Origin of the sequence: Vibrio lentus, assembly GCF_002875945.1 — a bacterium.
Lineage (GTDB): Bacteria > Pseudomonadota > Gammaproteobacteria > Enterobacterales > Vibrionaceae > Vibrio > Vibrio apostichopi.
The window spans coordinates 1-57,671 of sequence record NZ_MCZK01000118.1; the positions used below are offsets into that span (position 1 = coordinate 1).

Annotated in this window: 53 protein-coding genes and 1 pseudogene; 30 read left to right on the plus strand and 24 right to left on the minus strand. The window is 43.8% G+C overall.

The genetic code is table 11. The features are described 5' to 3' along the window. Positions 1–547 precede the first annotated feature (547 nt). From BCT49_RS12835 to BCT49_RS12870, 8 genes are all read left to right on the plus strand, one after another. Positions 548–1,711, plus strand: a complete 1,164-nt coding sequence (locus BCT49_RS12835; protein WP_076654024.1) for a threonine/serine exporter family protein — start codon at positions 548–550, stop codon at positions 1,709–1,711. Between the two features lie 198 nt (positions 1,712–1,909). After that, entirely contained in the window at positions 1,910–2,248 is a 339-nt protein-coding gene (locus BCT49_RS12840; RefSeq protein ID WP_004731484.1) for a zinc ribbon domain-containing protein YjdM, read from the plus strand. Between the two features lie 101 nt (positions 2,249–2,349). Further along, positions 2,350–2,772: an N-acetyltransferase gene (locus tag BCT49_RS12845; RefSeq protein ID WP_102435643.1), complete on the plus strand. Its 423-nt coding sequence runs from the start codon at positions 2,350–2,352 to the stop codon at positions 2,770–2,772. 51 nt (positions 2,773–2,823) lie between these two features. After that, positions 2,824–3,318 (plus strand): GNAT family N-acetyltransferase, encoded by a 495-nt coding sequence (locus BCT49_RS12850; RefSeq protein ID WP_102435645.1) that lies wholly within the window; start codon positions 2,824–2,826, stop codon positions 3,316–3,318. Between the two features lie 122 nt (positions 3,319–3,440). Continuing rightward, complete coding sequence (locus tag BCT49_RS12855) at positions 3,441–3,872, plus strand: GNAT family N-acetyltransferase (RefSeq protein ID WP_102435647.1); 432 nt, start codon at positions 3,441–3,443, stop codon at positions 3,870–3,872. Positions 3,873–4,012: 140 nt separating this feature from the next. Further along, positions 4,013–5,374 (plus strand): DUF1800 domain-containing protein, encoded by a 1,362-nt coding sequence (locus BCT49_RS12860; RefSeq protein ID WP_102435649.1) that lies wholly within the window; start codon positions 4,013–4,015, stop codon positions 5,372–5,374. A gap of 8 nt (positions 5,375–5,382) precedes the next feature. Beyond that, a complete protein-coding gene (locus tag BCT49_RS12865; RefSeq protein ID WP_198595856.1) occupies positions 5,383–6,621 on the plus strand; it encodes a DUF1501 domain-containing protein in 1,239 nt (412 codons plus the stop codon). A 163-nt stretch (positions 6,622–6,784) separates the two neighbouring features. Further along, a complete protein-coding gene (locus BCT49_RS12870) occupies positions 6,785–7,342 on the plus strand; it encodes a hypothetical protein (protein ID WP_102435651.1) in 558 nt (185 codons plus the stop codon). Between the two features lie 63 nt (positions 7,343–7,405). Here BCT49_RS12870 and BCT49_RS12875 read toward each other — a convergent pair whose 3' ends face one another. Next, positions 7,406–8,014, minus strand: a complete 609-nt coding sequence (locus BCT49_RS12875) for a LysE family translocator (protein WP_102435653.1) — start codon at positions 8,012–8,014, stop codon at positions 7,406–7,408. 101 nt (positions 8,015–8,115) lie between these two features. Here BCT49_RS12875 and BCT49_RS12880 point away from each other — a divergent pair, with 101 nt between their 5' ends. Further along, positions 8,116–9,006, plus strand: coding sequence for a LysR family transcriptional regulator (locus tag BCT49_RS12880; protein ID WP_102435655.1), 891 nt, complete (start codon positions 8,116–8,118; stop codon positions 9,004–9,006). Between the two features lie 17 nt (positions 9,007–9,023). Here BCT49_RS12880 and BCT49_RS12885 read toward each other — a convergent pair whose 3' ends face one another. Further along, complete coding sequence (locus BCT49_RS12885) at positions 9,024–10,286, minus strand: helix-turn-helix transcriptional regulator (protein WP_102435657.1); 1,263 nt, start codon at positions 10,284–10,286, stop codon at positions 9,024–9,026. A gap of 20 nt (positions 10,287–10,306) precedes the next feature. Between BCT49_RS12885 and BCT49_RS12890 the strand changes: the two genes are divergently transcribed. Then, entirely contained in the window at positions 10,307–12,313 is a 2,007-nt protein-coding gene (locus tag BCT49_RS12890) for a TonB-dependent siderophore receptor (protein ID WP_102435659.1), read from the plus strand. A 275-nt stretch (positions 12,314–12,588) separates the two neighbouring features. Here the strand turns inward: BCT49_RS12890 and BCT49_RS12895 are convergent, their stop codons facing one another. The 6 genes from BCT49_RS12895 to BCT49_RS12920 all read right to left on the minus strand — a co-directional run bounded on the left by BCT49_RS12895 (position 12,589) and on the right by BCT49_RS12920 (position 18,623). Then, on the minus strand, positions 12,589–13,533 hold the full coding sequence (locus BCT49_RS12895; RefSeq protein WP_102435661.1) for an ADP-ribosylglycohydrolase family protein: 945 nt from the start codon (positions 13,531–13,533) through the stop codon (positions 12,589–12,591). A gap of 219 nt (positions 13,534–13,752) precedes the next feature. Continuing rightward, complete coding sequence (locus BCT49_RS12900; protein WP_102435663.1) at positions 13,753–14,676, minus strand: amino acid ABC transporter permease; 924 nt, start codon at positions 14,674–14,676, stop codon at positions 13,753–13,755. Between the two features lie 177 nt (positions 14,677–14,853). Next, positions 14,854–15,663, minus strand: a complete 810-nt coding sequence (locus tag BCT49_RS12905) for a transporter substrate-binding domain-containing protein (RefSeq protein WP_102435665.1) — start codon at positions 15,661–15,663, stop codon at positions 14,854–14,856. A gap of 12 nt (positions 15,664–15,675) precedes the next feature. After that, positions 15,676–16,473, minus strand: a complete 798-nt coding sequence (locus BCT49_RS12910) for an amino acid ABC transporter permease (protein ID WP_102435667.1) — start codon at positions 16,471–16,473, stop codon at positions 15,676–15,678. Beyond that, positions 16,473–17,219: an amino acid ABC transporter ATP-binding protein gene (locus BCT49_RS12915; protein WP_102435669.1), complete on the minus strand. Its 747-nt coding sequence runs from the start codon at positions 17,217–17,219 to the stop codon at positions 16,473–16,475. Before BCT49_RS12915 ends, BCT49_RS12910 begins: the two co-directional genes overlap by 1 nt. 255 nt (positions 17,220–17,474) lie before the next feature. Then, positions 17,475–18,623, minus strand: coding sequence for an iron-containing alcohol dehydrogenase (locus BCT49_RS12920; RefSeq protein ID WP_102435671.1), 1,149 nt, complete (start codon positions 18,621–18,623; stop codon positions 17,475–17,477). A gap of 193 nt (positions 18,624–18,816) precedes the next feature. Between BCT49_RS12920 and BCT49_RS12925 the strand changes: the two genes are divergently transcribed. The 8 genes from BCT49_RS12925 (at position 18,817) to BCT49_RS12950 (ending at position 24,577) form a co-directional block, all read left to right on the plus strand. Beyond that, a complete protein-coding gene (locus BCT49_RS12925) occupies positions 18,817–19,701 on the plus strand; it encodes an AraC family transcriptional regulator (RefSeq protein ID WP_102435673.1) in 885 nt (294 codons plus the stop codon). Between the two features lie 80 nt (positions 19,702–19,781). Continuing rightward, positions 19,782–19,949 (plus strand): hypothetical protein, encoded by a 168-nt coding sequence (locus BCT49_RS25690; RefSeq protein WP_157938612.1) that lies wholly within the window; start codon positions 19,782–19,784, stop codon positions 19,947–19,949. 1,076 nt (positions 19,950–21,025) lie between these two features. After that, positions 21,026–22,273, plus strand: coding sequence for a RidA family protein (locus BCT49_RS12930; protein ID WP_102435675.1), 1,248 nt, complete (start codon positions 21,026–21,028; stop codon positions 22,271–22,273). A gap of 224 nt (positions 22,274–22,497) precedes the next feature. Continuing rightward, on the plus strand, positions 22,498–22,854 hold the full coding sequence (locus BCT49_RS12935) for a hypothetical protein (RefSeq protein ID WP_102435677.1): 357 nt from the start codon (positions 22,498–22,500) through the stop codon (positions 22,852–22,854). A gap of 94 nt (positions 22,855–22,948) precedes the next feature. Further along, positions 22,949–23,098, plus strand: a complete 150-nt coding sequence (locus BCT49_RS25880) for a hypothetical protein (RefSeq protein WP_198595857.1) — start codon at positions 22,949–22,951, stop codon at positions 23,096–23,098. Positions 23,099–23,211: 113 nt separating this feature from the next. Further along, positions 23,212–23,676: an acyltransferase gene (locus tag BCT49_RS12940; RefSeq protein WP_102435679.1), complete on the plus strand. Its 465-nt coding sequence runs from the start codon at positions 23,212–23,214 to the stop codon at positions 23,674–23,676. A gap of 70 nt (positions 23,677–23,746) precedes the next feature. Next, positions 23,747–24,265: a GNAT family N-acetyltransferase gene (locus BCT49_RS12945; protein ID WP_102435681.1), complete on the plus strand. Its 519-nt coding sequence runs from the start codon at positions 23,747–23,749 to the stop codon at positions 24,263–24,265. 45 nt (positions 24,266–24,310) lie between these two features. Next, positions 24,311–24,577: a YciI family protein gene (locus tag BCT49_RS12950; protein ID WP_102435683.1), complete on the plus strand. Its 267-nt coding sequence runs from the start codon at positions 24,311–24,313 to the stop codon at positions 24,575–24,577. 193 nt (positions 24,578–24,770) lie between these two features. On the opposite strand, the gene BCT49_RS12955 is transcribed toward BCT49_RS12950, so the two are convergent. Continuing rightward, on the minus strand, positions 24,771–25,217 hold the full coding sequence (locus tag BCT49_RS12955; protein WP_076646849.1) for a DUF417 family protein: 447 nt from the start codon (positions 25,215–25,217) through the stop codon (positions 24,771–24,773). A 250-nt stretch (positions 25,218–25,467) separates the two neighbouring features. On the opposite strand from BCT49_RS12955, the gene BCT49_RS12960 reads away from it, so the two are divergent. Continuing rightward, the gene (locus tag BCT49_RS12960) at positions 25,468–25,830 is read left to right on the plus strand and encodes a RidA family protein (RefSeq protein ID WP_017632780.1); all 363 of its coding nucleotides are present in this window, start codon (positions 25,468–25,470) and stop codon (positions 25,828–25,830) included. A gap of 152 nt (positions 25,831–25,982) precedes the next feature. Here BCT49_RS12960 and BCT49_RS12965 read toward each other — a convergent pair whose 3' ends face one another. After that, positions 25,983–27,569, minus strand: a complete 1,587-nt coding sequence (locus BCT49_RS12965; RefSeq protein WP_102435685.1) for a BCCT family transporter — start codon at positions 27,567–27,569, stop codon at positions 25,983–25,985. A gap of 450 nt (positions 27,570–28,019) precedes the next feature. Here BCT49_RS12965 and BCT49_RS12975 point away from each other — a divergent pair, with 450 nt between their 5' ends. Together BCT49_RS12975 and BCT49_RS12980 are read left to right on the plus strand one after the other, a co-directional pair. Then, a complete protein-coding gene (locus BCT49_RS12975; protein WP_102435687.1) occupies positions 28,020–31,187 on the plus strand; it encodes a chitinase C-terminal domain-containing protein in 3,168 nt (1,055 codons plus the stop codon). A gap of 273 nt (positions 31,188–31,460) precedes the next feature. Next, positions 31,461–32,924: a sensor domain-containing diguanylate cyclase gene (locus BCT49_RS12980; RefSeq protein ID WP_102435689.1), complete on the plus strand. Its 1,464-nt coding sequence runs from the start codon at positions 31,461–31,463 to the stop codon at positions 32,922–32,924. Between the two features lie 182 nt (positions 32,925–33,106). Here the strand turns inward: BCT49_RS12980 and BCT49_RS12985 are convergent, their stop codons facing one another. Then, positions 33,107–33,361 (minus strand): YgjV family protein, encoded by a 255-nt coding sequence (locus BCT49_RS12985; protein WP_017068159.1) that lies wholly within the window; start codon positions 33,359–33,361, stop codon positions 33,107–33,109. A 268-nt stretch (positions 33,362–33,629) separates the two neighbouring features. Here BCT49_RS12985 and BCT49_RS12990 point away from each other — a divergent pair, with 268 nt between their 5' ends. The 3 genes from BCT49_RS12990 to BCT49_RS13000 all read left to right on the plus strand — a co-directional run bounded on the left by BCT49_RS12990 (position 33,630) and on the right by BCT49_RS13000 (position 36,044). Beyond that, entirely contained in the window at positions 33,630–34,226 is a 597-nt protein-coding gene (locus BCT49_RS12990) for a DUF4136 domain-containing protein (RefSeq protein ID WP_102435691.1), read from the plus strand. Positions 34,227–34,398: 172 nt separating this feature from the next. Beyond that, on the plus strand, positions 34,399–35,583 hold the full coding sequence (locus BCT49_RS12995; RefSeq protein WP_102435693.1) for a D-alanyl-D-alanine carboxypeptidase family protein: 1,185 nt from the start codon (positions 34,399–34,401) through the stop codon (positions 35,581–35,583). Between the two features lie 167 nt (positions 35,584–35,750). Then, positions 35,751–36,044 (plus strand): YkgJ family cysteine cluster protein, encoded by a 294-nt coding sequence (locus tag BCT49_RS13000; protein ID WP_017085602.1) that lies wholly within the window; start codon positions 35,751–35,753, stop codon positions 36,042–36,044. An 86-nt stretch (positions 36,045–36,130) separates the two neighbouring features. On the opposite strand, the pseudogene BCT49_RS13005 reads toward BCT49_RS13000, so the two are convergent. Beyond that, positions 36,131–37,026 (minus strand): annotated as a pseudogene (locus BCT49_RS13005) (LysR family transcriptional regulator). Positions 37,027–37,128: 102 nt separating this feature from the next. Between BCT49_RS13005 and BCT49_RS13010 the strand changes: the two are divergent. Continuing rightward, a complete protein-coding gene (locus BCT49_RS13010) occupies positions 37,129–37,512 on the plus strand; it encodes a DoxX family protein (RefSeq protein ID WP_102435695.1) in 384 nt (127 codons plus the stop codon). A 95-nt stretch (positions 37,513–37,607) separates the two neighbouring features. On the opposite strand, the gene BCT49_RS13015 is transcribed toward BCT49_RS13010, so the two are convergent. The 6 genes from BCT49_RS13015 to BCT49_RS13040 form a co-directional block, all read right to left on the minus strand. Then, positions 37,608–39,290: an RluA family pseudouridine synthase gene (locus BCT49_RS13015; protein ID WP_102435697.1), complete on the minus strand. Its 1,683-nt coding sequence runs from the start codon at positions 39,288–39,290 to the stop codon at positions 37,608–37,610. A gap of 151 nt (positions 39,291–39,441) precedes the next feature. Further along, complete coding sequence (locus tag BCT49_RS13020) at positions 39,442–40,062, minus strand: glutathione S-transferase family protein (protein WP_102435699.1); 621 nt, start codon at positions 40,060–40,062, stop codon at positions 39,442–39,444. A gap of 33 nt (positions 40,063–40,095) precedes the next feature. Continuing rightward, positions 40,096–41,127 carry an NADP-dependent oxidoreductase gene (locus tag BCT49_RS13025; protein ID WP_102435701.1) on the minus strand — a complete coding sequence of 344 codons (1,032 nt, stop codon included), beginning with the start codon at positions 41,125–41,127 and terminating at the stop codon, positions 40,096–40,098. 161 nt (positions 41,128–41,288) lie between these two features. Next, on the minus strand, positions 41,289–41,882 hold the full coding sequence (locus tag BCT49_RS13030; protein ID WP_102435703.1) for a TetR/AcrR family transcriptional regulator: 594 nt from the start codon (positions 41,880–41,882) through the stop codon (positions 41,289–41,291). Positions 41,883–42,114: 232 nt separating this feature from the next. After that, positions 42,115–42,588, minus strand: coding sequence for an FKBP-type peptidyl-prolyl cis-trans isomerase (locus tag BCT49_RS13035; RefSeq protein ID WP_102435705.1), 474 nt, complete (start codon positions 42,586–42,588; stop codon positions 42,115–42,117). 42 nt (positions 42,589–42,630) lie between these two features. After that, on the minus strand, positions 42,631–43,257 hold the full coding sequence (locus tag BCT49_RS13040; RefSeq protein WP_102435707.1) for a thioredoxin domain-containing protein: 627 nt from the start codon (positions 43,255–43,257) through the stop codon (positions 42,631–42,633). 269 nt (positions 43,258–43,526) lie between these two features. Between BCT49_RS13040 and BCT49_RS13050 the strand changes: the two genes are divergently transcribed. Then, on the plus strand, positions 43,527–44,162 hold the full coding sequence (locus tag BCT49_RS13050; RefSeq protein ID WP_102435709.1) for an OmpA family protein: 636 nt from the start codon (positions 43,527–43,529) through the stop codon (positions 44,160–44,162). A gap of 133 nt (positions 44,163–44,295) precedes the next feature. Here the strand turns inward: BCT49_RS13050 and BCT49_RS13055 are convergent, their stop codons facing one another. Further along, positions 44,296–44,655 (minus strand): glutaredoxin family protein, encoded by a 360-nt coding sequence (locus BCT49_RS13055; protein ID WP_029223355.1) that lies wholly within the window; start codon positions 44,653–44,655, stop codon positions 44,296–44,298. Between the two features lie 89 nt (positions 44,656–44,744). Beyond that, positions 44,745–46,337: a nitric oxide reductase transcriptional regulator NorR gene (norR, locus tag BCT49_RS13060; protein ID WP_102435711.1), complete on the minus strand. Its 1,593-nt coding sequence runs from the start codon at positions 46,335–46,337 to the stop codon at positions 44,745–44,747. A 350-nt stretch (positions 46,338–46,687) separates the two neighbouring features. Between norR and hmpA the strand changes: the two genes are divergently transcribed. After that, the gene (gene hmpA / locus BCT49_RS13065) at positions 46,688–47,884 is read left to right on the plus strand and encodes an NO-inducible flavohemoprotein (protein ID WP_102435713.1); all 1,197 of its coding nucleotides are present in this window, start codon (positions 46,688–46,690) and stop codon (positions 47,882–47,884) included. Positions 47,885–48,044: 160 nt separating this feature from the next. On the opposite strand, the gene BCT49_RS13070 is transcribed toward hmpA, so the two are convergent. Together BCT49_RS13070 and clcA are read right to left on the minus strand one after the other, a co-directional pair. Then, on the minus strand, positions 48,045–49,025 hold the full coding sequence (locus BCT49_RS13070) for a TDT family transporter (protein ID WP_198594507.1): 981 nt from the start codon (positions 49,023–49,025) through the stop codon (positions 48,045–48,047). Between the two features lie 232 nt (positions 49,026–49,257). Further along, positions 49,258–50,664, minus strand: coding sequence for a H(+)/Cl(-) exchange transporter ClcA (gene clcA / locus BCT49_RS13075; RefSeq protein ID WP_102435717.1), 1,407 nt, complete (start codon positions 50,662–50,664; stop codon positions 49,258–49,260). A gap of 538 nt (positions 50,665–51,202) precedes the next feature. Between clcA and BCT49_RS13080 the strand changes: the two genes are divergently transcribed. The 3 genes from BCT49_RS13080 (at position 51,203) to BCT49_RS13090 (ending at position 54,562) form a co-directional block, all read left to right on the plus strand. Further along, positions 51,203–52,186, plus strand: a complete 984-nt coding sequence (locus BCT49_RS13080) for a CobW family GTP-binding protein (protein ID WP_102435719.1) — start codon at positions 51,203–51,205, stop codon at positions 52,184–52,186. A 182-nt stretch (positions 52,187–52,368) separates the two neighbouring features. Further along, entirely contained in the window at positions 52,369–53,655 is a 1,287-nt protein-coding gene (locus BCT49_RS13085; RefSeq protein ID WP_017109515.1) for a DEAD/DEAH box helicase, read from the plus strand. A 286-nt stretch (positions 53,656–53,941) separates the two neighbouring features. Beyond that, positions 53,942–54,562, plus strand: coding sequence for a LysE family translocator (locus BCT49_RS13090; protein ID WP_102435721.1), 621 nt, complete (start codon positions 53,942–53,944; stop codon positions 54,560–54,562). Positions 54,563–54,595: 33 nt separating this feature from the next. On the opposite strand, the gene BCT49_RS13095 is transcribed toward BCT49_RS13090, so the two are convergent. After that, entirely contained in the window at positions 54,596–55,240 is a 645-nt protein-coding gene (locus BCT49_RS13095) for a hypothetical protein (RefSeq protein WP_102435723.1), read from the minus strand. 151 nt (positions 55,241–55,391) lie between these two features. Next, positions 55,392–57,428 carry a PhoX family protein gene (locus tag BCT49_RS13100; RefSeq protein ID WP_102435725.1) on the minus strand — a complete coding sequence of 679 codons (2,037 nt, stop codon included), beginning with the start codon at positions 57,426–57,428 and terminating at the stop codon, positions 55,392–55,394. Between the last annotated feature and the right edge of the window lie 243 nt (positions 57,429–57,671).

The following is a 57,671-nucleotide window of genomic DNA, read 5'->3' on the forward strand; positions in this document are numbered from 1 at the left end:
GGTAATAGCCATTATACGATGTACGCACATCGTCTTAACGAGTTTGATAATGCCACATCTAACTGAAAACGAAACCTTTTTCTTTCATTTTTATTCTAAGTGCTCGCATAACCACCACTACGCTAGTTTTTCAATCATATCTGCCAGTTTGAGAGTGAATAAAATGTGACTAAACTCTCGTTAAGCTCAAGGTCTAACGTCGCAGTTAGTTTATTATTTTTTGAGAGGGAGTTTGGGGTGAATTTATAAACCGATATTGAATGTTATTTCCTCAGCAATGCAGGCAAACTCTGAGGTTGAACGTGTTAACACAATCGAGATTTAAGCCAAATTTATAAGTGCGTTTATAACAATGAGGATGCATCGATTTAACTTACGAACGATTCGTATTATTCATTAAAGTAATCCCAAATGAGTAGAGTGATACACGCCTCTGTGCGTTCGCAGAAAAAAGTAACGAATTTAGTTGATAATTCACGCAAAAGTCTCGTCATTCCGTCTGTCGTTTGGTACATTTGCCGCACATTTTGTCTCGCCTAAAATACCCATGCCTTCTCAGTTCAGAATTAACAAAATTGTTGAAATTGGTGACACTCTTCACCGCAGCGGCTGTGCTCCCTATAAGCTTGAAAAGTACACACAATTCTATGCAAAAAAGCATGGTGTGGATGTGATGATCCAAGCAACGCCAACCGCGATTAATTATCAATTTCCAGACGATAACAACGCCGTTATTCTCAAGCGCCTAAAGCCTGCTTCAATTAACCTGAGTTTGTTGGCAAATACCATCATTCGTATTAACCAACCGAGCAGTGAGCCAGTGCCAGAGCCTGTCGGCTACTCTAAGTTTGTGACCGCACTAGCTAATATGGGCATTCCACCAGCGTACTTGATGCTAGTCGGCAGTACGTTGGAAGCGGTTGGCTTTTCTGCGTTATTGGGCTTGATGGTTTGGGTATGTCAGCAAGTCCTGCATTCACGTCGCGCAATTGCGGTTGAATTTATCTCTGCATTATTGACGGGTATCTTTGTGGCGTTTTTGGCAAGCACTGGTTTGCCAATCCCTGTGTGGGCGTTGTGTATTGCGTCAATCGTCTTGTTTGTCCCCGGATTATCGATAGCTAACGCATTAGAATGTTTGGCGTTTAACGATCTCGTCTCGGGTACCAGTTTGCTAGGGCAGAGTGCCTTAACGCTGATCAAGCTGTTTGTTGGAATTATCATGGGTCTCAATATTGGTGAAGCGATATGGGGACAAGCAGTTTCTATCGACTATACCAATGCGGTGCCAGTGTGGATGCACATATCAGGCTTGGTGTTGATCTCTGTGTCTATCGGTGTGATGTTCAATGCTCGCCCTAAAGACATCTTACTTGGCTTGCCAGTTGCGGTTCTGGGTATGTGGGGGCCATTCTATCTTGGTTTTGATAGTGGTTGGGTTGTGGGTACTTGGGTAACCACCGTTCTTATCACTTTATATGGGACTTGGATTGCTAAAAAAATGGAGCTCACAGGGTCTATTTATATCGTGCAAGGGATCATCATCTTGGTTCCGGGTAGCCGTGTATTGGTGAGTGCGAGCCAATCGGTGTTCGAACAATCTATCTTGCCGATCCCTAGTATCGGTTTATCGGCGCTGTTTATGTTCTCTGCGATTGTGGCAGGGCAAATCACAGCGTACTCGATCTATTCACCAAAAGTGGAACGTTAATCTGACTAGATTACTGCTGCCGTTCAGGCACACTCGTTTCCTCAACAAACACAGCTCGATGGCTGTGTTTGTTCGTTTTAGAGCCGCTCTTTTCCGACGTTAGGTTTATCTTGAGATAATTGGTTGGATTTGTGCTCGCTAAGCCTAGCAAGAGTCATTAAAATGGACGTAAATTCTATTTAAATGAAGTATTAACGTATGTCTTTACCTCCTTGTCCGCAATGCCAATCTGAATATGTCTACCCAGACCAAAACAACCTAATCTGCCCTGAGTGTGCCTATGAATGGAATCCGGAAGAAGAACGTTTAGAAAGAGAAGCTGCGCGTGTTAAGGACGTGAATGGTGTTGTATTAGAAAGCGGCGATAAAGTTACCTTCATTAAAGATCTAAAAATTAAAGGCAGTTCTTCTGTACTGAAAATCGGTACCAAAGCGGTGATTCGACGCATCAATGAAGGTAAAGATCACCAGCTAGATTGTAAGCTTGATGGCGGCGGTGAAATGTTGGTGACTGCAAAGTACGTGAAAAAGCAGTAACCATTCTTTCGGACGGTTGTCGTAAATGTTCAATGCTTTTGGGCCGTTATTGAGCATACTGACTGGAAAACAGAGTCAAACTCAAACGTTAGAGAATCAAAATGATCAGAGAATACAGCGCAGCCGACACCGAAACGGTTCTAGATATCTGGCTTACGGCTTCCATTAAGGCGCACAACTTCGTGGCGCCTGAATTTTGGGAGTCGCAAGTGGGTAATATGCGCGACATCTATCTTCCTGCATCACGAACCTACGTGTTTCAAGTTGATGGTAAAGTTCGCGGGTTTTATTCACTCTATGAAGGGTTATTAGCGGCTATCTTTGTCTGCCCTGAGCATCAAGGGAGTGGCATTGGGAAGCACCTCATGCAACATGCCAAGCTTGAATGCCCGAACTTGTCTTTGAATGTGTACAAAGAGAATCAAGCGACCATTGATTTCTACCTTTCTCAAGGCTTTAACATCGTAAGTGAACAAGCCGACGAGCACACAGGGCACCGAGAGTACACCATGCAGTTAGCCTAGCGTTGGGCTTAGTGAATAGTCAGACGAGCATTAGGCAGGAATAGAAGTTATATGGATATAGTCAAAGCCGACATGGCGCACTCGAATGCGTTCCACCATTATGTAAACGCTTGTATCGATGATGGACTGGAAATCTATACCGGTATTTCTGATGGTAGCGATACGTATTTAAAAAGGCGAATAGCTTATTCAAAAGGTGAGTGTTTGCCTGAAGGGTGGACGCCAGCTTCAACTTACTTTTGTATCGAGTCTGGTCAGATTCTTGGCGTGATTAGAGTTCGTCACGGCACCAGTGAATATATTCATGACGTTATCGGGCACATCGGCTATGAGACTCTGCCACAAGCAAGAGGGCGAGGTATCGCCAGTCATATGCTGTCTTGGGTTCAGCGTCATATACTTACAGAAAGCGCTATTATTACTTGTGAGTACGGCAATATTGCTTCGCAAAAAGTGATTGAGAAGTGTGGCGGCCAGTTCTTAAATACCTTTTATTCAGAGCAAGATCATCAAGAGGTGTTGCGCTATCAGCTAGACCCAAAATGAACACTAAAGTATGGCACTTTCTTAAGTTCACCTACTTTCCGTTAGTGAAATTTTATTAAATAGAAGCCACCATTGATGGTGGTTTCTTTGGTTATAGTTCATCGATTATTGTTGGGTATATTTTGAAGTATTCGACAAGACCCGCTCAGTCACCAGATTATGAATTTCTGTTCGAGCTAAAAAAGGCGGCTGAATTTGAGCCAATCAAAGCTGTTTTTGGCTGGGATGACCAAATTCAACGAGATATACACGCTGAAGAGTGGGCAGAGGAAAGGCCTGAAATCATTGAGTATCAGGGCAAAGTGATTGGCAGTGTGTTGCTGCAAGACAAAGGTGACTACTTCTACTTTTGCCGATTCTTCTTGTTGCCTGAATATCATGGCAAGGGCATTGGTAGCCAAATCCTCACCGATTGCTTAGCTTACGCAGACAAGCTCAGTAAGCCAGTTGAGTTGTGTTACCTGAAAGGTAATCGAGTTGGAGAACTGTATTTAAGATTTGGTTTCGAAATCACCTCGCAAAACGACCAGTTTGTATATATGTGGCGTAAATAGACATTCATTCAAAATGATCACACCGTGTCTGTAACTTGATAGGCACCTGACACCCATCTAACGTAAAACCTTGTAAAGCTCCATATGCTTGATGACTAAGTGATTACACTTAGAACAGATCGAGCGTAAGGGAGTGTGCAATGAATTATTACCCAACTTCAAAAATTGTGGGTGAACAAAGGTTTGGTTTTGGGCCTAGATTAGGTCAAACAGCCTATTATTCGCCTTTAGAACAGTTGGATAAAAAGCCATTTATTCATCAGTCCATTCATGCTTTACCCACAACCGAATCTATCCTGATAACCGTCGGCGAGAATCTTGAACAGCGAAAGAAAGCCAAGGGTGATGAGCAAAAGATGCAAGCAATGAAGAAAGAGGTACAGTCTTTTCTTCGTTCTCACTACCGACAACAAGCTCAAGCTCGCCATCTGCAAAGCGTTGAAACGCCTTATGGTTTTCAAGAGCGCATCATTCAGTTTTGGAGTAACCACTTCGCCATCTCGGTCGATAATCGAAAATTAATGCCCTTGGCCGCCAGCATTGAAAACGATGTGGTTCGCAAGCATTGGAATGGTAATTTCAGCGACATGCTGATGGCTTCTTCAAAACATCCAGCCATGCTTCTTTATCTAGATAATCAACTCTCGATTGGGCCCAATTCCAAAGTCGGTAAGCGCCGTGATAAGGGGCTGAATGAAAACCTCGCTCGTGAAATTCTAGAACTCCATACCCTAGGTGTTGATGGTTCCTATACCCAACAAGATGTAATTGCCTTGGCGAAGGCGATTTCGGGGTGGGGCATTAAATTCCAATCCCCAAACGCTGGTTTTCGATTTGCTAATAACCTCCATGAGCCCGGCAGCATTACCTTACTTGGAAAATCCTACTCCCAATCCGGTATCTCGCAAGGGGAGTCGTGTTTGCAAACCTTAGCGACTCACAAAGACACAGCGAAACATTTGGTTGATAAGCTTTGCCAGCATTTTATTGGTGATACGCCTAAATACCTTTCAGAAAAAATGGTCGCGACCTATCTAAAAGGTAATGGTGAGTTACTGCCCGTTTACCGCTTGTTACTGGGAAGCACAGAGGCAAATGAACCCAAGCCCAATCGATTTAGACCGCCGAAAGAGTGGCTATTTGCGGTACTTCGCAGCGCTGACATTCCACTTAACGACAAGCAAGCACTGAATACTCTCAACACATTAGGCCAACCACCTTTTAAGCCGGGTTCACCGGCAGGGTGGTCGGATCAAGACAGAGACTACAACAGCCCTTCGGCATTAACTCAACGTATGCAAGTCGCTAATAGGCTCGCCTCAATCGCGATAAAATCGGCTAAGACCTCGGGTACAAAACCAAAGGCGGTAGTGGATGACGTGATCGCAGCTTTATATGGCGATGCGATTGATGAACATACTCAAATTGTATTGAGCAAAGCCGACAGTGCTGCAATGCAACTTTCCCTGTTGTGGTTAAGCCCACAGTTTCAATATCGTTAGGAGTGGGTATGAAAAAGACAAACGGTTCGCAGAATATGAAGTCGCAGAGTCATGAGCCACACGGTCACGGCCTAGAAAATATTAATCGCCGCCAGTTCATTGGCATTGCTACAGCTATCGGTGTGAGTGCGATGTTGCCATTTCCAAGCTTTGCCAAAACACGTTCAGACAATATCTTTGTTTGGATCTCACTGCGTGGCGCGATGGATGGGTTAAACGTTGTGGTACCTCATGCAGATCCTGATTATGCAGGTCTAAGACCGAATATTGGTTTAAAGCCTAATCAGCTACTTAAGCTAGATAGCTTCTTTGGGTTGCACCCATATCTTAAAAGTTGTCATCAATGGTATGAAAATAAAGAACTTAGCTTTGTTCACGCTTGTTCAACCGCTTATCGAGAGCGTTCTCATTTTGATGGGCAAAAGATATTAGAAAACGGTACTTCCGATCCTTTTAATACAGAAGGGTGGCTTAACCGTTTGCTCACGCTGAGCTCAGGACAATACGATGGAATCGCGATTGATTCCGGCCTGCCGCTCATCATGCAGGGTGAATCTACCGTGGCAAGTTGGTATCCAAACCGCTTGAAAACACGCGATAAACAAACAGAGCTACTTGAAGAACTTTTTCAGAGTGACCAAATGCTGTCTGCTAATTTAGAAAGCGTCATGAAGATAGATGAGTTGGTGGGTGGCCAAGGTGTTGGCAAACAATTTAAGTCATTGATGAGTAAAACGGGCGACATCTTAGCTGCTGATAACGGGCCAAATATTGCAGCACTCGAACTCGGTGGCTGGGATACTCACGCCAATCAAGGCAGCGTCAATGGTAGGTTGAGTAACCAACTTAAAACCTTGGATGCAGGGTTAGCGGCGCTTAAGGAATCGTTAGGTTTACGCTGGAACAACACAGTGATAATAGCCGCCAGTGAGTTTGGTCGAACTGCCAAGGAAAACGGTACAAAAGGTACCGATCATGGTACAGGTAACGTCATGTTGGTTGCTGGTGGAGCGATGGTTAATAAGGCTTCAAACACATCGAGTTCAGGCACTTCTGGGGGACAAGTGATCGCTAGCTGGCCGGGGTTAAGCTCACAAAACCTTTATCAAGGGCGAGATCTCAAACCAACCACTGACATGCGAGGCGTAATCAAAGGCGTGCTAAGTCAGCATTTGTCGATAGAAACGAAGCAGCTCGACACCATCTTCCCTGATAGTGAAATGGTAAAGCCACTTCAAATGATATGAAGTGGCTAGAAACTTAAATCAACGAGACTTTTAATATGAGAACTGTCAGTTGAATTATAAAATAATGCTAACTATATCAATATTTTATCAATCTGTGTTTTCGGTCTGGATTTTTAATGATAGGGTCGCCGAATAATTATATTGATAAGAATAAAGGCTTTATATGAATAAGTTTCTGATTGTTGCATTATCTGCGGCTGCGAGTATTTCAGGATGTAAAAGCGTTCCTACTTCGGCTACAGACACATTGTCAGAACCGCAAGGTAACGGCGCATTAGCTATCGCGACCGATATATCAAAGTACGATTCAACTTACCCGTGTGTAACATTCTCGTTTGATATACAAGAAAAAGTCGATGGTAAATTGGTTGGTTCTGAACCACAGACCTTACGTTTATTTGTGTATGAAGATACAAAGTACGCACTGTTTGATGGTATAAAACCGGGAAACTATGTATTAACACAGTTTCGATGCAATATGCGTCGTGGTCTTGTTGCCAACGATGGAAGATCGTTTCTTAGTCTTGATCTAGAAACTGAACATACCATTAAGGCTAATACAATAACGATGTCTTCTAACTTCATTCACGCGACTCAAGATGAAGATCGTTCCTTTGCTTTACAGGTTGGTATTTGGCAACCGAATGATGCTGTGCATTTCCAGAATCTACTGACGAACGAAGTGAGTAACAAATGGGAAGTGAGTGACTTTGAAGGTTAGTTAAGTACATCACTATGGCAGTCTCCATTGCTGCCATAGTGACTGTGACTGTGACTGAACGAGTTATTTTAATGCTAACGCTAAACCAAAGGATATCAATCCAGCTCCACACGCCTGATTGAGCCTTTTCTTGGCTTTCAACAAGTGTTTTTGCAGCGTATTCGAAGTAAATAACATCGCGACAATTCCGAACCATAAGCCGTGAAGAACAATCATGTAAAGTCCATAGCCGAGAGCGACATGTTGGTTCGCAGCATCGGGTGAAATGACTTGGCTGAAGATACTCAAGAAGAACAACATGGTTTTGGGGTTGAGTACGTTACACAGAAAGCCTTGTGTCAAATAGCGCCAAGTACTGATGTTCTCAGACGTTCCTTCCATTGGTGCGAGTTTGCTGTCTGCGCTTAAGATGCCTTTTATGCCGAGGTAAATAAGGTAAGCGGCACCAGCGTATCGAATGATGTCGAAAATCTGCTCATTCTGTGAGATTAAGTAACTAATACCTAGCATTGAATAACTGATGTGAACGCAAATCGCTAGGCTGACCCCTATTGCTGTCCAAATGCCTGCTTGTCTTCCTTGATTGACGCTGTTCTTCAAAACTAAAACGAAATCAGCACCAGGGCTTATAACAATCAATAGTCCTAATACCGCTAAGCTCAACCACTCCATAAATACTCCAACTCTCTTATTTGATGAGCCGTCATTGTATGGTTTTTATTTGCTGCCTATAATCGAAATGAATTCCATTAACCTGTGAGAAATAATCACAAATGAGGCACCTTAAAGCATTTCATGTTTTCCATGTCGCAGCTCATTCTACGAGTTACAGCGACGCGGCAGAAAAACTCAATATTACCCATGGTGCGGTGAGCAAACAGATCAAAGTTCTGGAAAACTATTTGTCTCAAACTCTGTTTTATAAGCAGGGTCGAAATGTGTGTTTGACCAAAGAGGGTGAGTTACTTAAAGGTTACACAGAGCAAGCGTTTCAGGCGTTGGATACGGGCGTTAAAAAGCTCAACCAGCTTAATAACCATGCGTTAGAAGTTTCGTGTGAACCGACTTTAACCATGCGTTGGTTAATGCCACGTTTAGGTGAGTTCTACGCCGAGTCGGGCATCGATGTTCGTTTATCCACAGCTGGTGGGGCTGTGAATTTAGATGCGACTGGCCTCGATATGGCGATTCGCCGAGATGACTTTAAATTGACCGAGAGTTACAAACAGATACCGTTAGTCGAAGAGTGGGTAGGCCCTGTGTGTTCCCCGGATTACTGGCAACAGGTTAAAGATTATCTAGGTGATGTGAAATTACTGCACAGCAGCACACGACCAAATGCTTGGAGTCATTGGGCGTCTATCACTGAAGGCACAAATAATAGCGGAGTATTGTCACAAGCTGCTTCCAACCAGACATTTGCACACTTCTATTTTTGCTTTCAGGCAGCTGTCGATGGGTTAGGGGTAGCACTTGGGTCTTATCCACTTGTGGCCGATGATCTTGAAAGAGGTAACTTGATCGCGCCGTTTGGTTTTGTACCTTCTGGTCACCAATACATATTGCTCACACAAGATAGCTATCAGGATGAGTCAGCTAATTCATTCGTAGCTTGGTTAAAGAGCGAGTTGTCGCAGTGTGTTCCAGTTATCAAAAACACATAGACTCCTTACATCAGGAGCTAGTTACCCCTTGATACAGAGTGTTTAGCAAGCGCATGAGGTGGAACACCAAACGCTTTCTTGAAAGCACTAGTGAAGTTAGAAGGGTGTTGATAACCCGCTTCATAGGCTGCCTCAGTTATTGAAACTAAGCCACGCTCTAAGTGTTGGCGCGCGATATCTAGACGTCGGTGGCGAATATAACCGTTGATAGTGAGGTTGTAAGATTGCTTAAATCGACGCTGAAGGTTAGAAATGCTCATCGAGAATTTACTCGCGATGCTTTCAAGACTGAGTGGCTGATCTAGATTTATTTCAATGTAGCTGATGATATCTTCTATTTTGGCGTCGAACCCCTTTGCCACTGGAACGTCATCATTGTTTTCATCCAATCCAACGTCCTGAAATATGCTGTTTGCACTGGTGCTTGTATCTTCCGAGGTACACTCTTGGCAACATTGTATCGGCATCTGAGAAAGAGTTTGAGCGATCAATTGTTGGGTCAACGTCTCGACGACGAGCTTGTCTTGAAAGTTGGTCGGTGTCGCTTGGCTGGTTAATCTGTTCGTTAATTGAATGATGTCAGGGTTTAGCTCTAACTCGTAAAACGCTTTGTGTGAATCTAGGAATGACTTGCTAGAACAGTGGTCGCTTAAACGAGGCTCTATCCATTGTGGCTTAACCAAGATGTTGACCTTATTCATCTTGTTGTCTTGGATTAACGAGCGCCTAAAGTTAGCTGGTTTGGCTAAGTTTACCACCACGCCTTGTGGCTCATTGCTGGCATCGAGATCGAACTCAAGATCGTCGTAGCCAAAGGTGAGTTTCCCTTCGAGAAGAATGGTAATCAAGATAGCGGAGTGAGCCGTCGATACGATGTTGCTGTCTACTAATTCAATACAACGACCGCCATGCACAAAGATTTGGTCATTGTATTGGTAAGAAAGGAATTTGCCTTCAGCAAGTGATGTCTGCTTGGTTTGACCTTGTGTCACGATAATCTGCTTTTCAGTCTGTTCTAGCTTCTTGGTCAGAGCGACTTTTTTAGTTAACGCAGGTTTTTTCGTTAGCATAGATTTGTTTGTTAACACTGGTTTGTTCGTTAACACAGTTTTCTTGTTTAATTCGACTCTTTCGGCCACAGCCGTTTCGGCAAGTTTAGTTTGCTTTGATGTTACTTCACTCATTTGACCGTTCCTCATAACACCTGTGCGTTTCTGCATAAGCAAATCATCTGTGCATTTATAAATTACAACTCTATCATATTTGCGAATTATTATCATTTACATCTAGGATTGAATTTATGGAAAGCCCAGTCAACTCAACAATCAAGCTTTCAGCCCTCTGTATTGCAATTGCCAGCGCGTTTAGTAGCCCGGTGATTGCAGAGGAAAACACATCGCACTTTGATGAAGTTGTGGTGTGGGGAACGAGAGTATCAAGCAACACCGAATCTATCATTGCCGATGACATGTCACTCAAGCAAGCTGACCATATGTCGGATCTACTGCGTGAAATTCCCGGTGTTGATGTTGGGGGAACGCACTCGGTCAACCAACGAATTACCATCCGTGGCTTAAGCGAAACTGACTTAGATATTCGACTCGATGGTGCTTCTCAGCACGCGAACATGTTCCACCATATTGGTAACCTCACTCTTAACCCAGACATCTTGAAATCGGCCGATATCCAAGTAGGTAACAACTCGGTTACGCAAAATGGGTTAGGCGGTTCGGTGCTGTTTGAAACTAAAGATGCGAAAGATCTGCTTCGTTATGATGAGAGCTTTGGTGCTCGTGTTTATGGCGGCTATGCCACGAACGCAAGTCAGCAAGGTTCTTTAACTGTGTATGGTTTGTTGTCGGATAAGGTCGATGCCATGCTCTACAGCCATTACATGAGTAGAGATGATTTCGAAGACGGCGACGGCAATGAAACCTTCGGCTCAGAAGGGGACGTGTATAACATTCTCGGTAAGATTGGTTATGAACCGAGTGACTTACACCGCTTTGAACTCTCTTATGATCTCTACCGCGATAGTGGTGATTACAGCCCGCGTCCAGATATGTCTGGCGGTGCGAACGAAGGCTTGTCTAACGATATTCTCATTCCTACCGATTACGATCGTGACACTATAACGGCTAGCTATGAACTGCGTGGCGAAAATCACCAAGGTAACGTGACTCTGTATAACACAGAGACAGAGATTCAGCGTGATGAAAGCGTTATGGCGCCACGTTGGCCATCGAATCGATTGTCTAACAACACCGCGAAGAACCAAAACTTTGGCTTGAATGCTAAGTTCCAATCGGACTATCGCTTGATGTCGTTTGATAACATCGCGACCTATGGTTTTGACTACATGGACAAGTCATCGAGCAGCTATTACGGCAGCAGTAAGTTTATGGACGAGTCAGCAATTTCTACCGCCCTTTTTGTTGAAGACCAGCTCTACTTTACCCAAGCCTTCTCTATCACTGCGGGTGTCCGTTTTGATGATTATCAACGCAAAGCCGAAACCGGTAACGACGACTTTGACGACATGACGTGGTCGTTGGCAACGCAATGGGATGTGACTCAAGATTGGACCTTGTTTGCCAGCACTCGCTCGTTGTTCAAAGGGCCTGAGTTGATGGAAACCTTTATCGCTTATCAAGATGCTGCATTTTTAGCGGACGATATTAAAGCCGAAACCGGGCAGAACACGCAAGGTGGCGTGCGTTTTGATAAGCGTTTAGATAACCACTTCATCGGCGCAAACCTAACCGTGTTCCAAACCAATATTGATGATTATATAGCTGAAGAGTATCAACCCGCGAACCAGAGCTATTTGATTTACAATTTAGGCGACGTCGAGATAAAAGGCTTCGAGGCAAGTTTGTCTTATGGCTATGAGATGTTTAACAGCAAACTGTCTTATGCGCGTTCAGATACGAAAAATAAAGACACAGGTGGTGCTGTTGCGGGTGGTAACGGACGCAGTATTGATATGGGTGACAGCATCACGCTAACACTGGATTATCAGTCTGAAGCGCTAGAAACGATCTTTGGTTGGAACTCAATGTTGGTGAAAGACGAAGATAATGTATTCGATGGTCAGCCAATCAAAGAGGGTTACGATGTTCACAACCTGTATGCTCAGTGGGTGCCATCAAATGTGGATGGGTTGTCTGTCACCTTTGGTATCGATAACGTGTTTGATGAGCAATACACGTCACACGCATCTCGTTCAGGCACAGCAAGAGGCTTTACCTTGGATGACTATGAACCTGGCCGTAACTACAAACTGTCTGCCGCGTATCAGTTCTAAAAAAGACTTAAACTTGTGGTTTAGTTAGCGCGATAGACTCACGGTCGTAGGGATCCGCAAAGTTTATTGTTCAAGACTGAAGCTATTCTTTTAAGTCGGTCGTTTAAAGTATTCATTTAAGTCACGCGTTTTAGTGATTACTTTAGGTGACTAGTGAAAAGAAAAGCGCCTCTCGAGCAAGGAATCGAGAGGCGCTTTAATTTTTGGAGAGCTAGCAGTTTTTGGAGAACTAGCCGTTTGGGTGATTCTAGTCATTTCATGAAAGCCAAATAGCTCTATTCAATTGGTAGACACAAAACACCGCCATTGATATCGACTTGGTTTAGCCATTCCGTTGGAATTGCGCCGTCTTCTTCGTAGAAGCAGGCTGCTAATACCGCGCCAATCACGATCGCACGTCCGCAACTATCACCGCCACATAAGATGTTATCTCGAATGCCTTGTTTAAAGCTTTGAGCGCCAGCAATGATGCGAATCAGCAATGGGAACGCGGCACTCAATTCACAATGCAGTCCAAACTTCTTCGCGGCATCTGTTATTGAAAGCTCAGGTTCAGCCAGTGCTTCATCGATTTGATCGTGTATAAATTTGCTGCAGGTTTGTCTTACCATTTCTACCGATTGTAGTGGTGAGTTACCTTGTATTGCGGCTTGAATCAGTAGGGTGATGGCTTGTGCCCACTCTACGGCTCTATCATTATTATTAGTGACTCGAACCGCACTCTCGACCATAGCCGGTAAGGTGTGAGAAGTGTAGGTACATGCCACTAAAGGTATAAGCTTTGAAACCGCAGGTAATTGGGTGTCATCAGCGCCACAGGCTGTGATTGGGGCATCGGCTAGCTCTAATTGATGTATGTTCAGCAAGCTCATACGAGTCGCTTTATCAATGTAGCCTTGCCAACTGCCACCAAAGTCAAACCAGAAACGGAAGTGCTTAATGTAACTCGCTTCATCGTAGTGTTGATTGTCGACTAGGCTGTCGACCATCGCCAATAACTGAGCACCGTATTGCGATTGATCACCTGCGGTTTTTCCTTGGTGCGCGAAATACCCTTTGTCTTGATAATCGAACTGGTTTGGTGAACGAAATTCTGGCTCAAAACCAGCAACCTGTAAGATCTTCTCTTGGTCATACAGCCAATGTAGCCCCATTGAAGCGGCGTCTCCAACCAATGCGCCCACAACGGCGCAAAAAGCTCTTTGTTTATGATTGTCCATGCTGAGTGAAGTCCTTGAGAAGAATCAATGAAATTGGGTACTGAAAGTATAGTGTTTAAATGAGGGGTTTGCTGTGTTTCGATAGAGAGTTTTTAGCGAATTAATCCTGATTGGTCAATGAGTTAAACCAATCAGGTTAAGTTGATGAATATTATCAATTAGGTGTTGGTGCTGGCCATCGAACCGATGCTTGAATTCACGTTCAAATAGCCAGTGATGTTAGCGGTTTAGATAAACACTCGATCGTTGCTCGATTACTTTGAAAATTCTCGAAAGAGTGAAACATAGTGCGAAGTAAACCGCGCCTACAATCAACCAGATCTCGAAGATCAAACCGGAAGAGTTCGCCATTTCGGTGCCAACAAACGTCATCTCTTGAATGGAAATCAGCGACACAATCGAGGTGTCTTTTACTAGCGAAATTGCCTGACCTGCCAAAGGTGGCGTAATCGCCGTTAATACCTGAGGGCCAACCACAAATCGATATTTAGAGAATGCAGACAACCCGAGCGAATCAGCCGCTTCCCATTGCCCTTTAGGAATGCTTTCTAAACCAGCTCGAATCACTTCAGCGATATAAGCGGAAGAGAGCAGGCCAATACAGATAACACCAGAGGCTAAGTTTTCCCATAGGTTTGCGGGCCCGAATAGGAAACCTTGAACAGCGTTAATTTCGCCATTGTGTTCACGTAAAATGCTTTCTAAGCCAAGCAGTGGGATCAGCTGGTTAGACACAAAGAAGTAAAAGATAAACACAAATACCAATGGTGGAATATTTCGAACCAACTGGATGAAAATCAGCGCCGGTGTTTTGAAGAAAGCGATCTTAGAGTGTCTTGCTACTCCTAACAGTGTGCCGAAAGAGAGCGCTAACACCATGCTCCACAAGCTCAAACGCAATGTTGCGACCAAGCCTTGGAAGAAGTAAGGAATACTGCCTTGAGAAGGTGGAATAAAAATTAATGTGAACGCGTCTTCCCATCGCCACTGATAGTTAATACCGACAGAAGAACGATAATAAAGCCAACCTGCGAACGCACAAATAATGGCAAACAACACACCATCTAAGAGATTGAGGCGTTGATACCAAGGCTTCATGTGAAGGTTGGGCTTGGGCGTTGATAATGCGCTAGTACTACTCACGTCATTCCTGTTTAAACATTAATTATTATTAGGTTATTGCTTAGCTCTAAAACGAATCCAATCAGGCTACTTAAAGGCGATTTAAGTTGTCACTCAGAAGGCAGTGCAAACAGTGCACTGCCTTGATTTAGATTCGACAGATTAGCCCATACTCAAAAAGTTGAGCTCAGCTTCGGATTACTGACCTTGAGCAATCTGATCTTGCCAATCTAGAGTAGAGAACCAGTACTCGTAACGCTCTTTCAACCAACCGTCTTCAGTACGTGCTTTGATCCACGCGTTGAAGAATTCTGTTTTGTCTGTTTCGCCTAGGCGCACAGCGAACGCTTCGTTACCTTTTGACAGACGCTCTTCAAATGGAATGAATAACGTGTCTGCGTTTTTAATCGCTTCGTGTTCTGGTTTCGGGCTAGATGCGATAACCGCGTGTGCATTACCGTTTAGCACTTCTTGGAATGCTTGAGCATCGTCATCGAACTGAAGTACTTTTGCTTTCGGGAAGGTTTCACGAGCCACTTGAACTGTGAATGCACCACGACGTGCTGCAATTTTCACTCGACGAGAATCGAAATCAGAGATCTGAGTAAAGCCTTCCGCTAGTTCTTTGTTTGCTGCTAGTTGAACACCTGAGTGAGAGTATGGTTCAGTAAACAATACACTCTTAGATCGCGCTTCAGTGATAGACAAACCGCCGATGATCACATCAAACTTGTTCGATAGTAGAGAAGGAATGATGCCGTCCCATGCCGTCGGTACGAACTCAACTTTCCAGCCTGAATCTTCAGCGAGGCGTTTTGCCACATCGATTTCAAAGCCAACAAGGTCGCCTTGTTTGTTACGCATGGCCCAAGGTACAAAAGTCGACATACCAACACGAATAGAACCGCGTTCGTTGATTTTGTCTAGGTTAGGCGTTTCAGAAGCAAGTGCAGGCAAACTTACGGCAAGCGCAAGTAGAGCTGTAATTGCGGTTTTAAATAGCTTCATGCTGATAAATCCTTATTGTGTTCGCCAGTTAGCTCCGAGCTTATGCTCAAGCCAAGCAGCAACGGCAGAAAGTGAAAGTGTAAGTGCAAGATAAATGATCGCCACAGAGAACCAGATCTCAAATGGCATCGCGGTTTCAGAAACAATGTTTCTGGCTTCGGTTGTCAGGTCGAAAATAGCCATGACACTCACAATCGAAGAGTTTTTAATAAGAGAGATAACTTCATTTGTTAGAGGCGGCAACGTGCGTTGAATCACCTGAGGAAGAATCACATCCCAATAAGTATAGGTCTTTGATAAGCCCAAAGATTGAGCTGCTTCAAATTGTCCTTTAGCAATGCCATTTAAACCTGCACGAAATATCTCGGCAGTGTACGCCCCTTGGAAAAGTGCCAAGGCTAAAACAGCGGTGCTAAAGCGGTCTAGCCCCAATACAGGGCCAAACACAAAATAGAGCAAATAGATTTGTACTAATAACGGGGTGTTACGAATTAACTCGACATAGCTGGTGGCTAGGGTACGTCCGACCACAGAGTTAGAGTTGCGTAACAGGGCTGTGGTTAAACCAATGATTAGCGTAGCGACTAAAGAAATCAGAGAGATATTGATGGTGACGAGTAAACCTTCCATCAATTCTGCAGGCCACCATTCACCGTCTTCATAAAAGGCGATGTAGTCAGGCACTCGTTCCCATTGCCAGCTGTATCCCATGGCTTGAGCACCAGAATCGAGGATCCAGATAACAGCTGCCGCGAGCACAACAATTTGTACCAATGCGGATAGGGCAGGTTTCACTATTTTAAGCAGCATCAGTAAGTCAGAATCTGATTTAGGAACGCTTGAGTACGCTCGTGTTGAGGGTTTTCGAACAAACACAGTGGCGTGTTGGATTCCACGATTTGTCCTTCATCCATAAAAATGACACGGTCGGCAACACGTTTTGCAAAGCCCATTTCATGTGTCACACACACCATGGTAATGCCTTCACTCGCGAGCTCAACCATCACATCAAGTACCTCGTTGATCATTTCCGGATCAAGGGCAGATGTCGGTTCATCAAACAACAGCAGTTCAGGTTTCATACAAAGAGAGCGAGCAATTGCCACTCGTTGTTGTTGGCCACCAGAAAGCTGAGCTGGGTACTTATTCGCTTGCTCTGCAATGTGCACACATTCGAGATAATGCATCGCCGTTTTCTCTGCTTCTTCTTTGCTTTTCTTGAGCGTACGAATCGGAGACAGAGTCAGGTTTTCAAGCACAGTAAGATGGGGGAATAAATGGAAGTGCTGAAACACCATTCCAACTTGGCCCGGTGTGTTGAACTTACACGGGAGTGTTTGTTCTAGCACGGAAAGCTCGCCACTTTCGAAGGGTTCTAGCTGATTGATACAGCGGATTAAGGTTGATTTCCCCGAACCAGACGGCCCGCAAATCACCACTATTTCTCCCTGTTCAATCTTTAAATCGATATCCTTTAGGGCATGAAAATCACCATACCACTTGTTAAGTGACTTAAACTTAACCATTTCCTTGAGATTGTTCAAATCGTTGTTCATACCTAGTAAAGAGACAGGTTTACCTTAACAATATAGAAATATGATTGCACATAAAATTAGGGACTTATGAGAATTTAATAGCATCTTGTAGGGCAAATAAAAAGCAGCGCCCAAAATGAACGCTGCTTTTGATATACGAAAGACCAAAGAATTTGGTTCAGTGTAATGCCATAAATATTATATAAGGCATTTCACTCGTTCAATTCACCTTTGTATTTCGATCTGTCTTTTGCTTTCTTTAAGTTTTAGCGAATCTTAGTGAATCGCAGACTCTAGAATCTCACGCGTTTTCTCTGGCGTGATTGCTTGGTTCTCACCAAGTTGTAGGTAACCGTGTGATTCAAGTTGAGCAACAACGTTGTCGATTGCTGCCGCTTTAGTTGCTTCGTAGCCGTCGAACATAGTTGCAACGTCTAGGCTGTGGTAGAACGCCTCGATTGCAGTGATTGTACGTTCTGCTAGGTCAGCACCCGCTTCTAGGCCAAATACGTTACGACCCATTTGCTCTAGCTTGCCACGCTTCGCTTCGATTTGGTTACGAAGTAGTGAAGGTTGAACAATCGCAAGTGAGCGTGCGTGGTCTACGTGCCATAGTGCTGTGAACTCGTGGCCAATCATGTGTGTTGCCCAATCTTGAGGAACGCCAGTACCAATCAGGCCGTTAAGCGCTTGGTTTGCTGTCCACATTAGGTTTGCACGCCATGCGTCGTTGTCACGCTCATCGTATTGCTTACCCAGTACAAGTAGGTTTTTCAGCAGTGTTTCTGCGTAACCGTCTTGAACCATCGCGTCTGTTGGCATTGTGATGTATTGCTCACACACGTGTACCCAAGCATCAACTAAACCGTTGATCAATTGGCGTTCAGGCAGAGACTTCATTACATCTGGGTCCATTACCGCAAACTTAGGCTGTACTGCAGGGTTCATGAATGCCAGTTTCTCTTGAGTCGCTTTACGCGTGATTACTGCACCCATGTTAGATTCAGAACCCGTAGCAGGAAGCGTAAGTACTGCACCGATTGGTGTTGCTTCTGTTACTTGGTGTTTGCCCGCTAGGATGTCCCAACCGTCACCGTCGTATTTAGCTGCTGCAGCAACATATTTAGAACCATCGATTACCGAACCACCGCCAACAGCGATAATGAATTCTACGTTTTCTCCTTTAACAAGAGCGACGGCTTTGTCTAGCGTCTCTTTCGTAGGGTTTGCTTCAACACCCGCGAACTCAATCCAAGCGTGATCTTTAAGAGAAGCGACTACTTGGTCGTAAACACCATTGCTTTTGATCGAACCGCCACCGTAGATGACAAGTACTTTCTTTGAAGTATCAACCGCTTGGCTGATAGCGTTGATTTGACCTTGGCCAAAGTGAATCACAGTAGGGTTAACATAAGTAAATTGCATTGTAGGTTCCTTGTGTAAAGCTAGATTTTTTATTCTGATGTGTTGCTCAATTTCTATATTTGCATATTAGTACAGGAAACTAGGGTGGTGAAGACCAGTTTCTCCAAATTAATTGCCTATTTCTACAAAGTTGTTATTCTTTTTAGGCTTTTGTGCAAATACACTCCGCACCTTGAATGGAATATCACCCGTTATGAATACACTCGCTCAGTTAATGCAGTCTTACGCCGAATACAAAGGTTTGAATGATCTCGAAGGGATCAGAGAAACTGAGATCGAGGGTGTCTGGTTTTACCGAAGCAGTGGTGGTAACCAGCGCCAACCTTTTACCTATCAGTCTGGCATCATCATGCTTGGGCAGGGTAAAAAGAACATCTATATCGGTGAACGGCCTGTTACTTACGCCGCGGGTGATTACCTTGTCGTCGGTGTGCCAATGCCACTAGAGTGCGAAGCGTTGCCTGTTGATGGTGAACCCTTGCTTGGTCTGTCTATTAATATTGATTCTCAGCGTTTACACAGTTTGGTGAAAAAGCTAGAAGACCAAGGTTTTCTCGAAAGCTACTGCAACAAGCATAAGCAGAACTCGAGTGGTTTAGAGTCGACACCCATGGAAGAGCAGATGCTAGATAGCTTTACTCGACTGATCAAAACGCTTCACTGTGACATCGAAGCCAATATACTGGGCGATGCGCTTGTCAGTGAAATTGTTTATCGCGCACTGACAGGCTCAGAAGGGCGTGTGTTGTTCGATCTTGCCCATCACGACGGCCATTACGCACGTGTTGCCAAAGCACTGTCTAAAGTACATGAAGAGTATGACCAAACCATTACCGTTCAATCGTTGGCCGATGAAGCGAACATGAGTGTGTCTGCTTTCCACAATGCTTTTCGTAACGTCACCTTTGAATCACCCCTTCAATACCTCAAGAAGGTAAGGCTCAACAAAGCTAAAGAGCTGATTCAGTCAGAAGGCCTGCGAATCAATGACGCTGCACGCCGAGTCGGCTACTCTAGCCCATCCCAATTCAGCCGCGAATTTAAGCGCCACTTAAATACCACACCAAGAGCTGTTTAGTGTTCCTTTATACGAATGGCTGGAAAGTGCTCTCTGTCTGATAGGTTGTTAAATATTTAGTTGGGAACGTCGGAATTAATATGGATAAAGATAGACTTGAACTTGTTCAGAATATCATCGAGCGCGCTCTATGGTTGGGCAGCGAAAATCTAAAAAATCATGGTTGGTGTATTACTTCAGACCTTATAGAAGATGAGCTATTCATGTTCGTACGCGAAAGTGGATTAACTGATCTTGAGGCGATATAAATACTTTTAAAGGAAAGGTTCGATACTCTAATTTTGTTTGAACTGGAAAGAGAAACTGAGTTAATAATTTCACCTCACAGCGATATGTTGAAAGAATGTATTAAGGCTTTTGAGTTAGGTTTTTATAATGTTTGTATACCTAGTTTGTTTAGCATTATTGAAGCATCCCTTATGTATCTTGCCAATAGAGGTGACTACAAAAGTCTTCGCTACGTAACAGGGATAAGGAACAGAGTTAATTCAGAGCAGTGCCATTACTCCCTAATATATAAGCTAAATGATATTGCAAACGTTACGGAAGCTCTGTTTTCTAAGGTGAATTTTGATAGCAATGAATGCGATACCTTGTTAAATCGGCATGTATCAGTTCACGGTCGTAGGGAGACACCGTATACCCAAACAGACTGCCTCAAACTGTTTTTGCTTTTATCATCTATTAAATCTTGCTATTCAAATTAAAAATAACTCACGAGTATGGCGTCAATAGTCAAACGTTGACGCCATCTTGATTCCAGAAAGCGCTACTTCCTAGTATCTAAACCATCTTTCTCACGCAGTTATCCTGAACCTCTCACTTGTTTAATTATATGAGTAAATGTATCTAATCATGGGCTTTGGCAGATTATTGGCATTTTAGTATCGAACATATTTTTAACGTATTTGTATAAAATAGACTCTTAAAAATAATTAGTTAAATTGATTAAGAGTTTATGCAGAATATTTTAGTGGTAGTTCAATGGTTCTGATAATAAGGCTGTTTTATTGTGAACAACCTATCAAACAACATCTAAACTTCGGGAATTTCTCATCACATTATCTGAGATAGTATTCATTATTATTGGATATACCCAAAAATAAAGATACTTTGGCATTCGATAAAGCCCCTTATCACGGATAATTAGTCGTTTGATGACTAATTATTCTGTAACTTGCTGATTTATAGTCTACTTAGACTCTGATGGATATCACGTTTACCCTAAAATAATTCACTTAACATGGCGCTACTTTAATCATTCTTTCTAATACGATTGTTAAATTTAAATACGTATTACTATATTATTAAAAGGATAATTCCGATGAGTTGCGATATCATTAAAATTTCAAGAAATACTGAAAACGCACCAATAAATTCTGTATCTACACAAACGGTCGCTTTTTCTCATTATAATAACTTTTCAGCTCAATTACCTGTCGATCCTAAAACAGGTGAAGTTGTGATTGGTGATATTAAAGACCAAGCTGCACAATGCTTAAATAATATTAAGGCTATTGTTGAAAGCATCGACCATGTTATGGATGATGTGGTGAAGATTAATGTTTTCGTTAAGAATATTTCTGATATCGATGCTATTGATGAAGTTTACAAAAGCTTCTTCCAAAACAGCCTCCCTACACGCACAGTCGTGGGCGTAGCTGCGCTACCGAACAGTGACGCTTTAGTTCAAATGGATGCGCTTATTTCTAACGGCGAAGGTACTAAACCACAAGCACCTTGTGCACTAGTAAAGGTATCGAGAAACACGGATAATGCACCTCAAAGTGCAGTGTCCACGCAGACCGCGGCTTTTTCTCACTACAACAACCTTTCGGCTCAATTGCCTATCGATGTAAATACAGATGAGTTGGTTTCAGGCGGTATCACAGAACAAACGACACAATGTTTAGTAAATATTAAAACGATTCTAGAGAGCATCGGTCATGTTATGAATGATGTGGTTAAAACCACTATTTACCTTAAGAATATTGAAGATGCAGAAAAGGTAAATGAAGTTTGCACTAAGTTCTTCCCAAGTTATGTACCAGCGCGAACGGTTGTTAATGCCGCTGAACTACCAATGGGCGCTTTAATTCAAATCGATACATCCGTTTCACATGGCGACGGTACACCGCCACAACTGCCAGAAGACACTCGTTTACTGGTTATTGAAACCAATAATACTAGTGCTGCACCATTCATGCCTTATTCGCACACCGTTGCTTTCTCTCACTACAATCATATTTCTGGTCAACTACCTGTAGATCCGAAAACCAATGAAGTGGTTGCTGGTGGTATAAAAGAACAAGCTGAACAGTGCCTACAAAATATTAAGACGATAATCGAAAGTGTCGACCACAGCATGGACGATACGGTGAAAATTAATATTCAGCTTAAGGATATTTCAGATATTGATGCGGTGAACGAGATTTACACCACATTCTTTAATGCTGATTTACCGGCAAGAACGGTAGTAGGAATTTCAGAAATTCCTATGAATGCTTTAATCCAAATTGATGCCGTCGTTTCTAACTGCGAAGGCACACCTCCACAAGGCGTGGTTGCTTAATTCACTGAACCCCTTCGATAAAAGCAATTAAATTTAGGCTCTAGTTCCTAACAAGGAACCAGAGCCTATTCTCTGATTAGCGAACTCTCCCCCAAGACGTAACCCCCATCATTAAGCCTTGCTATACCACTCACTGTAAACAAGCTTCTGCCCGACATGTGGTGTTTATTGATGCGAAGTGTTTTAATATTAAAAACAGACGCTTAACGTAAGAAAACCAGTTTATGCAATTTCGAGTTATTTTAATGCTTTGCCTAGCCTTGATAGGTTGTTCATCCAATTCAGAGTTAGCTCCTGACCCAAAAACTATCACTCTTTTTTATGGTGATACGTCGATCTCTGCGGGTGTTTTAGAAGATAAAACATTTAGTTCAGTGCTCGCGGATAGGGTTGAAAGCGTGACTTTTTCAGGGTCAATACGAAAGCAAGATTCTGGCTACTACGTCGATATGTTAGTGATTCGAGAAACGAAAGAGCCACGTTCAACACGACAACTAAACGCCTCGCTTGTTATGAAGCCGGGAGAGTTAGTGGATGTTGGCGGCGTGAATAACGATGTCTTCAGAGTAATCCTCGAATAACAAAACTAAAGTGTTCAATTAATTTGAATTTTCACTTTACCTCAACCTAACTTCAAGTATTAAGCTTCTTTTATTCATTGAAAAGGAGCTTATTATGCAAAATAACTACGTAAAAGAACTTGCTGTCAAAACTTACCAAGAAGACCTTGAGAAAGAGTACGTAAAATCTAAAGCTCGCCCATTTCATGCCCCAAGTTTTATCGGAGGCATACTGTTGTCAGTCGTGTTGGTTGGCTTGTTTTAGCTGATGCAGAATCTTTGATCCATTACCAACTATCTACATCTCTATTTGCTGCACTTTAATGCTTACGGCACAATTGCTTAGGTCGAATTGTGACGCTAATGTCGAGAGGAAGTATGGCAAGTCCTAGAGTTTTAAAGGCGCAGATTACTGATATTACGTGTGGTGAGAATGTCACCATCATCGAGCCAAGCAATGTTTATGGTTGTGAGCTTAAAGATGACGTGTTCGTTGGCCCCTTTGCCGAGATTCAAAAGAACTCCGTGATAGGCGAGAGAAGTAAGATCCAGTCTCATACCTTTATTTGCGAGTATGTGACTATCGGAAGTGACTGCTTCGTAGGCCACGGTGTGATGTTCGCAAATGACTTGTTCAAAGAGGGTAAGCCAGATCCAAACCCAGACAGTTGGGGACGCACCGTTATAGCAAATAACGTTACCATCGGTTCCAATGCGACAGTATTGTCTGTCAGCATTTGCGAAGGGGTGGTTATTGGTGCAGGTAGTGTTGTAACAAAAAACATCACCGAGAAAGGTATCTATGCAGGTAACCCTGCTAAGAAGTTAAGAGACTTACCTTAGATTCAGAAGACAAGTTGAGATGTATGAATCATAAGGAGCGGCTTTTTAGATAAGCATCAGAGTATTGATTATGGATATATTTTTACACTTACTTCACCCACGCGATGTCAGTGCTTTATTAGAGTTTGAAGTTGAAAATAGAGAGTGGTTTGAGCAATTTGTTCCAGCTCGAGAAGACCGTTTTTATTCTAATGCGGGTGTTGCCGAGCAAGTTACAAACTTTCTAAAAGAGTATGACAATAGCGAGATGATTCCTATGTTGATCAAAGACGCTAATGGCACTATTTGTGGGCGAATCAACGTTCGTGATATCGACCAGAACGCTGAAAGTGGAGAACTAGGCTATCGAGTAGGTCACGCATTTGGCTCTAAAGGTATTGCGTCCAAGGCAGTGAGGAAGTTACTTATCTACTTGGCTGAGCACTCTTCCCTTAAATATGTTGATGCCTATGCGTTAGTAGGTAATGTTGGCTCAAATAAAATCTTATCCAAGGCCGGTTTTGACTTAGTTGAACGCGTTGAAAGTTACGCCGTGTTCAAAGGGGAGGATCAAGATGCTCATTATTATCGCAAAGCGTTATCTGTGTAACTGAATACTCTCAATACTAACCTCTCTTAACAGTAAGGAATTATTATGTTTATTGTTTCTCTCGAATACCAAGTGCCTTTAAAGGAAGTGGATCGCTTCATTCCAGAACATGTTGAGTTTTTAAACAAGCAGTATGAACTCGGGCACTTTCAGTTGTCGGGTCGTAAGAACCCTAGAACTGGTGGTGTTATTTTGTCCACACTTAGTAACAGAGAACAGTTAGACATGATTTTGACCGAGGATCCTTTTCATCGAGAGAATATCGCTAAGTATGAAGTCATCGAGATGTTGCCGACGAAGGCGTCTAAATAGTTCGAGTTTTTGTTATAGGTTACATTTATTCTACGAAGTAATTGGTATCTTAACTTGCTATTTTAATTAAACTTTATCATCTAGATTATCGCCTTATACATTAGAAGCTGGCAGCGTCCTTCTAGCCAGCTTCGAGTCTTTTTATTTCAAGGTTTAAGGTTACTTCTAGTTACGGCCACTTATAGATTTACGGTTACTTCTGAGGTTTGTTTCGTTCGATTACGCTAATCGCGATAGCCAAAAACAAGATATCTTTCACTAGGAAGAAGTTAGTGACTAAGATGCCATCCGATACTTTCCAAGCATTTGGCGTTGTAATCAGGAAGCTGAGTGTCACAACAAAGATAGCCGCTGCTGCAATGCCTGAATAGAAAGCAATTGTCGGTTTTTTAAATCCAACGATCAGTCCAATCGCAACAATGATCTCCGCGCCACCCACCATGTTAGACACAGCTTGCACTGAGAACAGATTGTAAAGCCAGTTCATTGCAGGATGATTTGCGATTAGCGGTTCAATGAGCATCGCTTCGGTTGGCGTAAATTTGTAAATACCAATCCAAGCGAGCACTAACGCTACGCCAACCACTCCAAGGTTATATCCCACATTACTCTGTTTTAAATCATAGGTTTGAACATGCATAAAAGTACTCCATTTAATAAAATCCCTGAATATGACCGCACTAGTGCAAAATTAATTTCGCTGTGAGAACAATACTTAATCTTTTTTAGCGAGCGCAGGTTCGAGCCCTGACAAATCGAGTCGTAAGATGCTTGGTAACAAAGGGGAGGTTTTAGGTGGGAAGAGGAGCTTTCTAATTTTTGTTTTCAATATTAGGAATTTGGATTAGATTACGCTGACATAAATCCTAATTATAAGAAGAGAATCGCCTGTGAAAATCCATAGAATTAACCCGACCAAACGTTGGTCTGATGTAACTGTATTTAATGGCATCGCAAGTTTTGTTGAAGTACCAGAGACGGATACCTCTGCTGGAATTAAGAGTCAGGTTCAGCAAATTTTTGATCAAGCTGAAGAAATGATGAGCTTGGTCGACAGCGATAAATCTCGCGTATTGTCGGTAACTATTTACCTAACAGATTTTGCTAACTTCGATGCACTAAATGAAGTCTGGGACTCGTGGTTCCCTGAAGGCAGCGCACCAAGTCGTGCATGTGTAAAAGCTGAACTGGCCAACCCAGAGTTGTTGGTTGAGATGTCGTTTATGGTTGCTGCGGGTGAGAAGTTTCAATAAGCCGAACTATCGGTAGAAATAAGCATTAGTCGATATAAACGTTAATCAGCTAATCAGTTAGACAGCGAACTGATAAAACAAAGCCACTCAGGTGAATCACTTGAGTGGCTTTTTCGTTTTTCACGCTACCCGAAATTAAATCGGATTAGGGATTAAGCGATGCCTTGATCTCTTGCCATTTGTTTCGCAATCTTCGGAGCGTGCCATAAACACGGCAACAAGATGAACGATACAGGAACGGCTGTGATCACAATGAACGACTGCAGGGCAGAGATGCCGCCAGAGCCCATTGAGATAAGTGCAATGGCTACCGCACCCATGATGATACCCCAGAAGGTACGTACCGCTGCGTTCGGCTCTGTTGTGCCAGTCATTACCACACTGATCGTGTAGGTCATTGAGTCACCTGTCGTCACGATGAACGTGGTTGTCAGGATAAGGAACAGAATCGCTAGCAGAGTTGGGAACGGCAGTTGCGCTGTAATTGCTAGAAGAACAGCTGGAAGGTTAAAGCCTTCGAACGCACTAGAAATCACGCCTGGGTTCTCTAATTCAAACGCTAAACCACTACCGCCAACGATGCTGAACCAGAAACAAGTTACAAGCGGTGCAACGATGCTGATAGAAACGATCATCTGGCGAATGGTACGGCCACGTGAGATACGAGCAATGAAGATTGCCATCATCGGGCCATAACCTAAGAACCAACCCCAGAAGAATACCGTCCAGCCACCTAGCCACGCTGTATCTTGGCGGTAAAGTGCCATTGGGATGAAGTTATCGACCATTTCGCCCATGCCTTGTAGGTAGCCATCAATGATGAAGCTTGTTGGGCCTACTAGCAGGATGTAGCCGATTAGGCACACAGACAAGATGATGTTGTAACGGCTAACCAGTTGGATACCCTTGTTCACGCCACTTAGTGCAGACAGCGTGTACATTGCGATAGCAAATACGATAACAACACTTTGAGTCGCAAAGCTGTCTGAAATACCAAACAGTTCGCTCAGAGCGTAGCTGATTTGTAAACCAAGGAAACCAATAGGGCCGATAGTACCCGCGGCTACAGCGACGATGCTGCATGCGTCGACTACGTTACCAATCCAGCTATTAATTGCTTTGTCGCCAAGTACTGGGTAAAGCAGAGTACGAGGCTTAAGAGGAAGGCCTTTGTCGTAATGCAGGTGCATTAACACGATAGAAGACAAACCGCCTAAGATTGCCCATGCAAGGAAACCCCAGTGCATGAAAGATTGTGATAGAGCGTTGAACGCCATCGCTTGCGGATCAGCATTGCCATAAAGTGGCGGAGCCGAAACAAAGTGAGCAATAGGTTCTGCCGCTGCCCAGAACACACCACCGCCGGCTAACAGCGTACATAGGACGATAGACATCCATTTAAAGGTGGTCATTTCAGGGAGGGCAAGCGTTCCTAAACGAACGTGGCCTGTGCGTCCTAGTGCAAGCACTAAGCCGATAATGAAGTTGAGTAGTAGTAGGACTTGCCAGAAAGCACCGAACCACTTAGTTGAGTAACTAAAGCCGATGTTAACAAGTTCGGACAACACGGAGGTGTTGGTGAAAGCGAGGATGACAAAGAGGGTTAAAAAACTGCCACTAAGCCAAAAGACTGGGTTTCCGAGTTCCAGTTTTTCACCCAAAGATTGAGCTTTGTTGAAATCGATAGAAGTAGATTCTGCGTTGATGTTTTCGTTGGCGACTTGCGTCAAGTTGGACATTATTTCTTCGCTATATTTGGCTCTTTCAAGCCTATGTATTTCTCCCACACTTGCATAGAAATGTGAGGTTCGTCAAAAAAGCCGCAGATACTAACACATTTGTTATCAAAAAGTGGGCGAATTCCCAAAAGAAACCCAAATCATCTATAAATCTCTACTTTTTGGTTAGTTTTAATGCGAATTTTTTCTCAACGCTGAGTCACATTTCTGATTTTTGAGACATTATTTTTTAGCTTTCCGAAATAAATTAATATTAGTTGTTGGTGCAAAATAAGTGTCGACTCATTGCATGCTATAAACAAATTAATGCGAGTCATTTTATAAATACTGAATATTTTAGGTGTTTAATTGGCGCTGTTACCTACAGTTGTTTTGCGAAGAGATTTAAGTGGTGAGAAAAGTGCCATTTAAATTAAACATCTTGAAACAACAACTTAAGGGATAGCTAACATGCACCTAAACCAAGGAAGAGTGGCCAAGAAGGTTTTTACACTCAGTACTCTCACCGCGTCATGCTTGATGGCGTTCAACAGTTATGCGGCTGTTGATTGTTCAACGTTGGAAGCGTGGGACTCTGCCACGGTATACACCGGTGGTGATCAGGTTTCACATGACGGCAGCGCGTACTCAGCAAATTACTGGAATCAAAATAACAACCCGAGCCAATTTGAAGGTGACTACGCACAGTGGAAAAAGCTAGATGTGTGTAGCGGCAATGGAGGCGGTGGTACACCCAATGAAGCACCAGCGGCTTCGTTAACAGCACCAACGGCATCAGATGTGATTGTTGAAGGTGACAACGTCGTATTAAGCGCAACAGCACTGGACGCTGATGGAAATGTTGCTTCTGTAGAATTTTTTGTCGATGGTGCTTCGGTCGCGGTGGTGACATCGGCACCATTCGAAGCAGCTTGGTCTGCAACGTCTGGCAACCATCAAGTTTCAGTTGTTGCAACGGACAATGAAGGCGCAGCGAGTGTTGCAAGCGCGGTTTCTGTATCTGTTGATTCAGCACAGCCAGGGAATGAAGCGCCGACAGTTTCAGTAGCCCTTTCAGCGACGTCTGTGGATGTTGGTGGTGTAGTTACCTTTACAGCAATGGCAGCAGACAGCGATGGCACTGTCGATAAGGTTGATTTCTACGTAGCAGGTGCCCTTGTGGGTACAGCAGCGACAAGCCCATACACACTAGACTACACAACGACTCAAGCAGGCTCTTTAGCAGTTTACGCGAAAGCTACCGACAACCAAGGCGCTGCGGCTGATTCAGCACTGGCTTCTTTGACAGTAAATGGCGCAGCGACAGTGAGCACATGTCGTCCTGATGGCTTGTATCAAACTCAAGGTGTCGATGTACCTTACTGTACGATTTACGATGATGAAGGCCGTGAGAAGATGGGCGCGGATCACCCACGTCGTGTGATTGGTTACTTCACAAGCTGGCGTGCAGGGGATGACCCACAAGCCGCTTACTTAGTAAATGATATTCCTTGGGAACAACTTACACACATTAACTACGCTTTCGTGAGCATTGGCTCAGATGGCAAAGTAAATGTGGGTGACGTAAACGATCCAAATAACGCAGCGGTGAGTAAAGAATGGCCGGGCGTGGAAGTTGATCCTGAATTAGGCTTCAAAGGTCACTTTGGTGCGTTAGCGACAGCGAAGAAAAAACATGGCGTTAAAACGTTAATCTCTATTGGTGGTTGGGCTGAAACCGGTGGTCACTTTGCGACTGATGGCAGCCGAGTGGCTGATGGTGGTTTCTATACCATGACAACCAATGCTGACGGCTCTATCAACCATCAAGGTATCGAAACATTCGCGACTTCCGCGGTTGAGATGCTTCGTAAGTACCAATTCGATGGTCTAGATATCGATTACGAATACCCAACCTCAATGGCGGGCGCAGGTAATCCATACGATAAAGACTTTATGGAACCACGTCGTCAATATCTATGGGCTTCGTACCAAGTGTTGATGAAAGTGTTGCGTGAGAAGCTTGATGCAGCCTCTGCGCAAGATGGCAATCACTACATGTTAACTATCGCGGCGCCTTCTTCTGGTTACCTACTGCGCGGTATGGAAACATTCGATGTCACCAAATACCTCGATTACGTAAACATTATGTCTTATGACCTTCACGGTGCGTGGAACGATCACGTTGGTCATAACGCTGCATTGTTTGATACAGGTAAAGATTCAGAGTTAGCACAGTGGAACGTTTACGGCACTGCGGCTTACGGTGGAATCGGTTATCTGAACACGGATTGGGCTTACCATTACTTCCGTGGTTCTATGCCAGCAGGTCGTATTAACATCGGTGTGCCTTACTACACTCGTGGTTGGCAAGGTGTGACAGGTGGCGAAAATGGTCTTTGGGGCCGAGCTGCACTTCCAAACCAAGCTGAATGTTCAGCTGGGACAGGTGAAGGCGAGAAAAACAATTGTGGTCATGGCGCCATTGGTATCGACAACATGTGGCACGATACCGATCCGAAGGGCAACGAAATGGGCGCTGGCTCTAACCCAATGTGGCACGCTAAGAACCTAGAGAAAGGTATTTGGGGTTCTTACGCTGAGGCTTACAAGCTTGATCCTGTGAACGATCCATCGGATGTTTTAGCAGGTACTTACACGCGTAACTATGACAGCGTGGCGGTTGCTCCTTGGTTGTGGAATGCAGAGAAGGGCGTATTCCTTTCAACGGAAGATAAACAGTCTATTGATGTGAAAGCAGACTACGTTATCGACAAAGAGATCGGCGGTATCATGTTCTGGGAACTCGCAGGTGATTATAACTGTTATGTACTCGATGCGAGTGGCAACCGAACTTCAATCGATACGACCGAACAAGCGTGTAACAGCGGTAACGGTGAGTTCCACATGGGTAATACAATGACGAAAGCTATCTACGATAAGTTTAAGTCGGCGACTCCATATGGAAACAAAGTGGCGACTGGCGCTATCCCGACAGAAGCGTTAGATATTAGGGTTTCAGTTGGTGGCTTCAAAGTCGGTGACCAAAACTACCCAATCAATCCTAAGATCACGTTTACAAACAACACAGGTCAAGCACTTCCGGGTGGTACCGAGTTCCAGTTCGATATCCCAGTGTCAGCACCTGATAACGCGAAAGATCAATCCGGTGGTGGTTTAACTGTGATTGCTTCGGGTCATACTCGTGCGGACAACATTGGTGGATTAGATGGAACCATGCACCGAGTGGCGTTTACTTTGCCGACATGGGAAGAGCTTCCAGCGGGTGGTGTGTATGAGCTAGATATGGTGTATTACTTGCCAATCTCGGGCCCTGCTAACTATGCAGTGAGCGTGAATGGTGTCGATTATGCATTTAGCTTTGAGCAACCAGACCTACCTTTAGGTGATATCAGCACTGGTGGCGGTAACCCTGGCGATGGTGGTACAAACCCAGGTACATGTGATACAGCTGGTTTAGCGGTTTACCCAGACTTACCTCAGAAAGATTGGGCGGGAAATCCAAGCCATGCAAACTCAGGTGATCAAGTGGTTCACAACGGCAGTATTTACCAAGCAAACTGGTGGACAAGTTCTGAACCAGGTAGTGATGGTAGCTGGACTCAGGTTTGTTCTTAATCTAACGCTAGGTCATATATTTATAGATAACGAATGCGAATGATTTTAAGTCTATTTATCAGAGCCTTAGTGTGATTTGAATACATAACTAAAGCGTAAAATTAAAACGCCGAACTGAATCCAGTTCGGCGTTTTTGCTATAAGTCACAGATTGCGTATAGAAACCTCTCAGAATATCGACACTCGTTCAGTAAAAAAGATAAGTATGATATAAAACAGTCTGCCTATAACAAAAAATAGCGTTACCTAAAATTAGAAAGCTATGGGGTAATCTTGAAAGTCAGACGTAAATACATTCTTAGTTTCTCAATTGTGCTGGCCGTAGTTTCTCTGATCCTCTCTGCTGTTCAATTCAACCGAACGAAAGAATCACTATTAGAATCCAACCAATTTTTCTTTCGTACGATTGTGAACGCGAGTTACGACATCGTAGACACCACAGTTAACGAAGCGATCAAAACCTATCTCAAAGGTGTGACTGATACCGTCGCCTCTCACACACTGCGTGTCACTCCAGAACAAGAAGTCGAAGAAGTCATTCGAATTGCCAACGAATTGGTGATTGGAGAGTCTGGTTATATCTATCTGATGTCACCACAAGGTATTCATCTGTATCACCCGTTTTTACAAGGGCAAAATCGTGCTCATTTAACCCATATCCAACAACAACTGAGCTTACAGTCTGGAATGACCCAGTACTCGCACGCTAATCCACATGAAGTCGGAAAGCGTGCGAAGGTCGCGTACTCGGTGAGGCTGCCGAGCGGTAATACATTGGTGGCGACCACTTATAAAGATGAGCTGATGTATTTGGTTGATCTCGAAGCTCTTAAAGACAAACTGAGAAAGTACTCGTATGGCGATAGTGGCTATGTGTATATCGTTGATTTACGGGGCGAGTTAGTCCTTCAACCCAACTTTGAACATGAGCACTTAAAAGCCTTGATTGATGATTCTTCAGAATTGCTTATCGATAAAGTCGTCGCTGAGCCCGAAGGCCACTTCAGTTATTCAATCTCTACAGAAGACGGCACGACAAGTAAAAACATCTTCTACAAGTTTTATCCGTATTTGAATTGGGTGATTTCGGCGGGTGTGTTAGAACAAGAGCTCAACAAAAATCACAGTCTGCTGCTGGCAAGCTTGATGACGTTGGTCGTCAGTCTACTGAGTATTATCGTTGTTCTGGTGCTTTACCTGCGGCATCGTCATTTAAAGATCTTAGATGTGGCAAGCCTTGATTACTTAACAGGCCTACATAGCCGACGCAGTTTTATTGAACAGATAAAGCTGAGAATATCGGATAACTCACCTTACCCTTTGCAAGGCGTGGGTGTGATTTTGCTGGATATTGATCATTTCAAGTCGGTAAACGACCTACACGGACACGCGCAGGGTGACAGCGTGATTTGTGCCGTCGCAAAAACCTTAAAGCAGTTTACAAATAGTCATCGTTCGATTGCTCGCTATGGCGGCGAAGAGTTTATTTTGGTGACCTTTGATTGTGATGAGCTTCAGTTGTTTGAATTATCAGAAGCGTTAAGACATAGGGTTGAGCAGATAGAAGGTTTGGTATCACCTGTAACGGTGAGTGCGGGTTGTTGCTACGCTCAGGTGCTGTTTCAGATTGAAGGGACAATCGAAAAAGCCGATAAAGCGCTTTATCAAGCCAAAGAGAGTGGTCGTAATAACACTCAGATGTATCGCGAGAACGAATATCGCATTGCGTATACCTAATGCACTTTCAATTGCGTCGCCTCGAAGTAAGTCGGCCGCCTTGAAGGCGTCTTTTAAAACGATAGATAAACAACAGATAAAACGATAGATAGAAAAAAGCCCAAACTGTGCTTCTGTTCTTTAGTAGAACGAGAGGAACCGTTTGGGCTTTTTCAGAATTATTTGAAATGCGAATCGCTAATTTATGCTTTCGCTGCTTTCATCGCTTCCGTTTTTTTTTCCTTTTGCATTTTTGCAAGGAAGTAGATGTTTACACAAGCGATAAAGCCGTTGGTGGCTGCAACTGGCCATGCATCAATCATGATGCCGTATGCTGTGAAGAGAGCACAGCCAATAAAGTTAAGGACACGCAGACGAACGATGTCTTTCATTGTTAATGAAATTGCGACCATAATAGACGCAGCGTAACCTAAAATTTCAACCATATTGAATTCCATTGTGTGACCCTCTTAAATTTGCCGATACTTTGTCGGTACCAATTCTTCTCTTCATGAGATGATTGAGGAAGCTCCGTGCCCCGAATGGTCTGGTTTTGTTTAACGGGGTAAACTATACCAACTCTGTTTTTGTGATTAAACCCCCAAAACTGGCAGAAGTGAAGGTTAGCGATTACGCAAACGTTTAATGACCTTTCTATTAACATAATTACTAATTATGTTGGAGGTTGAATTGATAGTTATTCTTATATAGGAAAGGACGCCACGAATGATAAAACGTTCCATTTGTGCAACAAAAAGCATAAAAAAATCCGCTCTACTAGTGTTAATGGCAGTTGGACTGACCGCTTGTACGACACAAGAACAGCCAACAGTACATGACTATGGTGTGGTGACCAGTGGTGACTTCGAGTTCATGAAAAATGGTGTGAAGACATACTCGTGGCACCCGCAATCGGAACAGGTATACCTTTCGCAAAAATACGATGAAACTGTAGTGACCGATATGGTGCGTGACGCGATTGAAGATCAGCTGTCTGCCAAAGGATATAGCTTAGAGCAGGGAAGCGGTATTGGCGATGTGGTGGTTGGCTTCGGCTTAGCTGAAGAATCAGAGCTCAATGATAATTCGATTTTTGATGCGGTTCAGCTTTCTACTGGTGTTCCATTCTATGATGGCAAAGGTAAATTGGCTGAAAAAGGTTCACTGTACATTGTGTTCTCGGTGCCGAATTCAGAAGTGATACAGTGGCGGGCACTAGCGCAATCTGGTATTCAACCGAAACTGGGAACAGGTGAAAGCAAACAACGTATTTCGGGCTTTGTTGAGATGCTATTTAGACACATGCCACAACGTTCAAACTAAACGTCAAATATATTCATTGAGTCAATATTACTTGTTTAAAAAATGGACAGGTCGCAGATTATACTTTTTTATTTGTAACTAAAGGTACATTTGCGTAAAGCAACGTAAAGTTCGCGCTCCTTTTGCTAGCATTTGTCTATACTGGACAAAACGTTAACTTAGGTTTGATTCAATGAAACTGTTCTCCAAATACTCTCTCCCTCTATTAAGTATATTCATTGTAAGTAACGCAGCGATGGTTAGTAATGCAGCTATCGCGGCACCTTCTATAGTACCTACTCCACCTAGCTTAGGTGCGAAAGGGTATGTGTTAATCGACTTTAATTCCGGTGATGTGCTAGTCGAAAAAAACGCACACACTAAATTAAACCCAGCAAGCTTAACCAAGCTGATGACCAGCTATGTAGCCGGACAGGAGATGAAGCGAGGCAACATCTCTGCGGATGATCAAGTAAGAATCAGTGAGAATGCATGGGCGAAAAAATTCCCAGACTCATCGAAGATGTTCATTGAAGTGAACACCGACGTGGCGATGATGGATCTTTACCGTGGTTTGATTATCCAATCGGGCAACGATGCCAGTGTCGCGATTGCAGAACACGTAGCCGGTTCACAAGACGCCTTTGTTGATTTGATGAACTCTTGGGCAACGTCTTTAAAACTAGAAAATACCCACTTTGCTAACGCACATGGCCTAGACGCCGAAGATTTATATTCGACCCCTTACGATATCGCATTACTTGGCCGCGCAATTATTCGTGACCTGCCGGATGTATATGGTTTATACAGCGAACGCTCGTTTAGCTATAATGGCATCACACAGCACAACCGCAACGGCTTGCTACGTGATAGAAGCCTAACCGTTGATGGAATGAAAACCGGTTACACATCTGGCGCAGGCTACAGCTTAGCGAGTTCGGCAACACAGGGTGAAATGAGACTGATCGCAGTGGTTATGGGCGCATCGAGCGTTAAGAGCCGCGAATCAGACAGTAAACAGCTGTTAAGTTACGGCTTCCGCTTCTTCGACACACTAAACCCACATCAAGGCGGCGATCAAGTGGCGGAAGAGAAGGTTTGGTTTGGTGAACAAGACACGTTGAAGTTGGGTGTTGCGGAAGATACGTTCATCACTTTGCCTAAGTCAGACAGTAAAAAGCTAACGGCATCAATTGAACTTGATTCTGAATTAGAAGCGCCGATTGCAGAAGGCCAAACACTAGGTGTGGTTCATTACACAGTAGACGGTGAAGATGTTCAAACTCAACCATTGATTGCGTTAGAGGCTGTTGAACAAGGTGGCATATTCAAACGTCTGATGGACTACATTAAATTGTTCTTCGCGAGCCTATTCTAAATAGGCTCGTTATTCAGTTAAAACGAGAAAACTTAATGGGTGTTGTGAGTAAATCACAACACCCATTGTTATTTTTACCCGCCTGAAAACGGTGCGTCCCGCTTTCTTTATTAGCCCTAGCCAACGGTTTCGATTACTATACGCAAAATTTAGCAGTGTAGTCACTTATGACCATAGAGATAAAGAACGTAACCGAACCCGAAGTAACATGTGCCAATTGTCAGGCATGCTGTTGTCGTTTAGAGGTTATGATCATCACAGATACCGGTGTTCCTGAAGAGCATATTGCGTATGACGAATGGGGCGGCGAGACCATGCTGAGATTAGACGACGGCTGGTGTTCAGCTGTTGATAGAGAAACACTGATGTGTACGATCTACGAAAACCGACCTTGGATCTGTCGTGAGTTCGAAATGGGCTCTTTCGAATGCGTCGAGCAACGTACAGATGTGATGGGCTAAGTACCACCTTAATGTTTGATTGGTCGTTTATAGAGGCTTGATGACTTATTGATTGATCGATTGGTTGATTGATGACTGGTTGAGCTTTAATTGTTTGTAGAACTTAAATACTCCGCAATAAAATCGATAAATACTCGAATTCGTTGGGGCAAATAATCACTTGCATGATACACCGCGTACATAGGCAAGTAGTCATTGCTCCAATCTTCTAATAACGGCGTTAATTCCCCAGTCTCTACAAATTCTTTACCCATCCAATCCGGTAAAGCAACCACACCTAAACCTTGTCTAGCCATCTTAAGTAACATTCCTGGACTGTCTGAGGTTAAAATTTGGTTTACTTTTACGCTGGTGCTTTGGCGATCTTTGTCGGTGAAACGCCATTCGTTTGCAGGGTTCATCAGAGAATAAGTTAAGCACTATGCTGGCTAAGATCTTGCGGATGTTTAAGTTTTCCGTGATTTTTTAAGTAATCGAGCGAAGCAAAGTACTGAACTTTATTGTTGAAAAGAAAACGAGCTTTTAACCCTGAATCTTCAAGTCGTGATGCTCGAATGGCGACATCTATATTGTGCTCATTAAGGTTAACAATGCGATCGTCGACACTGAGGTTAATGCGGATACCTGGGTGCTGTTCAATGAAAGCTTGAAGTGGCTCACTGAGTAACATCGATGAAAAGGCACTTGGCGCAGATATCTTGAGCTCGCCTTCTACGGATTCTGTCTCACGCTTGAGCCTGCTTTCTATGGCAGACATCTCTTCGAGTAAACGAGAGCAATATTCTAGGTAGTCTTTTCCTACATGAGTGAGCGATATCTTGCGGCTGTTTCGTTGAAACAGAGTCATCCCTAAGTCACTTTCTAACCATGCGATCTTCTTACTAACCGCACCTTGTGTCATGTTTAACTTATTGGCGGTTGCGGTGAAGCTGTTAAGTTGCGCAGTTTCCACAAAGATACGAATACACTCAATCTTATCCATCCTACCCACCTTATGTTTATCTATTCCAGTTTGGAATCTTAACTATCATTAAATTAGCATTTATCATCTTAATTATGAATGATTAAATGGTCTCATTGACGCATGATTATTAAGAAAGGTGATGAAATGAGTACAGTAATAAGCATATTAATGGTGTTGTTTTTTTTGTTAGCGAGTTCAATTAAGACGCTTGGTTGGCAAAAGAAGGTCTTTGAAATCCAGCTTGGTTTCTTCAAAAGCTATGGCTTGAATCGAATGATGATGTTTCTGGTTGGGTTAGTCGAGTTTACTGGGGCTGTTCTTTTGATTTTAGCCTTGTGTGGTGTGTCCTCAGAACAGACTCAATTGATGGGTGGTGCAATATTGGGTGCGACTTCGATAGGGGCGCTTTATTTCCACTTCCGCTTTGATACTTGGAAAGATGGTATTCCCGCGATGGTCACTTTGTTGTGTTCAAGCTTTTTAGTATTAGATTTCTGGTACTAGTGTTTTGGTTTTCAGTCGAAGCTCGAGGGGTGAAAGCTTACTTGCAGGATATTCGAGAAGAGTAGGGCTCGAAAGCCCCACGCTAAAGATTGGGATTAAAACTCTGACGGCACCTCAAACTCGACCCACTTGCCTGTGGTCGGGTGAATCAGTTTTAGGTAGCCCGCATGAAGGTGCAGACGTTCACGTTTGTAGCCATAAAGGTCATCACCACGGATTGGGATACCAAGGCCTGACGGGTGAGCGCAATGTACGCGTAGCTGATGGGTGCGGCCTGTTTTTGGATACAAGTGAAACTTAGTCTTGCCATTGTTGGTGCTGACCGCTTCCCAATGAGTTTCTGCATTACGTCCATGTTCATGGCAAACCAATTGTCTTGGTCTGTCTGTTATGTCGCCGCGTAAGGGCAAGCTTATATCGCCAGATTCACCGTGGATTTCACCATCAAGCAGAGCGGTGTAACGCTTCTCTACGGTTCTCTCTATGAATTGCTTCTGAATGTGTTTATTGGACTCTGCGGTCAGTGCCAAAATTAACAATCCAGACGTCGACATATCTAACCTATGGATAATCAAAGGGCCTGTTGCATCGGGGTAACGTGCTTTAATACGTGTATAAACCGAATCTTCGATGAACTTGCCAGGAACCGACAAGAACTCTTCAGGTTTATTCACCACCACGATCTGGTCATCTTCATAGACAATATCAAACGATTTGCCAACCGCAGGGTTCACGATAAGCGGGTTATCTTCTAACTCGATACCATTTAGCTGGTGGTCGAGGATCTCGAAGCTTTTGCTTTGGCAAACAGGGTATAGGTTTCCGTGCTGGCGGATCACCGCCGTTGGTGGTAATCCCCACCAAAACTCAGATAAAGCTAATGGATTAAACCCGTGTTTAAAAGCAAAGTTAAGCAGCTTAGGCAGGCAACAGTCCCCTGAGCCTTCAAATGCGTCTTTGCCATCTAACAATTCAAGTAGGCTCTTTGATTCGAGAGCTTGGTTGATAAAGCGATAATGAGACAAACGCTGCGTTTCTAATTCGGCTGAGATCACTTGGTATTCTTGCTTGCGGCTTTTGAGTTCACTTTCAATGGCGTCAACTTGCGACTGGCGTTCTGCGATCTTTTGTTTCCACTCGATACGGAGCGCTTTTAGGTCGCGATTTTCTTGGCTGCTTTGGTTGCCTAACTGTTTAAGCAGGTCAGCGGCTGAATCAAGATTCCCCAACGCTTTCTCTTGATTGGCTTTTTCTCTTAGAACCGTACGTTCTGCCTTGTTGGCCGCCATTGCAAGTTGAAATGTTTCAACTGCTTTGCTCGCATCGTTTTTGAGTTCATTTAGGCTTGATGTTAGTTCATCTAGATTATGAGTTTGTTCTAGGTTCGTAATCTCATCAACCAAAGCAGTTTGCTGGGCTAAGCCTTGCGTGTTTTGGACTTGAAACTGTTGCCCATCAAAAGCAGAAGGCACAAAGTCGATGTCTATTAGCTGAGAGGCTAGTGAAGAATCTAACTGCAAACCTGAAAATGCAGAAAGGTAGCCTAGCTCTTGAGTTGTTGGATTCTGAACAAGAAGTACGGCATAGAGGTTGCCTTGCGAGGTTTCATTCACACCACAGTCGAGTAATGACTGTTGAAGCTGCTGCATTGCTAACTCACACATTGGGTGCGGAGTATAGTAATACGGAAACGTAAACCGAGTGGGTAGCGATAAGTCTTGGTTCGCTAGTTGGTTTAAAGCGTGCAGTGATGTGTATTGAGCAAGGTTTGCTGACATGAAAATCAAACTCTATGGCTGTTCAGTTAGAGTTCGGTATTGTTGTCGAAATGAAGGCAAATGAGAAGCCAAAGCGAAAGATAAATCGGCTTTGGCTTCATTTAGTGGCTCGTACTTATCCTAAAGACGCACGAGCTTGATTGAAACTCGATCAGTTCGAGTGGTCTAGCTCAAGTTGCTCGGCTTTTTGGTAAGCAGGGTGACTCGTTAAAAGATCACCGTATTTAGCAATGTTAGGGTAGAGAGCGGTTGCACCAAAGTTACCCACGATTTCTACGATGAACGACATCATGAAATCGGCACCCGTCAGAGTATCAGCAACAAGGTAAGTTTTACCTTCAAGCGCTTCGTTGACAAAGGTTAGAACCTTTTGGTTTTCATCGTCAGCGTAGCCGCCAAGGAAATTAGTTTCGCAACCGTCTTTCATCACAAAGATTTTAAGCAGCATTGGCAAAATGCCAGAGCTTTCAGCGAAGTGAAGCCACTGTGAATATTCTACATAGTCAGCTGTACCACGCACGGGGGCGAACTTACCTTGACCGTATTTGTCGATTAGATACTCGGTGATAGCACCAGACTCGCTGATCACAACGCCATCGTCTTCAATGACCGGAGATTTACCAAGAGGGTGAACGGACTTCAATTCTGGTGGTGCTAAAAACGTTACACTGTCTCGTTGGTACGGTTTGATTTGGTAATTAACCCCAAGTTCTTCCAGTAGCCAGATGATACGTTTTGAACGCGATTTGTTTAGGTGATGCAAAGTAATCATGATTCTGCCTATTTTATGTTTCAGCTGATTGAGCTATTTTGCTTCGTTAGTTTTGATAACAAGCTTACCGAAGTTTTGACCTTCTAATAGACCCATGAAAGCTTGTGGTGCTTCGTCTAGACCGTCAATCAAGTGCTCACGGTAATGCATCTTGCCTTGAGACAACCATTCTGTCATTTGAACAGCAAACTCGTTGTAACGGTGTGCGTAGTCATCAAAGATAATGAAACCTTGCATCTTAATACGCTTGACCAGAAGAGTACCCATAAGGCTAGACATACGATCTGGGCCTTCAGGAAGTGATGTTGCATTGTACTGAGAGATAAGGCCACATACAGGAATACGAGCACCTGTGTTAAGCAGAGGCATTACTGCGTCGAAGACCTTGCCGCCAACGTTTTCAAAGTAAACGTCGATGCCGTTGTCACACGCTTTAGCCAGCTGTTCTGCGAAATCATCCGCTTTGTGGTCGATACATTCATCAAAGCCAAGTACCTCTTTTGCGTACTGACACTTCTCTTGACCGCCTGCAACGCCAATTACTCGACAGCCCTTTAGCTTACCGATTTGACCAACAGTTGCGCCTACTGGGCCTGTTGCTGCTGCTACAACTAACGTGTCGCCTTCTTTCGGTTGACCGATATCCAGCAAGCCCATGTATGCGGTAAAGCCTGGCATACCCATGATGCCAAGTGCGTACGAAGGGTGAGTTGGCTGTTTACCCAGTTTGATAAGGCCTTCACCGTTAGACACACCAAGATCTTGCCAACCTGTGTAAGCCAGTACCCATTCACCAACTTCAAAATCGCTGTTGTTTGACGCTTCAACCTGACAAACGGTTGCACCTACCATCACTTCATCGATAGCGACTGGGTCAGCGTAAGATTTTGCATCGCTCATTCGGCCACGCATGTAAGGGTCGAGAGAAAGGTAAACCGAGCGAAGTAGCATCTCGCCATCTTTAATCGTTGGCGCTGCTACGGCTTCTAAGCGGAAGTTATCTTGAGTCGGTGCGCCAACTGGGCGAGAAGCCAGCACGATGCGGCGATTGTCTTGTTGAGTCATTGGATGTCCTTAATTTTATATTATGTTTATTTAGAATTAGACCAGTCGTCTAGTCTTGTTGTCTAAAAATCCCGCCGTCATCAAATTGATAAGAGGGCGGGTGATTTCTTTTAAGCTAAAGCAATTCAAAGCAAGAAAAAGCGAATAAGGCGCAGTGTGCGTTAGTGGCTTTCACCCTTTAAAATTTGTTCGGTAAGAGATAGCGCTGATTCTAAGCTATGTGAACTTTGGCTTAGCTTGCTCAACAAACTCGCGCCCAACCACATTGAATATAGGTTCTGAGCGGCTTGTTGGCTGTCTTTAACCTTGATGGAACCATCTTCAATACCGCCAGCAATACAGTGTTGTATCGTAGAGGTCACTTTCTCAGCCCCTTTTAGTAATGCTTGACGCATAGGATCAGAAAGATCAGAGACTTCAGCGCTGAGCTTAACCACTAAGCATTTATGAGCGTTACATGTGCCGTTTTCAATCTGTGCCCATCGAGAGAAATAACCGATGATTCTTTGGTAATGGTTGCCTTCACCATGAACTAAAAGGGTTTCAACGCGGTTGATGTAATTCTCAAAATAGTGCTGGATCAGAGCCTCGCCAAATTGCTCTTTCGATTTAAAGTAGTGGTAAAACGACCCTTTCGGGACGTCCGCTTCTTTAAGCAATTGCGATAAGCCAACGCCCGTAAAGCCGTTGTTCACTATTAATTGGTAGCCAACATCTAAAACATGTAGGCGTGTGTCATTCGTTTTTTCGTTCATGGGCAGTACTATAATTTAAATTAGACCAGTCGTCTAGTGATTGGTTTTTGGCTTGTTTGATCTTGGGTTTTGGCTGATTTGATCTTGGTTTGTGAATCATTTCACGACCAGTTGCTTAGAAACATCAAAAATCAAACAACACCAAAACAAACAGTTACGCATAAAAAAGCCCCAACATGGTAAGCATGTCGGGGCTTAAATCAAGGATCTCGTTTGTTTTATAGCGATGAGATTATTTGATAGAGATTAACTCAACATCAAAAATCAGTGTCGCTGCTGGTGGGATAGGGCCTGAACCGCCTTTACCGTAAGCCAATGTGCTTGGGATAAATAGACGAACTTTTTGGCCTTCAACCATGTAAGTTAAACCTTCCTGCCAGCCTTTGATTACTTGCTTAAGAGCAAATGAAATCGGCTCGCCACGTTCAACAGAGCTATCGAATACTGTGCCATCAAGTAAAGTACCGTGGTAATGAACCGTTACTTTGCTGTTCTTTGTTGGGTGTTCTGTACCAGTACCTTCTTCAAGAACTAGGTATTGAAGACCACTTTCAGTCGTTACAACACCTTCTTTAGTGCCGTTCTCGATAAGGAACTGTTGGCCTTGCTCGAAGTTTTCGTCACCAGATTTATGATTCATCCAAGTACGGTAGATCATGAAACCAGCCAAGATGAAGACAATGACCGGGATGATAAATTTAGACATAGTAAAACCTATTTATTGTTGATTCTTTATAGAGAAAAGCCGTTACGGCTGAGTCAAAAGGTAGTTGATTGTTTTCGCGATACCTTGAACATCTTGGTGGCCTGCAGTTAGGACTTGGTACTTACCATTGATGATAAAAGTCGGTACTGAGTTGATTTGGCCTTTCACAGAGATCTCTTCTGCTTTCTTGATAAAGTCAAAAAGCGCAACTTGCTGTTCTTTGTTCAGTTGGTATGGGCTCACCAGACCGTGAGAAGTGAACGCAGTCTCTAGAGCCTGTTGACGTTGTTCAGGAGTCGCATCTGCACCCATTTGAACCGCACCGAATAGATCATCCATGAATGCGAGGTCAGGTGTAGCGTCAAGTTGCATTACCGCTGTGTAGTAGATCATCGCGCTGATTTGAGCGCTTTCGTTGAAAGTCACATGAACTTTGCCAATCTTTTGGTCAGTCAGTGATTCAATCTCTGGAATTGCACTTTCCATTTGACGGCAGTGACCACAATTAAGAGAGAAGATTTCAGTGATCGGAGATAAGTTAAATTCAGTCAGAGCCGCTGGAAGTGCTTCATATTGAACACCTTGTTGTGGTTCATCCGTTTCACTACAGCCCGCGATAATAAGCACGGCAGCGATTGCTATAATGAATTTAGTAAATGGTTTAAACATAATGTTTGCTCTAGCGTTGAGAAGTCGTGAGATTCTAACTATTTAGTAAGAATTGGAAAACAATTATAAGGTAAATAAATGCAAACAGTTCGAACTAGCGGGTGACGACAGGCTAGTTGACGGTTAACTGTGATCAAAAGCACTTTTTTTGGATGTGTTTTTTTCGTCTAAAGTTTTTGTCTAAAGTTTTTCTCTCGGTGCCGATATAGACATTAGTGAATGGTTTATCTGCATGAGTGGTTGGTGAAGTAATGAGATATTTAGTAATAATGTTAAGCATAGCTTTGGCTGGGTGTGAAGCCACGTCACCAACTGATTTACTTGTCGGTGACATGCTAGAGACAGCACCACAAACCGACTACGACCTTATGCACCCAGAATGGGGCGTGGTTCAGACGACACATGTAGCAAGCAATCGCGGCTATTCGATGCAAAGCAATACTCGTCAGCAAACAACCATTACCACCAACTACGGTCGTGGCGTTTCAACCAATGATCCGCTAGAAGTTTTCCTAAGACAAAACCGTATCGATTTTGAAGTTCTGCCGGGTAACCATGTGATGGTTAAGCTTGAGCAACATGTGAACTTTAAAACAGGATCGGCATTCCCGGAACCGGCTTACAATCAATGGTTAGATACGTTGGGCAGTTATCTTTCTCAGCGCCAAGATATCGATGTTGTGATTGAAGGTCACACTGACAATACAGGTTCTGATCGAATCAATGATCCTCTATCAGAGCAGCGTGCAAAGGAAGTGAAAGCTCGATTAGAGAGTAACTATGTTTCTAGCCGTTCTATCTATACTCGTGGCTTCGGTGAATATGTCCCTGCGTGTACCAATGCGTCTCTACAAGGTAAAGCATGTAATCGTCGTGTTGAACTCATGCTGATTGTGGCTAAATAACAGTTGGTGCTTGTGCTCTAGTTTTGACAGTAAAAGCAGATAGAGCAAGTTGTATAGATAACAGACATAAAAAATCCCTCACATAAGAGGGATTTTTTGTATCTGACTTTCGCTGAGCTATATCAGAATCAGCTTATGCGAATTGCTTTTCTAGGTAAGTGACGATGTCTGAAGACTCGTACATCCATTCCGTTTTGCCGTCTTTTTCAATACGTAGGCAAGGCACTTTCACACGACCGCCGCCAGCTTCAAGCTCTGCACGGTGCTGTTCGTTGTTTTTTGCATCACGAAGTTCAAACTGAACCGATTGACGTTTCATCGCGCGGCGCACTTTTACACAAAATGGGCACGCTTCGAATTGGTATAACGTGTGCGTTTTTGCTTGCTCATTTACTTGGCTTTGTTCTTCTTGAGAACGTTTCACACCACGAGGGCTGAAAACAAAATTCAATAGCAAAATGACGCGACCTAAGAACCAACGGATAAACTTCATAACTCTCTCTACATATTTAAAATTAGCGTTACAATTTGCAGCATTATATACACAAGTTTTGTCAGATGCTCGCAACAAACCGCTAATATCTATTTTGTCCGTTCGATCGTGTGAGACTTAGCCACATTTAACCCCAAACGTTTTGATAGTCGGGTCAGGTTTGCGCGGTCTGTTTTCAGAATTCGTCCTGCTTGTGCCCAGTTAAAGTTCGCATCTTCCAACACTTCAGTGATTATCGTACGCTGGAAATCGTCCGTTGCACCACGTAAACCTGCAGTCAGGTCAATGGTTGGGGTTGATAACGGCGTGGTTTTCACTTGTGTCGTTGCGATAGGCTGATCTTGGTCGAGAGGACCACAATCTTCCTTAGTAATAGTTACGAGGTTTTTGTTGGTGCTACGAGCCAGCGCTTTGAGTGCTGAACGGCTGATTACATGTTCAAGCTCACGTACGTTACCTGGCCAGCCATAACGGTTCAGGAATACAAGCACATCAGAACGGAACTTAACTTGGTTGATACCAAGCTTACGGCGAGCCTGTTCAAGGAAGAAACCTGCTAGCAAGCTGATGTCGTCACCACGATCTTTAAGCGCAGGCACCGCGATAGGGTAAACACTGAGTCGGTGATACAAGTCGGCTCTGAATCGGCCATCTTCGACTTCTTGCTTTAAATCTCGGTTGGTCGCAGCCAATACACGAACATCAATGGTTTGAATGTTGTCTTGACCTACTGGTTGGATTTCGTTGTTTTGTAGTGCACGTAGCAGCTTACTTTGTGCCGCTAAAGGCAGTTCACCGATTTCATCTAGGAACAGGGTGCCGCCGTCTGCTAAAGCAAATTTACCAAGACGATTTTTATCTGCGCCAGTAAATGCACCGCGAACGTGACCGAAGAGTTCACTTTCTACTAAGTTTTCAGGAATCGCTGCGCAGTTAACATACACAAGCGGGTTACGCTTACGCTGTGATTGATGATGCAGAGTACGAGCCACTAACTCTTTACCTACACCCGTATCACCATGAATCAGGATATTGAATTCTGAAGGCGCGACAATCGCAATGTCATTCTTAAGCGCAACCATGGTATCGCTTTTACCGATCAGTTCGCCGCCATCGCGTTCCCACGCCTCAACGTTTAACTCTTCTAACAGTTGCTTTGATTGTTTTGCTTGATGCTCTAATTGCGAGAACGTCAGCGCCATCTGCATGGTTGAAGCTGCAATGGCTGCCAGTACTTCGAGATTACGGGCGGGTATATTCGCAAAGACATCTGGCTTTAGGCTGTCTAATGTCAGGATCCCCAGTAGCTTCTCACCAAATAACAGTGGAAGACCCATACAAGCGTGCATCGGTAGATCGCCGTCGTGGTCAATAAGCAAACCATCGAAAGGATCGGGTAGGGAACTGTCTGAATCAAAACGAACAGGAGAACGAGACGCGCAGATCTCTTCAAAGCGAGGGTGCTCTGAAATGATAAAGCGACGACCGAATGTATCTCGACTGAGCCCTTGCATTGCGATGGGTACTAGCGTGTCGCCTTGAAGGCTTAAAAGCGCGACACAATCACACGTGATGGTTTTGCGAATAGCATCGATTAAGCGATTGAAACGATCTTGATCGTTCACACCGCTAGCGAGACCGATGGTCATTTCCATAAGAGTGGATGCTGAGATATCTTGCATAAAGGGCTCATACTGTTTGTATTTTTATACATGGTAGAGTCTTTATGACACAAAAAAAAGGTCTTTTTGACTAAAGTTTGAAGTGAATTTTCGAAAGGATGCCAGACACAGCAAGCTTTCGCATGTTGGCATCGTTTGTGCAATGTGTCCATTACGTGTTGTCTATATGACTGAATATCTGACCTATTGTTGATTTGAATCAATTAATGCAAATTTATCAGTCCACGTGATTCTCATAACAAAATGTAGCCATAGAGCTCATTGAGAAAGAATTGGTATAAAGTCACCTTTAAATAAAACTAGTCAAATTGACATCAACGGTCAAAAGACTAAGTGTTCGGAGTAAATCAATGCTAAACAATCTACATATCAACATCATCAAATCGACGATTCCTCTTTTAGAAAGCGCAGGCCCTGCTTTAACTCAACACTTCTATCAACGTATGTTTAAACATAACCCTGAGTTGAAAGATATCTTCAATATGACTCACCAAAGAACAGGTCGCCAAGGTGTGGCACTGTTTGAAGCTATTGCGGCTTATGCAAAGAACATCGAAAACCTAGCGGCGCTAACCTCAGCGGTTGAGCGTATCGCACAGAAACACACAAGCTTTAACATTCAGCCAGAGCATTACCAAATTGTTGGTCTTCACCTGATTGAAACGCTACGTGAATTAGCGGCCGATGCGTTTACGCCAGAAGTAGAAGAAGCATGGACAGCGGCTTACCTGTTCTTAGCGCAAGTTTTCATCGACCGTGAAGCAGAGCTTTACCTACAGCGCAAGCAAGCTGTGGGTGGCTGGGAAGCGGCACGTACGTTTGTTATCGCAAACAAGATTGAAGAGTCAGCACTGGTTACTAGCTTCATCCTAGAGCCAAAAGATGGCGGTGAAGTTCTGGATTACACTCCAGGTCAATACATCGGTATTGAAGTAAAACCTGAAGGCGCGCAGTACAGCGAAATTCGTCAGTATTCACTGTCAGACAAGCCGAACGGAAAATACTACCGTATCTCTGTGAAGCGTGAAGGCCAAGGTCAAGAAACGCAAGGTGTTGTTTCTAACCACATGCACGATACCGTTGCTATCGGCGATGAAGTTAGCCTATACGCACCAGCGGGTGACTTTATGTATCAAGAGCGCAGCAAGCCAGTAACGCTTATCTCTGCGGGTGTTGGTGTAACGCCAATGCAGTCTATGCTTGAGTTCTTGAACAACGAACAGAAAAACGAACCGGTACTTTACCTTCACGCTTGTGAAAACGTAGGCCAACACTCTTTCACGACTCGTGTAAAAGACATTGTTGCCGACAAAGGTTGGTCAGCGAAAACGTGGTACATGAACAAAGACGAGTCTGCATGTGAGAACACACATGAAGGTAAAATGGATCTAGCGTCTATCTCTGATACTAATGGCTTTGAAGAGAGCGACTTCTACATCTGTGGTCCTGTTGGCTTTATGAAGAACATCGTAGAGCAGTTAGACGCACTTAAAGTGGATCGTTCACGCGTACATTACGAAGTATTTGGCCCACACGCTGACTTCTAAGATCTCCCAGCAGGTCTAGTAATACTCGCCTGATCGATTAACAACCTTGCCTATTCAAAGGTCTCACATTGTGAGACCTTTTTTCGTTTGGTTTATCCAGTGAGCGATAATTGGATATTGGAGTAGGGAACGATCAAGGTAAGATCTTTTGGCGTTCGATTTAAGAACGCTTAACCTTTTTGGACATGTAATCAGAATCAAAAAACTCAGGCCAGTACATTTTCACATAGCCGCCAGCGACCCAAATCACCAAGATAGTCGCGATGGTCAGCTCGAAGAAGCCAAACTTGTGTAGCCAGTACCATTGTGGGTACTCAGCACCGAAAAAGGTGGTTAAGCGATGCATGGCAATGGCGCTGATCACCGATGGGAAGGTAACAGCAGCAATGGAAGGTTGGAACTTTAAGCGCATCAAGCGGATGTAACATAAGTAAATCAGCAGGGTCATGGTGATGGCAATACCCGCTAAAGCACCCGTAAGAATAGGGTCTGGATTATCAAAGTTGACCAAGTAAGCGGCCAACGACAAGTTGACTGGTGCGGCCATGATCGCCAATGTTGGTCTTGCTCTACGAGGTAAATTCCCTTCAAAAACCAAACGGTACAGCACTACGGGAAGCATAAAGAAGTAGATACCAATACACGTCGCTGCCAGTGTTTCTGAAAAGACCGTGTGCCCAAACTGTGTGCCAGCCAATGAACTACTGATTAAGCCTACCGGATACAAAAACCAACTCGGAACGATGTTCGACATTTTGAAGTTGATGATCTGAAAACCGAAGAACAGCACCATCATAGTGAAATGCAGCAATAACGCGCAGAACCAAATTGGGTAGGCGATTATTGGCGATATCTCGGCGAGATAGTCACACAGAATCAATAACGCCATGCTCATCGGCGCCATTAAGCTTCCGCTTAGTGGATGGCGAATATCATTGATGAAGGTATTAAAGCTGGTGAGATAACGAAGTAAAACGGGCAGTAACAACAGCGCGCCAAAAGCAGCAAGGTAAGGGCGAATGATCTCACCAACCCCTGGGAGGTATAATGCCCAAGCTTGTCCTAGTCCAATTACACCAAGTGCTAAAGACGCCTGAGAAGGCGGCACATTTTTTACTTGGGTTAATCTTCTCCAGTTCAACGACTTGCTCCAGCTTAGTTATCTACAGTATGTAGGTGCTTATAGAATACGAGTGATAATAGAATTTTTGCTCTAGCTAGAGCGTATAGTTGTGCCATCAATAGATGTTGAGGACGTTCAACTAATTTTGAGTGGATGATACCAAGTTTAACGTTTGCTTTTTTGATTTTGATGCGGAATCGGGACATTAAGCACGTTGAATGTGTGCTTTTGTTTCATGAGTCATTTGTAATTAACGTACTTCCTCTTGCTGAGGGAGGTCTTGTTGTCTCAACTTCTCGTTTTTAAGTGTGCGGTTCAATAGTTGGCTGTAAATTGGCTGACCACCAAGCATTTGCGCAATGATCACTGCGCCCAAGCAAGTGATGATCAACGGCAGAATAAGGTAGTAGTTATTGGTCATTTCGATAACCAGTAATATACCTGTAATCGGCGCACGCACGGTTGCAGCGAATAACGCACCCATACCTGCAATCGCAAACATACCCGGTTCAATATTCAATTCAGGAAAGAATGCCGCAGCAATAAGCCCAAATGCGTAACCAAAGAGTGTGCCGAGTGCGAGCATTGGTGCAAAGATACCGCCGGGAGCACCAGAACCAAAACAAAGTAGAGTAGTCAGAACACGTCCTAGGAAGATCAACAACAATACGTTTGTGCTGTAACTGCCATTAGTGATGTTGGGGATAATACCAATACCGCCGCCAGTCAATTCGGGAATATAAAGAAGTAACAGGCCAAAGCAGCCACCGAGCAAGGTACCTGTGATTAAGTAGCGTTTGCGGTCGTTCTGGTGGATGGCCACAAACATGTCTTGGGAGAGTGTAATCAACTTATTGAAAATCACGCCAAACAGACCAAACAACACACCTAACAATAGGAACAACCAAAGCGCATCCAGTTCAGGTGGCTGGTATTGCGGCATGGTGATAACAGCAGACTGGCCGTTGATCGAACGAAACACAATGTTAGCTGAAACTGCAGATATGATGACGGCTTTGATTGAAATGAGCGAGTAGCGAAATTGTGGTCTCATTTCTTCAACAACAAACATGATCCCCGCGAGTGGTGCGTTGAACGCAGCCGCTAAACCACCAGCAGCACCTGAAGCAAGCAATGAGTGTCGAGTATCATCATCTTTTACTCTGAAGATGTCAGTCACCATACGACCGATACTGCCACCCATTTGAACGGTTGGCCCTTCGCGGCCTAAAACCATACCGGAGCCTAACGCACCCATACCGCCAAAGAATTTTACTGGTAATACTCTCCACCAACGAACAGGACGCATGCCATCCATCGCGCCTTCTATTTCAGGAATCCCTGATCCTGCAGCTTCTGGAGCAAAGCGATGCACGAGGAAATAACCGATAAAGGCAAATGCAGCACTGATAAGGAAGGCCGCAAGCCAAAGTGGTAAGTGGCTACCGATTTCATCTTTCAGCCAATCGGTACGAGTTTCTGTGATGAAATGAACCGCGACTTCGAAATAGGTGCCAACAACGCCAGCAAGTACACCAACAATGCAAGAAAGAACCAGAACTGAAGCTGGGGTCTTATCTCTTGAGAGAAATTGATTAATAGCATCCCTTGGCATTTTAGCTAATAGGGACTGCTTAATTTTCTCTCTTCTGGTCATTGAGATAAGGCTCCTGAATGGGTTGAGGTGGGACTTCAGTAAATTATACGCTTCCTCTGCATATCCTATAGCAGCAAAGATGCAAAGTTGAATTTCATTTATGGAATATACGTGTTACATAAATGGAATCTATGGGCAATAGTGGATCACCGTCACAATTTTGATCGATTCTCAGATGGCACCTTGAATATCCCCAAAAATGAACCATAGTTAAATCGTAAAGCAACATAACAAACCGCAAGGAGACGTGAGGTTTTACACACAATTTGGATGGATTCAGATATAAAGTTTTAGTTTCTCGTTAATTGTTCAGGTCGATATTTAAGGCTTCCTGATTCGCGAACTCACGATTGAGTAACGAGAGTGAGGCGTACTTCAAGTACGCCTTTAGTTCGTCTGGAGCATTCATTTTTCATCGTTACCCCCTTTCTAGTGACACTCATACAACTTCTGGCTTAAATCATTCTCCGTATAAACAAGCGATTGGGGTCAATTTCTCCGTGATTGTGTATATACTCCTTAAAAAAGGAGAACTGATATGACCAAAAAAGTTCCTACAAACATAATTACGGGTTTTCTAGGTGTCGGTAAGACGACCGCTATTTTGAACCTTTTGAAAAATAAACCTGAGAATGAAAACTGGGCTGTCCTGGTTAATGAGTTCGGTGAAATCGGTATTGATGGCGCATTAATGACAGACCAAGGTGCTTTGATTAAAGAAGTTCCGGGTGGCTGCATGTGTTGTACTGCTGGTGTTCCTATGTCGGTAGGTATTAATGCCTTACTGCGTCAGAAGCCGGATCGCTTATTGATTGAGCCAACAGGCCTTGGTCATCCAAAGCAGGTTATTGCGACGCTGACTTCAGAGCAATACACACCTTATGTAGACTTAAAAGCGACGTTAGGCTTGGTTGATCCAAGAAACCTATCGATTGAGAAATACACGTCTAATCAGAATTTTAATGATCAGCTAGACAGTGCTGATGTGATCTTGGGTACCAAAGTAGATTTGGTTCATTCTGAAGATATCGACGCATTCAATGATTGGGTGACCGACCAAACACCTGCAAAAGTGTTCCATAAACTGATTCACGATGGTGAAGTGCCATTGGAAGTGTTGGACATTGAAAGGGTACATGGCAGTGCTTCATCTCATATTGAATCACACCATCATGATCACGCTGAACAAGAACCTCAATTCCAACTTCCTCCAGGCGAAGCTTTTATCCGCAAAGAGAACAAAGGGCAGGGCTACTTTAGCTGTGGCTGGTTGTTTGGCGCTGAACACAAGTTTGATTTCGATGCGCTGTTCTCAATGTTGTCGGATCTGACGGCAGAGCGTGTAAAAGCAGTGGTAAACACCGATCAAGGTTGCTACGCGTTCAACGTGGCGAATCAAGTCGTGTCAGTGAATGAAATTTCCCTTGATGGCTTCGAATCTCGACTGGAAGTGATCGACTCGCAGTTAATGCCTTGGGGCGATCTAGAACAGATTCTACTCAAGCTGTGTGGTATCAAATAGCTCTGTTTTGGTTGTTTGAACCGATGATCTTGGTGTTTACTTCGTTGAAGGCGCGGTAAACACCAGATTAAATGAGAAAGTTTGCGTTATATCACGATAAATGTGAGATAAATCACTCTAATTACTTTATAGTGCTCGGCTGAAATAAGAATGTAGGCTGTCTGCTTAAGGAACCCGTAACAATGTCATTTTCCTCTCAAGGTTTTGCTCCTGAATTAGTCAAAGCGTTGACTGAGTGTGGTTATGAGAAACTCACACCAATTCAACAAAAAGCGATTCCAATGGCTCGTAAAGGCCATGATATTTTTGCTACTGCTCAAACCGGTACGGGTAAAACAGCGGCATTCTCATTGCCTGTTATCCAACACCTTTTGAACAGCGGTAAAAAAGCGTCTAGAGGAACGGCTCGCGGCCTTATTCTTGCTCCGACTCGTGAGCTCGCTGCGCAGATCGCTCAAAACATCAAAGACTACGTTAAATACACTGAACTAAGCGTTTCAGCGGTTTACGGTGGTAACAAGATGTCTTCACAAGTTCGTCAACTAGAACTGGGTGTTGATATTTTGGTTGCAACACCAGGCCGTTTAGAAGAGCACTTAGAAGCGGGTAACGTGTCTATTGCTAACCTAGAATTCCTAGTATTCGATGAAGCTGACCGTATCCTTGATATGGGCTTCATCAATGCCGTTCGTAAGATCATGCTGGATGTGGAAACTTCTCCACAAATCATGATGTTCTCTGCGACGACTTCAACTCAGTTAAACCAACTGTCTGTTGATATTCTGCGTAAACCAAAACGTATCAGTGTTGAGCGCGAAAACTCAACGGCTGCTACGGTAGGCCACGTGGTGTACCCAGTTGATCAAGAGCGTAAAACAGAGCTACTTTCTGAGTTGATCGGTCGTAAAAACTGGCGTCAGGTTCTTGTGTTCGTGAACTACAAAGAAACAGCGAACGATGTAGTTAAAGAGCTTAAGCTTGACGGCATTAAAGCGGTACTTTGTCACGGTGATAAAGCGCAAAGCGCACGTCGTCGTGCATTGGATGACTTCAAAGAAGGCAGAGCTCGTGTAATGGTTGCAACTGACGTTGCGGCTCGTGGTCTTGATATCGAAGATTTGCCACACGTAATCAACTACGACATGCCTTTCCTTGCGGAAGATTATGTTCACCGTATTGGCCGTACAGGCCGTGCTGGTAAACAAGGCCACGCGATTTCTTTCGTTAACCGCGAAGAAGAGCTGACAGTTGTTCAAGTTGAAAAACTGATTCAACAGCGCATTCGTCGTGTTGAACAGCCGGGTTATGAGCCGAAGAAACGTGATGCTTACATTGAGAAGCTGAACACTAAATCGGCTTACAAGAACCGTCAGGGTCGTAAGAACAACGCAAACGAAGAAAAACCCGATCAAGCAAGCGCTGAACGTCGTTTAACTATGATGAAGCGAATTCAAAACCGTCGTAAGTAATTACAGTCGGTGATCGAAAAGAGCCACTGTTATGTGGCTCTTTTTGGTTGTGCTGTTTGTGTTTAGGATTCAATACTATTTTGTCTCAACATAAACTCGTGGTAATAAGATGAGTTGGTATAAGAATTCGTCACTATAAAGCGTGGTCACTGCATAGTTGGGTTCTTACAAGGTTTAGTTATTAAAAAGCTTAGTTCTTACAAAGTTCAGCCACGATACAGCTTCGCTCAAGAACCGCTGTAGAAACAACGGTCATCAAATAAAAATAAGTCGATAAGGTAATAATATGGATAGCGCGCTGCTTTGGGCTTTTATTCCAACGTTCTTCTTTGTGTCAATCACGCCTGGTATGTGTATGACCTTGGCTTTGACGTTGGGTATGAGTATTGGCTATAAGCGAACATTATGGATGATGATTGGTGAACTTGCGGGTGTAGCTGTTGTGTCAGTTGCCGCTGTATTGGGCATTGCGTCAATCATGCTTAATTACCCGTGGTTGTTTACTGGGTTTAAATTTATTGGCGCAGGTTACTTGTTCTACTTGGGTGTTCAAATGTGGCGTTCAAGAGGCAAGCTAGCGATCAGCACTGATAACCAAACAACAAAAGTCAGCAACGATTGGGATTTGGTGGTTCAAGGCTTTGTTACTGCGATCGCTAATCCGAAAGGGTGGGCATTTATGGTTTCGTTACTGCCTCCTTTTATCAATAGCAATATCGACTTAGCGCCTCAGTTATTCATCCTTGTGTCTATCATCCTTGTCTCTGAGTTTGTTTGTATGACTCTTTACGCGACAGGCGGTAAGAGTCTTAAGCACATGCTCGGTAAGGCAGACAATGTGAAGTTGATGAACCGTATTGCTGGTACATTGATGATGGGTGTTGGTGTGTGGTTATTTCTAACCTAAAACTCCTCTTAGCGAGTTCTGCCTGAGTGATTACTACTCAGGCAGCTCACCTTTCTCCTTAAACCTAGCTAGAACCACATCATTCTTAACAGCTATTGTGTAGATCTCATTCCATACTTCCATATAATCATCTTTTCCCTGCACCAGTAAGAATTGAGAGTACAATTCTTCAGTGTTGCCTACGTATGGTTTGAGTATATCTATCTGAGCTAGGGTCGCTGCCCTTATAGAATGGGAACTAATATCTCTTGAAGCACTAGGTAACATCCCAACGGTGAAGCCAAGAATTACCCCATAGAAAGCTGAAACTAAGAAACCGTCTGCCTTATGATTCTTTAACATAGACCTCATAACTGCAAACATTATGAATAAAATGAGTATTAGTATCAGTCCCATCATGTGAATATTTAGACTAAGAAGGTCAATATGCACATTTGCTGATCGAGCATAAAGCTCATCTGAAAACGTACTAGATAGGCTTGAGCCAATAGCCACTATTGTATTAATGAGCCAGTACCATGCGGGTATCACATACTCAGGAGCAATAATGAGTGCTATCGTACATACTCCCCCTGTAATAAAGCTTTTGATCTTACTCTTTTTCTCTACAGAGATATCCATAACTACCCGTTTTCTAAGAACTTTATTGGTTAACTGCCAGTATAAGACAACTTTCATAATTGTTCAGTAATTAAGTCTGTAGTGTTGCGATAGATCAGGTTATAAGACCCCATACAAAAAGAGCGATAGGGCATTTGGCCTTATCGCTCTTTTTGATTTTATTTAGTTAGATAACTGACATGTTGCTGATCTCAGCTAGTTCTGTGTATTAAACGGCAATCTCACCACCGTCTTCACGACGAATCACAACAGTTGCTGCTCGAGGGCGAACGGACATTCCTGATGGAGTCTCTTCTGCTGCGTTGTCGCTGTATGGCCAATTACCGGGGTGCTGAATGTTCACAAACAGTGACTTGTAATCAGGGCTAATCGTAAAGCCCGTTACCTCACATCCGTTTGGACCAACAAAGAAGCGCTTAAGTTGAGCTTGGTTGCCTTCATCAATCACTGCACTGTTACCATTGTCGTCCGTTAACTTAGACGGGACGACTGCTAACATTTGGTCGTTGGTGTAACTCGTTACTTCATCTGCTCCGTTATCCGTCTGAATCCACAAAATGCCACGTGCATCGAATGCTAATCCATCTGGGCTTGCGAACTGGTTCATATCAGTAAGGCTAGAACGATTGGTGTCTGCATCACCGTTGGCAGGTGAACCGAATACGAAAATATCCCAAGTGAAGTCAGTTGCGCTTTCACCTTCATCCCAACGGATAACATGGCCAAACTTGTTGTTCAAGCGTGGGTTTGCCGCGTTCGTTTCATCGGTACGCGCAGTGTTATTGGTAAGTGTTAGATATACAGAACCTGTGTATGGATCCACTGAACACCACTCTGGGCGATCCATTGGTGTTGCACCTACTAGATCCGCTGCTCCAGCTGTATTTAAGATGATTTCAGCCAAAGAGTTGAAATTGTCTGCCAGAACACCACCTGATAACGTCACGCTATCTAACGTCAATGGTAGCCACGTGCCAGAGTTGTCTTCATTGAAGCGCGCCACGTAAAGTGTGCCTTCATCCATGTATTTATCGCCTGTTGTTAAGCGGTTTGATGGGGTGGCATCTGCTGGATCCCAACCTGCAGCCGATTCGAATTTGTACAAGTACTCAAAACGAGAGTCGTGACCTGAGTAGAAGACAACCGGTTGACCTGCTTCTAGCTTGCCAAAAGTACAGCCTTCGTGACGGAAACGACCAAGCGCAGTGCGCTTTTTCGCTCGAGCATTCTCCGTGTAAGGGTCGATTTCAACAATATAACCATGGCCGTTTGCTTCGTTACGATAATCATCTATCGAACTTGCACCTGTAGGCTCTACGTTAAAGCGAGTGAATTCATCTAAACGTTCTTCTGCATTGCCAGCCAATGTTTCCCACAAGTAGCGTGTGCTGCTATCGTCAATACCAATGCGGTCTTGTTCTTCAGTTCGAACGCCGGCATTAACGAAATAGCCTGGCCAGTTTTCTTCACATGTTAGGTAAGTGCCCCAAGGAGTGAAACCATTACCACAGTTGTTTAATGTACCACGCGCTTGGCTGCCATCAGGGGAGAAGCGAGTCACGGTAAGAGCGGTATGTGCGACTGGGCCAGACAAGTCCATTACGGTAGCGCCAGTGTAGCGGCGGTTGAGTGGATCGGTATCGACTAATTTCCACATGTTGTCTTCCAGTTGAATTCGGACAACCGACACACCGTGAGCATTAATTTCTTTTCGTACTTCATCAATAACTGTTCGAACACCACCTACTATGGTCTGACCGCTAGGGTGTAGAGCATTCGTATCAATATATTCATGGTTAATACACAATAAACCGTCTACGTTGCTGTCATTTAATGGGAAAAAGTGCATCCCGTCGTGGTGCATCCCCAACGCATTCAACTGTTCTTCGCTTGTGTTACTGCCGTCATCCTTCCATGCACTACCCTGTGCATTAAGCGGTGTCCCCCATGGCACCAAAACTTGTGCCATGTAACCTTGTGGAACAGAGACAGCATCGGTTAGTGAGCCCGGGATAGAATCAAAATTTAGTACCGCACTTGAGACTCCAGACCCGTTACCTCCTGAAGTATCTGGACTAGAAGAATTACACCCAGAGAGTCCAAACGCGCCAAACGCTGTCATTGCACTGATGCCGAGACCGCCTTTCAAAACGTTTCTTCTTGATAGGTTAGCGTCGAGTACTTCTTCGAATGGTTTGTTTTTACTCTTATTGAAACGAGTGCTATCAAATGTTTCCTTGCTCATCTGTACTGCTTCCTATTGGTTGTAATTATTATGGGTTATTCATGACTAGCTCAGTTATTAATCGAATGGTTAATAACTTGGATCAATGTGTGAGTTATCCTGAAGCAGTTAAGTGACAGATTTTTATAGATTTGATTAAGGTTTTGTTTCTGTAGCAAGGTTTTTGCGATTAAGCGTGATGAGCAATACAAAACTCTTGGGAAATGAAGAGGAACTGTGTATAAGTGCTTTATTAAACGTAGA

What these genes read in the sequence shown, in the direction of transcription:
- BCT49_RS12835 (WP_076654024.1), top strand. Translation starts at nt 548, where the DNA reads ATGCCTTCTCAGTTCAGAATTAACAAAATTGTTGAAATTGGTGACACT.
- BCT49_RS12840 (WP_004731484.1), top strand. Translation starts at nt 1,910, where the DNA reads ATGTCTTTACCTCCTTGTCCGCAATGCCAATCTGAATATGTCTACCCA.
- BCT49_RS12845 (WP_102435643.1), top strand. Translation starts at nt 2,350, where the DNA reads ATGATCAGAGAATACAGCGCAGCCGACACCGAAACGGTTCTAGATATC.
- BCT49_RS12850 (WP_102435645.1), top strand. Translation starts at nt 2,824, where the DNA reads ATGGATATAGTCAAAGCCGACATGGCGCACTCGAATGCGTTCCACCAT.
- BCT49_RS12860 (WP_102435649.1), top strand. Translation starts at nt 4,013, where the DNA reads ATGAATTATTACCCAACTTCAAAAATTGTGGGTGAACAAAGGTTTGGT.
- BCT49_RS12865 (WP_198595856.1), top strand. Translation starts at nt 5,383, where the DNA reads ATGAAAAAGACAAACGGTTCGCAGAATATGAAGTCGCAGAGTCATGAG.
- BCT49_RS12870 (WP_102435651.1), top strand. Translation starts at nt 6,785, where the DNA reads ATGAATAAGTTTCTGATTGTTGCATTATCTGCGGCTGCGAGTATTTCA.
- BCT49_RS12875 (WP_102435653.1), bottom strand. Translation starts at nt 8,014, where the DNA reads ATGGAGTGGTTGAGCTTAGCGGTATTAGGACTATTGATTGTTATAAGC.
- BCT49_RS12880 (WP_102435655.1), top strand. Translation starts at nt 8,116, where the DNA reads ATGAGGCACCTTAAAGCATTTCATGTTTTCCATGTCGCAGCTCATTCT.
- BCT49_RS12885 (WP_102435657.1), bottom strand. Translation starts at nt 10,286, where the DNA reads ATGATAATAATTCGCAAATATGATAGAGTTGTAATTTATAAATGCACA.
- BCT49_RS12890 (WP_102435659.1), top strand. Translation starts at nt 10,307, where the DNA reads ATGGAAAGCCCAGTCAACTCAACAATCAAGCTTTCAGCCCTCTGTATT.
- BCT49_RS12895 (WP_102435661.1), bottom strand. Translation starts at nt 13,533, where the DNA reads ATGGACAATCATAAACAAAGAGCTTTTTGCGCCGTTGTGGGCGCATTG.
- BCT49_RS12905 (WP_102435665.1), bottom strand. Translation starts at nt 15,663, where the DNA reads ATGAAGCTATTTAAAACCGCAATTACAGCTCTACTTGCGCTTGCCGTA.
- BCT49_RS12910 (WP_102435667.1), bottom strand. Translation starts at nt 16,473, where the DNA reads ATGCTGCTTAAAATAGTGAAACCTGCCCTATCCGCATTGGTACAAATT.
- BCT49_RS12915 (WP_102435669.1), bottom strand. Translation starts at nt 17,219, where the DNA reads ATGAACAACGATTTGAACAATCTCAAGGAAATGGTTAAGTTTAAGTCA.
- BCT49_RS12920 (WP_102435671.1), bottom strand. Translation starts at nt 18,623, where the DNA reads ATGCAATTTACTTATGTTAACCCTACTGTGATTCACTTTGGCCAAGGT.
- BCT49_RS12925 (WP_102435673.1), top strand. Translation starts at nt 18,817, where the DNA reads ATGAATACACTCGCTCAGTTAATGCAGTCTTACGCCGAATACAAAGGT.
- BCT49_RS25690 (WP_157938612.1), top strand. Translation starts at nt 19,782, where the DNA reads ATGGATAAAGATAGACTTGAACTTGTTCAGAATATCATCGAGCGCGCT.
- BCT49_RS12930 (WP_102435675.1), top strand. Translation starts at nt 21,026, where the DNA reads ATGAGTTGCGATATCATTAAAATTTCAAGAAATACTGAAAACGCACCA.
- BCT49_RS12935 (WP_102435677.1), top strand. Translation starts at nt 22,498, where the DNA reads ATGCAATTTCGAGTTATTTTAATGCTTTGCCTAGCCTTGATAGGTTGT.
- BCT49_RS25880 (WP_198595857.1), top strand. Translation starts at nt 22,949, where the DNA reads ATGCAAAATAACTACGTAAAAGAACTTGCTGTCAAAACTTACCAAGAA.
- BCT49_RS12940 (WP_102435679.1), top strand. Translation starts at nt 23,212, where the DNA reads ATGGCAAGTCCTAGAGTTTTAAAGGCGCAGATTACTGATATTACGTGT.
- BCT49_RS12945 (WP_102435681.1), top strand. Translation starts at nt 23,747, where the DNA reads ATGGATATATTTTTACACTTACTTCACCCACGCGATGTCAGTGCTTTA.
- BCT49_RS12950 (WP_102435683.1), top strand. Translation starts at nt 24,311, where the DNA reads ATGTTTATTGTTTCTCTCGAATACCAAGTGCCTTTAAAGGAAGTGGAT.
- BCT49_RS12955 (WP_076646849.1), bottom strand. Translation starts at nt 25,217, where the DNA reads ATGCATGTTCAAACCTATGATTTAAAACAGAGTAATGTGGGATATAAC.
- BCT49_RS12965 (WP_102435685.1), bottom strand. Translation starts at nt 27,569, where the DNA reads ATGTCCAACTTGACGCAAGTCGCCAACGAAAACATCAACGCAGAATCT.
- BCT49_RS12975 (WP_102435687.1), top strand. Translation starts at nt 28,020, where the DNA reads ATGCACCTAAACCAAGGAAGAGTGGCCAAGAAGGTTTTTACACTCAGT.
- BCT49_RS12985 (WP_017068159.1), bottom strand. Translation starts at nt 33,361, where the DNA reads ATGGAATTCAATATGGTTGAAATTTTAGGTTACGCTGCGTCTATTATG.
- BCT49_RS12990 (WP_102435691.1), top strand. Translation starts at nt 33,630, where the DNA reads ATGATAAAACGTTCCATTTGTGCAACAAAAAGCATAAAAAAATCCGCT.
- BCT49_RS12995 (WP_102435693.1), top strand. Translation starts at nt 34,399, where the DNA reads ATGAAACTGTTCTCCAAATACTCTCTCCCTCTATTAAGTATATTCATT.
- BCT49_RS13000 (WP_017085602.1), top strand. Translation starts at nt 35,751, where the DNA reads ATGACCATAGAGATAAAGAACGTAACCGAACCCGAAGTAACATGTGCC.
- BCT49_RS13010 (WP_102435695.1), top strand. Translation starts at nt 37,129, where the DNA reads ATGATTATTAAGAAAGGTGATGAAATGAGTACAGTAATAAGCATATTA.
- BCT49_RS13015 (WP_102435697.1), bottom strand. Translation starts at nt 39,290, where the DNA reads ATGTCAGCAAACCTTGCTCAATACACATCACTGCACGCTTTAAACCAA.
- BCT49_RS13020 (WP_102435699.1), bottom strand. Translation starts at nt 40,062, where the DNA reads ATGATTACTTTGCATCACCTAAACAAATCGCGTTCAAAACGTATCATC.
- BCT49_RS13025 (WP_102435701.1), bottom strand. Translation starts at nt 41,127, where the DNA reads ATGACTCAACAAGACAATCGCCGCATCGTGCTGGCTTCTCGCCCAGTT.
- BCT49_RS13030 (WP_102435703.1), bottom strand. Translation starts at nt 41,882, where the DNA reads ATGAACGAAAAAACGAATGACACACGCCTACATGTTTTAGATGTTGGC.
- BCT49_RS13035 (WP_102435705.1), bottom strand. Translation starts at nt 42,588, where the DNA reads ATGTCTAAATTTATCATCCCGGTCATTGTCTTCATCTTGGCTGGTTTC.
- BCT49_RS13040 (WP_102435707.1), bottom strand. Translation starts at nt 43,257, where the DNA reads ATGTTTAAACCATTTACTAAATTCATTATAGCAATCGCTGCCGTGCTT.
- BCT49_RS13050 (WP_102435709.1), top strand. Translation starts at nt 43,527, where the DNA reads ATGTTAAGCATAGCTTTGGCTGGGTGTGAAGCCACGTCACCAACTGAT.
- BCT49_RS13055 (WP_029223355.1), bottom strand. Translation starts at nt 44,655, where the DNA reads ATGAAGTTTATCCGTTGGTTCTTAGGTCGCGTCATTTTGCTATTGAAT.
- norR (WP_102435711.1), bottom strand. Translation starts at nt 46,337, where the DNA reads ATGCAAGATATCTCAGCATCCACTCTTATGGAAATGACCATCGGTCTC.
- hmpA (WP_102435713.1), top strand. Translation starts at nt 46,688, where the DNA reads ATGCTAAACAATCTACATATCAACATCATCAAATCGACGATTCCTCTT.
- clcA (WP_102435717.1), bottom strand. Translation starts at nt 50,664, where the DNA reads ATGACCAGAAGAGAGAAAATTAAGCAGTCCCTATTAGCTAAAATGCCA.
- BCT49_RS13080 (WP_102435719.1), top strand. Translation starts at nt 51,203, where the DNA reads ATGACCAAAAAAGTTCCTACAAACATAATTACGGGTTTTCTAGGTGTC.
- BCT49_RS13085 (WP_017109515.1), top strand. Translation starts at nt 52,369, where the DNA reads ATGTCATTTTCCTCTCAAGGTTTTGCTCCTGAATTAGTCAAAGCGTTG.
- BCT49_RS13090 (WP_102435721.1), top strand. Translation starts at nt 53,942, where the DNA reads ATGGATAGCGCGCTGCTTTGGGCTTTTATTCCAACGTTCTTCTTTGTG.
- BCT49_RS13095 (WP_102435723.1), bottom strand. Translation starts at nt 55,240, where the DNA reads ATGAAAGTTGTCTTATACTGGCAGTTAACCAATAAAGTTCTTAGAAAA.
- BCT49_RS13100 (WP_102435725.1), bottom strand. Translation starts at nt 57,428, where the DNA reads ATGAGCAAGGAAACATTTGATAGCACTCGTTTCAATAAGAGTAAAAAC.